The following is a 57671-nucleotide window of genomic DNA, read 5'->3' as shown; positions in this document are numbered from 1 at the left end:
CCCCAGCGCATCCGCGCGAACCACGCTCATTTCTTCTTCGCCGCGGCCGGATTCAGGTTCGTGATGCGGCCACTCTCGGTCCCGGCCGTCTCATCGATGATCGCGTTCACGAGCGTCGGCCGCCCCGAGGCCACCGCCTCGTCGATCGCGGCCTTCAGCTCCTGCGGCGTCTCGGCGCGCACGCCATGTCCGCCGAAGGCCTGCATCAGCAATTCGTACTTCGCATCCTTCACGAACACGGTCGGCGCGACTTCCGTGCCGCGCGGATTCACGTCGGTGCCGCGGTAGATGCCGTTGTTGTTGAACACGACGACGCACACCGGCAGGTTGTAGCGGCAGATCGTTTCCACCTCCATGCCGGAAAAGCCGAACGCGCTGTCGCCGCACACCGCGACAACGGGCTTGCCCTTCGATTCGACGGCAGCGGCCACCGCATAGCCCATGCCGATGCCCATGATGCCCCACGTCCCCACGTCGAGACGCTTGCGCGGCTCATACATGTCGACGATGGAGCGCGCGAAGTCGAGCGTGTTCGCGCCTTCGTTCACGAGGTAGGCGTCCGGCCGCTCCCGCATCTTCTCGCGCACGATGCCGAGCGCGCTCTGGAAGCTCATCGGCGATGAATTCTTCGCGAGCGTCTCCGCCATCTTGGTGAGGTTCCTGTCCTTGCGCTCCGCGATCGCGCCGGTCCACTCGGCGCCCGGCTTCGCAAAGCCCGTGCCGATCGCCGCGTTGAGTGCCGCCATGCAGGAGCCGATGTCGCCGATCACGGGGGCCGCGACCGCGACGTTGCTGTCCGCTTCCGTGGGCGAGATGTCGAGCTGGATGAACTTCGCCTTCGTCGGCTCCTTGGCCGAGGCCGCGCCCCAGGTCTTGCCCTTGCCGTGCGAGAGCAGCCAGTTCAGCCGCGCGCCGACCAGCATCACCACGTCGGCTTCGGCCAGCACGAACGATCGCGCGGCCGAGGCGCACTGCGGATGCGTGTCGGCAAGAAGTCCCTTGGCCATCGACATCGGCAGGTACGGCACGCCCGTGCGCTCGACGAACGTGCGGATCTCCTCGTCGGCGCGCGCATACGCCGCGCCCTTGCCGAGAATCACGAGCGGCTTCTTCGCGCTCTTCAGGAGCTCCACCGCGCGGCTCACCGCCTCGGGCGCGGGAATCTGCCTGGGCGCCGGATCGACGACCTTCACGAGCGACTGCTCCCCGGCTTGGCGCGAAATGCTCTGCGCGAAGAGTTTCGCGGGCAAGTCGAGATAGACGCCGCCGGGCCGGCCGGACACCGCGGCGCGGATCGCGCGCGCGATGCCCACGCCGATGTCTTCGGCGTGCAGCACGCGAAACGCCGCCTTGCAAAGGGGCTTGGCGATCGCGAGCTGGTCCATTTCTTCGTAGTCGCCTTGCTGCAGGTCGACGATCTCGCGTTCGCTCGACCCCGAGACGAGGATCATCGGAAAGCAGTTGGTGGTCGCGTTCGCGAGTGCCGTGAGTCCGTTCAGGAAGCCCGGCGCGGAGACGGTGAAGCAGATGCCCGGCCGGCCGGTGATGAAGCCGGCCGCGGCCGCGGCGTTGCCCGCGTGCTGTTCGTGCCGGAACGAAATCACCTTCATGCCCTCGGCCTGCGCCATGCGCAGGAAGTCGGTGATGGGGATTCCGGGCAGCGCGTAGATCGTGTCGATGCCGTTCAGCTTGAGCGAATCGATCACGAGGTGAAACCCGTCGGTCGTCGTTGCCTGTTCGGTCGTGTCGCTGGTCATGGCAAAGCCCTCGTCTGGATGACGGCTATGATAGGAATCGCCCTTCGCAATCCCTCTTGACTGCGGTCAATTTTCGAAAAATTCGCCGCGCATTCCGATGGCCTCCATAGAAAACCATCCTGAGCGAAACGTGATCCGCGTTCAGCTCGCGCACAACGTCGTGCTGAAGGGCATGACCGCCGCGCAGATGGCCGAGCTCGAGCCGCACCTGGTGGTGGTCGACTGCCAGAAAGGCGAAGGGCTCCTGCAGCAAGGCGTGCACGAGATGGAGCAGTACTTCATCCTCGAAGGCATCCTGAAGCGCGTCGTTGCCAACCAGGAAGCCAAGGAGATGATCCTGCGCTTCGCCCACGAAGGCGAGATGGAAACGAGCTACGCGGCCTGGCGGCTCGGCACGCCCGCGCCCTACAGCATCGTGTGCGTGACCCGGGCGCGCGTCGCGAAGCTCGCGCTGCGCGACTGGGTGGCTTTCATCGAGCGCCATCCGGGGCTCAAACAAACTTTCGAATACGAGGTGATGCATCACATGAGCGAAGTCATGGCGCACACGATCACCCTGCACCTGCTGGATGCGCCCGGGCGCTTCAAGCGGTTCATGCGCAAGCACCCGGACCTCTTCGACCGCATTCCCAAGAAGGAACTCGCGTCCTATCTGAACGTCGCGGCGGAGACGCTTTCGCGGCTCAAGCAGCGCGGCAAGATCTGAAAAGCGCTCAGGTCTTCGAATACGTGAACCTGCGCATCGCCATCACACGCAGCCGGTCGTCGACGCTCGCCACGCCCGCCACGCCGGCTGCGACGCGCGCGGCTTGCACCTTCTGCGCCTCGTTCAGCACGATTCCACTCAGCACCACCTTGCCGCCGCTCGAGTCGATGTTCACGTCGACATCGCGCGTGGCTTCGTTCGCCTTCAGCGCCGCGCGCACGCGCGACGAAAGCGCGAGACCCGCGAGCACCGCGCGCGAACCATCCGTTTCCTGAAATTCCGCCCGCGCGGCGAGCGCGAGGATCAGCGTCGCGCCGCTTTCCACGCCGATCCGCTCGGTATTGAGCACGAGGTCGTAGAGCTGCGGGTCGCCCCAGTTCACGCCGAAGGTCGCGTGCATGCGAGCCGCGTGCGCGTTGTCGCTGCGGCGCACTTCGTTCTCGGCGAAATCGCGATCGTCCGTGCCGAGGTGCTCCATCACCCAGCGCACGCGCGAGTCGAAAGGCCGCGTGACGCGCACGCGCACCACGTGCGAGACGGGCGCGAGGAGCATGGTCGCGCCCCAGCCGCGCAGCACGACGTTGCCGCGTTCGGCGAGCGCATAGACCTCCTCGGCGGTGTAGATCGCGAACTGGCGGCCGTCGGTGGACATTCGCTCCACGAGACCCGCCTTGCCCTCGCGCACGCGCCGGATCACGCTCGTGGCCACCTGCATGCGGCCCGCAACGTTGTCCTCGACCTCGTGGCTCAGCACGGCGAGCCCCGCGACCTTCCCGAGCTCGAGGGCGATGTCCTTCGCGAGCGACCCCATCTCATGCGTGAGCGCGATGACCGGCATCGGTTTTCCTTGAAGTCAGTCCACCGGCTGCTCGGCCGCGAACGCGGCCGGCTTCGGATTGCGGATCCTGCGCACGAGTTTCGACAGCAGCGGCCACACGAGCAGGACCAGTGCGAGCCCGGTGATCGAGCCCACGAGCGCGTTGGAAAACATGATCGAGAGGTCGCCCTGCGACACCAGCATGGCCTGGCGGAACGAATCCTCGGCCTTGTCGCCGAGCACGAGCGCGAGCACGAGCGGCGCGAGCGGATAGTCGAGCTTCTTGAACACGTAGCCGATGGCGCCGAAGATCATCATGAGCCAGATGTCGAGCATCGCGTTGTGAACGGTGTACGCGCCGATCGCGCAGATCACCACGATCACCGGCGCGATGATCGAAAACGGGATGCGCAGGATCGCGGCGAAAAGCGGCACCGTCGTGAGCACGACGATCAGCCCCGCGAGGTTGCCGAGGTACATCGAGGCGATCAAGCCCCACACGAAATCCTTCTGCTCGACGAAAAGAAGCGGCCCGGGCTGCAGGCCCCAGATCAGGAGCCCGCCCAGGAGCACCGCGGCCGTGGGGGAGCCCGGGATGCCGAGTGCCAGCATCGGCAGCAGGGCGCTCGTGCCCGCGGCGTGCGCCGCGGTCTCGGGCGCGATCACGCCTTCGAGCTGGCCGGTGCCGAACTTCGCGCCGTCGCGCGACATCTTCTTCGCCAGCCCGTAGCTCATGAAGGATGCGGGCGTCGCGCCGCCGGGGGTGATGCCCATCCAGATGCCCACGAGCGCGCTGCGCACCGAAGTGACCCAGTATTTCGGCAGCTGCGCCCAGGTTTCGAACACGACCTTCGGATTGATCTTCGCGCTCTTGCCGGAGAAGGCGAGGCCCTCTTCCATCGACAGCAGTATCTCGCCGATGCCGAAGAGGCCGATCACCGCGATCAGGAAGTCGAAGCCGCGCATCAGGTCTTCCAGCCCGAAGGTGAGGCGAAGCTGCCCGGTGACGGTGTCCATGCCCACCGCCGCGAGCGAGAAGCCGATACCCATCGACGCGAGGATCTTGAACGGCGAGCCCTTGCCCATGCCGACGAAGCTGCAGAACGTGAGCAGGTACACGGCGAAGAATTCGGGCGGGCCGAATTCGAGCGCGAACTTCGCCACCAGCGGCGCGAGGAAGGTGATCATCACCACCGCGACGAAGGCGCCCACGAACGACGAGGTGAACGCGGCGGTGAGGGCCTGCCCCGCCTGGCCCTTCTGCGCGAGCGGGTAGCCGTCGAAAGTGGTCGCCACCGACCACGGCTCGCCCGGGATGTTGAAGAGGATGGAGGTGATGGCGCCGCCGAAGAGCGCGCCCCAGTAGATGCAAGACAGCATGATGATCGCCGAGGTCGGCGACATCGAGAAGGTGAGCGGCAAGAGGATCGCGACGCCGTTGGCGCCGCCGAGACCCGGCAGCACGCCGATCAGCACGCCCAGGCCGATGCCCACGAGCATCAGCATCAGGTTCACCGGCGTGAGGACGACCGCGAAGCCGTGAAAGAGGGCGCCGAATTCCGTCATCTTGTTCTTCTGCTTCTAGTAGCCCAGGAAGGAGAGGGGATCGAGCGTGCCCTTGTAGAGCGGCACCTTGAACCAGACTTCGAACATCGCGAAGAAGATCGCGCCGATCGCGACCGCGGCGACGATGCTTTTCACGGGCGAATACTTGCCGAGCACGATCATGAAGCCCGCGATGTAGATCGAAGAGGCGACGTACAGGCCGAGGAACCGCACGGCGAGCACGTACACGAGCCCCGGGATGAACACGACAAGCACCTGCTTCAGCTGCTCGTGGTCCACGAAGATTTCGGTGTTGCGTTTCGCGATGACCGTCTGCCACAGCGTCCCGAGCGACGAGACGCTGAGAATGAGGCCGATATAGAACGGAAAGTACCCGGCGCCCGGCCCGTCGCTGGTCCAGCCCGAGCCGAGCTTCCTGCTGCCGAAGATCACGGTGAGGCCGAACGCGAGGATGAGGAGGGCGACTGCGCCCTCCACGATCCAGGTCGCAACGCCGCGCCGTTCAGGTGAATCGGAACGTTCGATGTCGCTCATGTCGGGCGCGCGTCACTTCGCCATGAAGCCGGCTTGCTTCATGAGTTCCCGGTGATGCTGCTCCGCGCGGCCGAGCCATTCGAAGTACTTGTCGCCGTCCATGTACGACTGGTTGAACGCGCCCTTTTCCATGTAGTCCTTCCATTCCGGCGTGGCACGCACCTTCTTCAGGAGGTCCACGAAGAACTGCTTCTGCTCAGCCGTCACGCCCGGCGGCATGAAGATGCCGCGCAGCATCGTGTACGTGGTGGGCACGCCCGCCTCCGTGCACGTGGGCACGTCCTGCCACGACTGCTTGTCGGTGATCTTGGCGGGGTAGGGCATGCGCTTCTCGTCGAAGACGCACAAGGCCCGCAGCTTTCCGGCGCGCCATTGCGCGACGGCCTCGATCGGGTTGTTGACGGTGGAGTCGATGTGCTTGCCCACGAGCTGCACGGCGACTTCGCCGCCGCCTTTGAACGGCACGTAGATGAATTTCGTGCCGGTCGACTGCTCGATGCCGGCCGTGAGGATCTGGTCTTCCTGCTTGGAGCCCGTGCCGCCCATCTTGAACTTGTTCGGGCCGGCCGCCTTCACCGCGTCGAGATACTGCTTCGCGTTCTGGTAGGGCGTGTCGGCGTTGACCCACAGCACGAAGTTGTCGAGCGCCATCATCGCCACCGGCGTCATGTCGCGCCAGTTGAACGGGACACCGGTTGCGAGCGGCGTGGTGAAGAGGTTCGAGAGCGTCACGACCAGCTTGTGCGGATCGCCCTTCGCGTCCTTCACGTCGAGAAATCCTTCGGCGCCCGCGCCGCCGGATTTGTTCACGACGACCATCGGCTCCTTCATCAGGTTGTGCTTGGCGACGATGCCCTGGATGAGCCGCGCCATCTGGTCGGCGCCGCCGCCCGTGCCCGCGGGCACGACGAATTCGACGGGCTTGGTGGGTTCCCACGCCGCGTGCGCGGCGGGTGCGGCAAGAAGGGCCGCTGCTGCCATGCCCGCTGCCATCGCGCGGGCCGGATGAGCTGTTGTCCATTTCATGCTTTGTCTCCTGCTTGCAGCAGCCGGCGGTGCGCCGGCATGATTGCGGCGTCGTGATTCTCCGGCCGTGCATTCCCGGTTTCTCTTGACCGAGGTCATGAAATCGGGTTTGTCCCTACTCAGGACGAGTGCTGCGATCGTTCGATCTGGCGCCGCCGCATCGGGCGCAGCACGAACCACGCCATCAGCGCGGCCGCCGCGTTCATGATCGATGCGGCGATGAAGACCGATTGCCATCCGCCCGTCATGGCGACCAGCACGCTCGAAAGCGGCACGAGCAGCGACGCCGTGCCCTTCGCGGTGTAGAGCACTCCCGCGTTGGCCGCCGCGTACTTCGAGCCGAACGTGTCCGCGCACGTGGAAGGAAAGAGGCTGTAGATCTCACCCCACGCGAAGAAGACGAGTCCCGTGAGCACGACGAACGCCACCGGGTCCGTGCCGAACTTCCACAGCGCGAGGATGCCCAGGGCTTCGAGGCCGAACGCGATCAGCATCGTGAGTTCGCGGCCGATCTGATCGGAGACCCAGCCGAAGAAAGGGCGCGTCACGCCGTTGAGCACGCGGTCGATCGCGAGCGCGAACGTGAGCGCGGGCAGCGTGAGGCCCGCGAGGCTCACGGGCACGTCGGCGATCCGGAAGTCCTTTGCGATCGGCGCGAGCTGCGCAACGGCCATGAGGCCGCCCGCGCCCACGAGCACGAACATCGCGTACATCACCCAGAAGACGGGCTTCCTCACCATCTCGCCGGGCGTGTAGTCGCGGCGGGTCTGCTGAATCCTCGCCGAAGTCGCGGCCTTGCGCGTTTCGGGCGTGCGCGTGAGCATCCACGAGAGCACGAACACGATCAGGCCCTGCGCGAGTCCGAAGTTGATGAAGGCCGCTTCGTAGCCGTGCGACTTGATGTACGCGGAGATCGGGATCACGGTGAGCGCGGAGCCCGCGCCGAAGCCCGCGGCCGTGAGGCCGGCTGCGAGCCCGCGGCGATCGGGAAACCACTTGAGCGCGTTGCCGACGCAAGTGCCGTACACGGCGCCCGCACCGATGCCGCCCACCGCCGCGCCGATGTAGAGGAGGGCGAGCGAGTCGGCGAAGCCGTTGATGAGCCAGCCGAGCCCGCACAGGATGCCGCCGCCCATCACCACCGCGCGCGGACCGAAACGGTCGACGAGATAACCCTCGACCGGCACGAGCCAGGTTTCGGTGAGCACGAAGATGCTGAATGCGACCTGGATCGCAGCCCTCGTCCAGTGGAACTTGTCCGCGATCGGATTCACGAAAAGCGTCCAGCCGTACTGGAGGTTCGCGATCATCGCCATGCACACGATGCCCATCGCGAGCTGGCCCCAGCGATAGGCGGGGCTCGCGCTCTTCACGAGGTCCGTGCCCGCCGCGGCAGCGTCGAATTGCGTCGCACCCAAAGTCTTCGTCATCCGCTTGTCTCCTGTTTTGTGTTGAAAGGCATCGCGAAAATCGAAAGGCGATTCTCGGTTCGCGTTGGCCGCGCTCTTCTTGACCGCGGTCAACGACTGGGGAAAACCCCCTGCAGCCGCACCTGCGCGCCGGCCCCCGCCATCTTGTGCGCAAGCAGCTTCACGAGCGCGTAGACCGCGTCGATGTGCGGCGTCGGCGTCTGCGAGATGCGCGCGAGTTCGACGACGGAGCCGACGAGCGCATCGACCTCGGGCTCGCGCCCGGCCTCGATGTCCTGCAGCATCGACGTCTTGTGGTGCCCCACCTTCTCCGCGCCCGCGAGGCGTTTTTCGAGCGGCACGCGCAGCGTGATGCCGAGCCGCTCGGCCACGGACTGCGCTTCGCGCATCATGTTGGCCGCGAGCTCGCGCGTGAGCGCGAAGCCGCAGATGTCCGCAAGCGTGGCGTGCGAAAGGCCGCTGATGGGATTGAAGCTGAGGTTGCCCCAGAGCTTGAGCCAGATCTCCGCGCGGATGTCGGCAAGCACGGGCGACTTGAAGCCCGCGCGCTGGAAACATTGCGAGACGCTTTCCACGCGCGCCGTCACACGGCCGTCGAGTTCGCCGACCGGAAAGCGGTCGCCTTCCACGTGGCGGATGACGCCGGGGGAGACCACTTCGGCCGCCGGGTACACGACGCAGCCGATCACGCGATCGGGCGCGATGCTGTGTGCTATCGGCACGGGCGCATCGACGCTCAGCACCTGCCGCCCCTCGAGCGGACCGCCATGCTTGTGGAAGTACCAGAAGGGAATGCCGTTTTGCATCGTCACGACCGGCGTGTCGGCGCCGAGCAGCGCGGGCAGCCTGTGGGCGACGGCTTCGAGCTGATGGGCCTTGACGGCGACGATGACGAGGTCCTGCGCTCCCGCGGCCGCGTAGTCGTCGGTGGCGCGGACGTTGCGGATCTCGCGCGCGGTCCCGTCCTGCTCGATGAGCTTCAGGCCGTGGGCGCGGATGGCCGCGAGCGTCTGCCCGCGCACGACGAGCGTGACGTCTTCGCCCGCGAGGGCGAGCCTCGCGCCCACCAGGCCGCCGATGGCACCGGCGCCGACGATGGCGATCTTCATGGTGAGGAACTCCTCAAGGTTCGATCCGGTTCGCGAGCGTGCCGATGCCTTCGATCTCCACTTCGACGAGGCTGCCCGGCTTCATCGAGCCGACCCCCACCGACGTGCCGCAGAGGATCAGATCGCCGGGGTCGAGCGTCATGTCGAAGGAGATGCGGCTCACGAGTTCTTCGACGCCGAAGCGCATGTCGCTTGCGGGATAGTCCTGTCGCACCACGCCGTCGAGGCGCGTCTTCACGCGCAGCTTCGACGCGTCGAGCCCTGTGGCCACCGCGGGGCCGAAGGGGCAGAAGGTGTCGTAGCCCTTCGCGCGTACCCACTGCGTGAACGACGCGTCCTTGTTCAGGATGTCGGCGGCGGTCACGTCGTTGGCGATCGTGTAGCCGAAGACGTGCCGCATCGCCTCTTCGCGCGGCACGTGCTTCGCCGTGCGGCCGATCACGATCGCGAGTTCGCCTTCGAAGACGACCTTCGTTTCGATGCGCGGACAGCGGATCGTCTCACCCGGTGCGAGGTAGGAGTTCGGCGATTTGATGAGGTAGAGGGGCTCCTCGGGCACGGCAAGCCCGAGCCTTTCGCGCAGCTGGTGGAAGTTGTTCCACAACGCGATCACCTTGCCCGGCTGCACAGGCGCAAGCAGCCGCACCGCCGCGCGCGCCACGACGCGCGACGTGTCGACGGGATGATCGAACATGTCGCCGCGGAAGACGCGGATCAGGCCGCCTTCCAGCCGTCCGAAGCCCGTGCGATCGGCCTCGGCGAACCGCACCCAGTGCTGCGCCGCCATACCGCGCTTCAGGCGAGGCGGCCGTGCGGGGCGCGAGCCGTTGCGTCCGCGACGCAGCGCAGCCGCGTCGATTCCACGGCGTTCGCGAGGAACTCGGCGTCGTAGGCCCGCAGCAGATGCGGGTGGTGCTGTTCGATGTAGGCCCGCACGCCCGCCGCGCCGCGCGGCAGGCACGCGTAGGTGACCGGGTCCCAGTGCCAGCCGAGGCCCAGCTGTTCGAAGGCTGCGTTGTACGCCTGGCGCGTCGTCTCGGCTTCGAGGTCGTCGAGGAGATCGTTGTCCTGGATCGCTGCGAGCATCGTCGTCTCTCCTGTGTTCGGGTCCATCCGTGTGAGCCCACTGTAGGCAGCGATGACAATAAAGAACAGTCAAACCTTTTTGGGATCTGCATTAGCCGGGCGTTATAGTTCCCGCCCATGAGGAACGCCACCCTGCGCCAGCTGAAGGTCTTCGAAGCCGTGGCGCGGCATCGCAGCTTCTCGCGTGCCGCGGACGAACTGCATCTCACGCAGCCGGCCGTTTCCGCGCAGGTGAGGAAGCTCGAGGAACATGCCGGCATGCACCTCTTCGAGCAGCTCGGCAAGAAGATCCACCTCACGCCGGCGGGAGCGCAGATGCTGCAGTCGAGCCGCGAGATCATTCAGAAGTTCAAGGAAGCCGAAGAGGCGATGGCCCAGTACAAGGGCGTGTCGGGCGGGCGGCTGAACGTGTCGGTGATCAGCGCGGGCGACTATTTCTTCCCGCGCCTGCTCGTCGAATTCGCGAGGCGCCACACGGGCGTCACGCTGAACTTCGGCGTGTGCAACCGCGAGGAACTTCTCGCCGAGCTCGATGCGAACCAGACGGACCTCGCCATCATGGTGAGGCCGCCGGTGGATGCCGACATGCTCGCGGAGCCGTTCGCACCGCATCCCTACGTCATCGTCGCCGCGCCCGATCATCCGCTCGTGGGACGCAGGAAGATTCCGGTGTCGCGCCTGGCGAGCGAGCCCTTCATCGTGCGCGAGAAGGGTTCGGACACGTGGAACTCCATGGTGGAAGCCTTCGGCGAGCGCATCGAGCAGCTGAACATGGCGATGCGGATCAAGAGCATGGAGACGGTGAAGCAGGCCGTGATCGCGGGGATGGGGATCAGCTTCCTTTCCGCGCACACGGTGAGCCGCGAGAAGCATTCGGGCGCGCTCGCGGTGCTCGACGTGCAGGGTTTTCCGTTGATGCTGAACTGGTACGTGGTGCACCGGCGCACGAAGCGCCTGCCGCCCGTGGCGCAGGCTTTCAAGGAGTTCCTGTTGAAGGAAGGGGCGCAGCAGATCGATGCGGCGCTTGGAAACGAGGCGGTTGCGCGCAGGCGCCGCGCCTAGCGCCCGTGGGCCGTCCGATCGCGGTCGCGCCCACCTTCGAAAGCCAAGCCTCCCGAGACTTCTTCTTCGTTGTTCGCGGGCCCGCGCAGCCCGCGCAGCCCGCGCAGTTTCGCGAATTCTCCCGCGCTCATCTTGCTGCCGCCCTGCGGCCGCAGCCGCAGGATTTCGATGCGTCCGCCATTGGCGTTCACCTCGATGGAGTCCTCGGTCACGGCGGCGATCTCGCCCGGCTTGCCGGCGACCGCCGCGAAGTTTCGCACCGGGTGCTTGCGCACGTCGTACACCTGCACGCGCACGCCGGCCAGTTCGCACCACGCGCCCGGCGCGGGATTGCACGCGCGGATGAGGTTGTGGACGATGTCCACGTGCTGCGCCCAGTGGATGCGGGCTTCCGCCTCGGTGAACCAGCCTTCGTAGCCGGCCTGCGACTCGTCCTGAATCTTCTCCTCGTGCCGGTGCGCCAGCACGAGGTCCGCGGCTTCGAGCAGCGCGGCGACGCCCATCGGAAAGAGCTTGCCGAAGTAGACGTCGCCCAGCGTGTCGTCGGGGCCGATCACGCAGGACTTCTGCAGGATCACGGGGCCTTCGTCGAGGCCGTCGGTGGGGCGGAAGATCGTGATGCCCGTCATCGTTTCGCCAAGCGCGATAGGCCAGTTGATGGACGACGGCCCGCGATGCTTCGGCAGCAGCGAGGGGTGATACTGGATCGTGCCGAAGCGCGGAATGCCGACGAACGCCTGCGGCGCGAACTGCAGCACGTAGGCCATGATGCCGATGTCCACGTCGAGGTCGCGCAGCGCCTGCTGCGCGAGGCTGGAGCGCAGGCTCGGGAACTGGAACACGGGCACGCCCTGCGCTTGCGCCTCATCGCGCAGCGCGTCCTTCTTCGCACCGGGCTTGTCGGGCTCGCAGAACACGCCCGCGACTTCGTCGCCGCGTGCCCGGAAGGCCTGGAACACGGCGCGGCCGAATTCCTGCTGGCCGGTGATGGCGAGTTTCATCGGACGTCTCGGGCCGTGTGGGTCATTGCGCAATCCGTCATCTCAGGAAGAAGTAGAGCGAGACGCCATAGAGCATCACCGCGAACCCGCGGCGCAGCGGCTTCACGTCCAGGCTGTGCGCGATCCTCGCGCCGAGCGGCGCGAGGACGACGCTCGCGAGGGAGATGAAGAGAAGCCCCGGCAGGTAGAGATAGCCGAACGTGCCCGGCCCCTGGCTTGCCAGTTCGCGTCCCGCCCAGAGATAGCCGATGGTGCCCGCGAGCGCGATCGGAAAGCCGAGCGCCGCGGACGTGGCCACGGCCTCGTGGATGCCCACGTTGCACCAGGTCAAGAACGGCACCGAGACGAAGGCGCCGCCCGCGCCGACGAGTGCCGAGGCGACGCCGATCACGGTGCCCGCGGCGAACGTTCCGAAGGCGCCCGGCAGCGGCCGGTGATGCGCCCCGGGTTTGCGGCCCACAAGCATCTGCGTTGCCGAGAATGCGACGAACACCGCGAAAAGAAGTCCGAGCGAGTTGCCGGGCAATGCCACCGCGCCTTGCGCGCCCGCGAGCGAGCCGACGAGGATGCCGGGCGCGAGGACCTTCCAGATGTCCCAGCGCACCGCGCCGCGGCGGTGGTGCGCACGAACGGAAGAAAGCGAGGTGAAGCAGATCGTCGCGAGCGAAGTCGCGACGGCGGCCTTCACGGTGTATTCGTGCGGATAGCCCTTGTCGGTGAGGATGAAGGTGAGGGCGGGGACCATCACCATCGCGCCGCCGATGCCAAGCAGCCCGGACAGCAGGCCGACGCCCATGCCGAGCACGGCGAGTTCGAAAACGAGCTGGGGTTGCGAAAACATCGTTGGCGTGTTGGACGCAAGGATAGCAAACGGGGATTGCGCGGCAGAAGGGGAGTTGCTCCATCACCTCGGCTCTCTACCCCAGCCCTCACCCCAGCCCTCTCCCGGAGGGAGAGGGAGAAAGACTCGCCTGCTGCCGCATGGGTGGAACGACTCACGCGATCTCGTACACCGTCAGCTCGTCGCTGATCCCCTTCAGCGAACACCGCCGGGGCACGGGGCTCAGCCCCTCGCGCGCAAGCAGTTCGGCCGTGGGCTCGTAGCGGATCACGGGCTCGGTCGCGAAGATCGACTGCGACGTCGCGAGCCCCTGCACACGCGAGGCCACGTTCACCGTCTGGCCGAAGTAGTCGAGCCGCTCGTTCAGCGTGACCGCGAGGCACGGCCCTTCGTGGATGCCGATCTTCAGCAGCAGGTCCTCGCGCCCCCGCTCGTCGTTCAGCCGCCGCATCGATTCGCGCATGCGCAGCACCGCCTCCATCCCGCGGTCCGAGGATGGAAAGGTCGCCATCACCGCATCCCCGATGGTCTTCACGACCGCGCCCGACTGCTCGGCCACCACCTTGCCGAGCACGCCGAAGTGCGCGCGCACGAGATCGTAGGCGGCGAGGTCTCCCACGCGCTCGTAGAGTTCGGTGGAGGCCTTCAGGTCGGTGAAGACGAACGTGAGATTCGTGATCTTCAGGCGCTGGTCGACGGCGAGCGTGTCCGCGCCGAAGAGATCGCGGAAGGTCTGATGCGTGAGCAGGCGCTTGGCCGTGAGGAAGTTCCTGCGCTTGCCCATCATGTCGTGCAGATCGTCGTTGGCGATGAAAAGCACCGGCAGCACGCGCGAATCGGTGCGGTTTTCCAGCGCGAGCCTGAGGGGCCCCGGCTGCAGCGTGTGCTTGCCCGTGGGTGCCTGCACGCGGTTGAAGACGGTGGAGAGTTCGCGCCGCTCGCGCGTGGCTTCGCCCTGCACCTCGATGAACACGGCCGCGTGCGCCACCGGCTCGAAGAGGATCACGAACGCGTCGGGCGGCAGCTGCACCGACATGCTGCCCTTTTCGCCGGGGCCGAGTTCCGTCCAGTCGAGCACCATTCTGTGCATCAGCGTCTCGAATTCCGCGGCGCTCGGCATCCGCAGCGCCGAGGCCCAGTACATCTGGCGGAAGTACTCCCAGATCGGCAGCTGGTGCGGGGTGTGCGCGGCGATCTTGCGAACGCGCGGGCTCACGGTGAAGGACACTTCCACCATCTCGTCGAGGCTCGGCTCGTAGCCTCGGGCGCAGATCGAGCACATGTAGTCGTGCTGATGGACCGATTGCAGCGTGGCGTTGGAATTGAGCACGCCGCCGCAGCCGGGACAGAGGATGTTCCACTGCATTTCGAAGAGGCCCAGGCGCGAAGCGTGCAGGAAGCCGTCGAGGGCCTTTTCCACGGGCACGCCGTGCTCGCGCGCGAAGTCGATCACGTTGATGCGGTTGAGCGCTTCGTCCGGCGCGTCGCGCACGTGCTGTTCGATGGCGGCGGCCGCCGCCGCGTTCGCGGAGTTGCGCAGCACACTGAAACGGCCTTCGAGTTCGGACATGGGAGCCACCTTTGCCGTGGTTCGTCGCAATGCGGACATTGTCCTTACGGCGGGGGAAAAGGGAAGGGATTCGGCGAAGGGATTCGGCGAAGGGATTCGCGAAGGGCGCTGCGCCGCGCGCCCAAGGAAAAGCGGGCTGCCGAACGCCGGCAGCCCGCTGGAATAGGCGTCTGTAGTGCCACCGGACCCGCATCCTGAACCGGGGTTCAGGTGGGCTAGGTCAGCTTGGCGTTGGGTTCATCTGACGCGAGACGATCACGCTCGCCAGCGATGTTCCAGGCCCTCGCTCAAAGAGCATTGGTTCAAGGAAATATAAAGCCCGATACGCACTGCAGACGAAATCCATTCTAGGCGCTCGGCGCGCGCTGCGCGAGGGATCGGCGCGAAATTCCGCGTGGGGACGAGTGGTACTTGACAGCGCCATGACGAAGCTCAACTGGACTTGCCGCGCGCCGGCAAGGCACGCGCTTCGCGCCGGGCAAGTCCGTTCGTCGGCATCTCGGGAACGAATCGGCGCACCGCGTTACCGAGTAGCCGAACCCCGGGGCCGGGACCCATTCGGGCGTCGAGCGCATCGTCTGCGCGCCGCCAACAGAACCAAGGAGTGACACGCTTGCGATTCTTTGCCGCAGCCATGTGCGCGAGATTTTCCTTTCTGCCGTGCCAGCCGGCGAATCCGCGCGAACGATCTCGTGCGTCCACGGCCTCGGAAGTCCTCCCGCGGCGAAGCAGCTCCTCGAGCGTGAATGCGGACGCGACCCCTCACATTGCATCGAGAGCGACCGTTGCACCGCCCGTGGCTACTCGCGCCGCGAGGGAGCTCGCGATGGCGATGCAACAATACCAGACAGGGCATTACCACGATGCGGCCGAGTCCGCCTCCCGGGCGCTGGAGCGGGAGACTCACGACGAGGATCTCCGCATGGTTTACGACCCGAAGATCGCCACGCAGGCGCTGCGCATCCTCGTGCGTGCCAGGCTGCGCGAGCTGTATTCGCAGCCGATGCAGAGCAAGGACGCGCGAGAGGCTTGGCGCGCGTTCCGCATCGCGGCAGACGCCGTGAGGCAGGAGGTGGTGAAAGCGCGCGAGAACGCCTGCCATGCCGCAAGGCTCGCAGGCAAAGACAGTCCCGACACCGACCTTGCGGGCGAGGCCATGGTGCAGACCACCGTTTTCTTCGCCGACGAGAAGGTGTCCGCTCTCAATTGGCCAGCGCCATCTTCGGAGAGGGGCCTCGAAGGGTCGCCACCCGGCGACGGGAAGCGCCAGGAGGTGCGAACGAGGCTGCAGGCGCTGCGCGCCAATCGGGACATGCAGCTGTACGGGCTTTGCGGCGGCAGGCCCGGCAGGCTGGGCAACCAGGCCGCTGCCTGCCTTGTCGAAGCGAAAATCTGGCAGGCGCACATCGGGGAATGGGACAATCCGCGGAGTGGCGGTGCGGTCGCCCAGGAACGCGCCAGAGTCTTCGGGGCCATCGAACTTTCCCTGCGACGCGCAATCGCGCAACGCACGCCCGACCTCGACCGGATCCTGCCGGCAACGTTGACGATCGAAGCGGCGCGCAAGCACCGGCCTTTCCTGGAGTTCGCCGCCGCATTCGGCAAGACGCCCGAGGAACTGCTCGCCTTCATCGAGAGGATCAAGAGCGAGGCCGAAGCGACCCGCGCTCGTTGAGACAGACCGGACAGAGCAGCAGCTTCGCCGCCGCCGTCAGATCAGCCGCCCGTCGTCCCCGAGCGCGGTGTCGAGCCGGCCGATGATGGACGCGAGCCGCGGATCGTCCTGCACGGCCACGGCTTCGCTCGCCGCGAACGCCGTTGCGTGTGCCGACGCAGGCGCGCTTCGCTCGCTCACGTCGAATGCCAGGTTGAGCGCTGCAAGCACCGCGATGCGGTCGCGCGCTTTCACCTTGCCCGCATCGCGAATCCTGCACATGGCGGTGTCCACGCGCTCCACGGCTTCGAGCAGGCGCTGCTCGCCCCCTTCGGGGCAACCGAGCAGGTAGCTCTGCCCCATGATCTGCACTTCGACTTGCTTCAGCGCCATGATCATGCGGCGGACTTGATTTCGGGCAGGCGTTCGAGCAGGGCTTCCACGCGCGCGCGCGCGGCCGCGAGGCGCGACTTCAGCGAATCGCGTTCCTGCGTGAGCAAGTCCACCTGTTCGGCGAGCAGTTCGTTCGTGCGTTGAAGCTCCTCGTAGCGCACCAGCAGGCGTTCCACGCGCTCGACGAGTTGCTCCATCTGTGACGCACTGGCCATTGGGCGATTGTAGGGTTCCGTGGGTTTTTGTTGCAGGTTTCCAACTAGAATCGACCCGTTGGTGCTCGCGGTGTGGTTCGCATGCCGCAGTTCAACGGGAAGCAGGAAGCCGCTCGCATCCACCGCGAACGCGCCAACCTGCGCTGCCCCCGCAACGGTAAGCGGTGGAAGCGGCTCTTCGAGCGCGCTTCCGCTTCCTTTACGAGAAGCCACTGGCGTTCGCCCGAAACAGCGAATGCCGGGAAGGCGAAGGATTCGATGCCGCCAGCCCGGATACCGGCCAACACGGTGGCTCGCGCGCCAGCGCACGAGCCGTTTCGTCCAGTGTGCCGGCGGGGAAGCCGGCGTGGACTCGCATCGCCCGTTCTTCCGTTCAACATGAAACACAGGAAACTGCTTCGTCCGGCCGTTCTCATGCCGGTGCTCACGCCCATGCTCGCGCCAGCTTTCGTTGCGCTCCTCGCCTGCGCATCGTTCGCCGCCCGCGCGCAATCCGAACTCCCCGGCATCGTCGTGAGCGCGAGCCGCACCGAGCAGCGCGTGGCCGACGCGCTGCCCGCCACCACGCTCATCACCCGCGAAGACATCGACGCGGCGCAGACGCCCGACCTCGCGACGCTCCTGCGCCGCGTGGCGGGCGTCGAGATCGCGCAAAGCGGCGGCGCGGGCAGCGTCGCGAGCGCCTTCATCCGCGGCGGCGAGGCCCGCCACACGCTGGTCCTCATCGACGGCGTGCCGATCAACAACCTGAACTTCAGCCTGCCCGCGCTCGAACACATTCCGCTTGCGAACGTCGAGCGCATCGAAGTCGTGCGCGGCAACGTCTCGAGCCTTTACGGCAGCGCCGCGCTCGGCGGCGTGATCCAGATCTTCACGCGGCAACCCGCGGGGGTGCCGCAGGCGACGCTCACCGCGCAGGGCGGCTCGCGCGGTCTCTTCGAAGCGAGCGCGACCGGCTCGGTGAAGCTCGCCTCCGGCACGGGCCTGAGCGCGACGCTCGACACGCTCAGCGACGGCGGCATCGACGCGATCCGGCACAACGAGATCGCGGGGACCGATCCCGACCGCGATGGTTATCGCCGCCGCTCGGCCTCGCTCGCGGTCACGCAGGCCATCGGCGAACACAGGATCGGCCTGAAGTTGCGCGAGACGCGCGGCACGACGGAATACGACAGCGAGTTCGGCCCCGCGACACAGCGCGACGTCTCGCACTTCGTCGAGCAGGGCGCCGTGCTCGACGGGCAGTTGCGCGTGTCTTCTTCGCTGCGCGTCGACGCGGCGCTCACGCGCTCGGCGGACAAGCTCGATGCGGCCGAGACGGCATTCCCTTACTTCGTGAATTCCGAGTCGACGGGAGGCCAGGCCGGTCTTCAATGGCAGCCTGCCCAGGGTCATCGGATCACCGCGGGGATCGAGCACCAGCGTCAGCACGTGACGAGCGACACCGTCTACACGAGCGATTCGCGCGACGTCGACAGCGCCCGCGCGGGCTACACGTTCGAGGGCGGCCCGCATCATCTGCAGCTCAATGCGCGGCACGATCGCTACAGCGATTTCGGCGGCGCCAACACGTGGCTCGCCGCGTACGGCTACGACATCACGAAGGAACTGCGCGCGAGCGTGTCCGCGTCCACCGGCTTCAATGCGCCCACGTTCAACGACCTGTACTATCCCTTCGGCGGCAATCCCGCGCTGCGGCCGGAGCGCGTGCGCTCGTGGGAGGCCGCGCTGCGCTATGCGGCGCATGGGCAGGAATTGCGCACGACCCTCTTCGAGAACCGCTACCACGACCTGATCGCCAACGATGCTTTCTTCAACCGCGTCAACGTGGGGCATGCGCGCAACCGGGGTGTCGAAGTGACCTACACGGGACGAATCCTCGGCTGGGGCGTGAACGCGAGCGCCACTTCGCAGGACCCGCGCGATGTCGACACCGGCACGCGCCTGCTGCGCCGCGCGCGCGTGCTGGGGCACCTCGCGCTCGACCGCGACATGGGGCCCTGGCAGCTCGGCGGCAACCTGCGCTTCAGCGGCAACCGCTTGGATCGCGGGGGCCGCACGGTCGGCGGCTGGGGCGTGCTCGACCTCACGGCGTCGTACACCGTGTCGCCGCAGGTGAGGGTGTTCGGCCGCGTCGAGAACGCTTTCGATCGCGACTACGAAACTGTCTACGGTTATCGCCAGCCCGGGCGCGGCGTTTTCGTGGGCGTGAGCTGGCAGCCGGCGATCCGATGACCCTTCCTGCGATCCCGCGCGGGCCGCGACGCATCGTCTGCCTCACGGAGGAGGCGACGGAATGGCTGTACCTGCTGGGCGAGGAGGCGCGCATCGTCGGCATCTCGGGCTACACGGTGCGGCCGCGCCGCGCTCGGGAGGAGAAGCCGAAGGTGAGCGCTTTCCTGAGCGCGAAGATCGACCGCATCCTCGCGCTCGAGCCCGATTGCGTGTTCGGGTTTTCCGATCTGCAGGCGGACATCGCGAGCGAGCTCGTGCGCAAAGGCGTGCAGGTCACGATCTTCAACCAGCGCAGCGTGGGCGAGATCTTCGCGATGCTGTATCAGGTGGCGGCGATGGTCGGGCGCGCGGAGGACGGCTTGCGGCTGCTGGAAGCGATGCGCTCGCGGCTCGTCGAGATCGAAGCGGCCGGGCGCGCGTTGCCGCGGCGGCCGCGCGTGTACTTCGAGGAATGGGACGAGCCGCAGATCTGCGGCATCCGCTGGGTGTCGGAGCTCGTCGCGATCGCGGGCGGGGACGATTGCTTCGCCGAGCAGGCGCTCGCGCCGCTCGGCAAGGACCGCATCGTCGCGGACCCGCTGGAAGTGCCGCGGCGCGATCCGGAGATCATTTTCGGTTCGTGGTGCGGCAAGAAGTTCCGGCCCGAGAGGGTGGTCGCGCGCGCGGGCTGGCAGGACGTGAGCGCGGTGCGCGAGGGGCAGCTCTTCGAGATCAAGTCGGCCGACATTCTGCAGCCCGGTCCGGCGGCGTTGACGGACGGCGTGGCGCAGCTGCACGCGCGCATCGTCGAATGGAGTCGCGCGCATGGGTAGCGGAGCGGAGCGTGTTCCACGACGCCGTTACTCCCGCGCTCTCGCGGGAGTGTCGGAGGTTGCGGTAGCCGCCTGGATTCCCGCTTTCGCGGGAATGACGAAGAATTTGAGAGCCGTCTGGATTCCCGCTTTCGCGGGAATGACGAAGGCACGACCACGCCGTCATTCCCGCGAAAGCGGGAATCCAGTGCGTCGTGAGCCCTGGATTCCCGCGTTCGCGGCAATGACGAAGGCACAACCACGCCGTCATTCCCGCGAAAGCGGGAATCCAGAACGTCGGGAGCCCTGGATTCCCGCTTTCGCGGGAATGACGAAGATTTTGAGAGCCGCCCGGATTCCCGCCTTCGCGGCAATGACGGTGCTCAAACTGCTTCTGCTGCTCCTGCCCCTCGTGTTCGCGCTGACCGCCAACGCCGCTTACGACGTCACCGACGACCGCGGCCGCGCCGTCACCTTCACGCAGCCGCCGATGCGCGTCGTCGCCCTCCTGCCTTCTCTCACCGAAAGCGTCTGCGAACTCGGCGCGTGCGAACGCCTCGTCGGCGTCGACAGCTTTTCCAACTGGCCCGCGCGCGTCGCGGAGCTGCCGCACCTGGGCGGCGTCGACGACGTGAGCATCGAACGCGTGGTCGCTCTGAAGCCCGATCTCGTCCTGCTCGGCTCGACCTCCCGCTCCGCCGCGCGCCTCGCCGATCTCGGCCTGAACGTGATGGGACTCGACATCCGCACGCTCGCCGACGTGCGCCGGGTCATGACGAAAATCGGCCAGGCGCTCGCCGTGCCCCGCGCGGACGCCGGATGGAAACGGATCGAAGACGGCATCGCCGCCGCCGCGCGCAGCGTTCCACCCGACAAGCGCGGCATCACCGTGTATTTCGAAATCACGAGCGACGGCTACGCCGCGAGCGCGAGCTCGCACATCGGCGAAATCCTCGCGCGCCTCGGCGCGGTCGACGTCGTGCCGGCGCAGCTCGGTACCGTGCCGAAGCTCAACCCCGAATTCGTCGTGCGCGCCGACCCGCAAGTCATCGTGATGTCCCAGGCCTCGGCGCAACGCCTGAAGGACCGGCCGGGTTGGGACCGAATCCGCGCCGTCCGCGACGGCCGCATCTGCGCACTCACCTCCGCGCAGGACGACGTCGTCGCGCGGCCCGGCCCGCGCCTGGCCGAAGCGGCGCGCGTGCTCGCGCAGTGTCTGCGAGGCGCGCAGTGAAGCCTGCGACGCTCCTCGCCGCGCTCGTCGCCACCACGCTCGCGCTGCTCGCGGTCGGCGGCGCGGTCGGCAGCCGCGGCTGGGAGCCGCTGTGGTCCGCGCACGGGGCGGCCGAAGCGATCCTGTGGGACATCCGCCTGCCGCGCAGCCTCGGCGCATGGATCGCCGGCGCGCTGCTCGGACTCGCGGGCGCCCTCGCGCAAGGACTTTTTCGCAATCCGCTGGCCGATCCGTACCTCCTCGGCAGCGCGACCGGCGCCGCGCTCGGCGTGGCCGTGATGCTCGTCCTGACGGGCTCGATGCCCGGCGCCGCGAGCGGCCTGGTGGGCGGCCTCGGCCTCACGGGCGCGGGCTTCGTCGGCGCGATGGCGGCCGTCGCGCTCACGCTCGTGCTCGCCAAGGGCGTGCAGCACACGCTCAGGCTCCTGCTCGCGGGCGTGATCGTCGGCATGGTGTTCGGCGCGTTCGCGGCGCTCGCGATGTTCTGGCAGCCCGAAGTGATGCGGACCATGCAGGCTTTCCTGCTCGGCACCACGGGCTTCATCGGCTGGGCGGCGGTGGCCGTGCTCGCGGTCGTCCTCGTGCCCGTGCTCGCGGGTGCCGTCGTCGCGAGCCGCGCGCTCGATGCACTCGCGCTCGGTGAGCTCACGGCCATGAGCCTCGGGGTGGCGCTCGGGCCCGTGCGGCTCGTGTTCGTGGTCTTCATCGCGCTTGCGACCGCCGCTTCGGTCGCGCACGTGGGCCTCATCGCATTCATCGGCCTCATCGCGCCGCACATCGTGCGCGCGCGGGTGAAGCCCACGCACCGCTGGCTGCTGCCGCTCGCCACGCTCACCGGGGGCGTGCTGCTGCTCGCGGCCGACGTGCTTTCGCGCTGGCTGCTCGCGCCGCGCGAGCTGCCCGTGGGCGTCCTCACGGCGGTGCTCGGCGGCGGATACCTGCTGTGGCTGATGCACAGGAGGCCGGCGTGAACTGCGCACTGCCGCACGAAGGCCCCCGCACACGCGGTGCCGCGCGCGAGCATGCGCCGGCCATCGGCGCCGCGCTCGAAGCGCGCGGCCTCCGCGTGGCGCTCGGCGGCGTCGAAGTCCTGCATGGCATCGATCTCGCGTTCGCGCCAGGATGCTGGACGGCCATCGTCGGGCCGAACGGCGCGGGCAAGTCGACGCTGCTGAAGGCGCTCGCGCATCTCGTGCCGTATCAGGGCAACGTGACGCTGCTCTCCCGCGACGCGCGCGATTGGGCGCACCGCGAGCGCGCGCGCACCATCGCCTGGCTCGGCCAGGCCGAAAGCGGCGCGGAGGACCTGCTCGCCGAGGACGTCGTGATGCTCGGGCGCCTGCCGCACCAGGACTGGCTCGGGTCCGCCGGCGAATCGGACCACGAAGCGGTACGGTGGGCCATGGACGAAACGCAATGCGGCGCGTGGCGGCACCGGCCGCTCGGGTCGCTTTCGGGCGGCGAGCGGCAGCGCGTGCTGCTCGCGCGGGCGCTGGCGGTGCGCTCGCCGCTCCTCCTCATGGACGAGCCGCTCGCGAGCCTCGATCCGCCGCACCAGTCGGACTGGCTCGCCATCGTGCGCCGGCACGTCGCGCGCGGCGGCACCGCGGTGAGCGTGCTGCACGAGATCACGATGGCGCTGCACGCCGACCGGCTCGCGGTGCTGGAAGCGGGGCGCGTCGCGCACCACGGCGGATGCGATGACGCCGCCACGCATCGCGCGGTCGAGCGCGTGTTCGCCAACCGCATTCACGTGCAGGCGGTGGGCGAGCAGTTCGTCGCATTGCCGCACGAGGGCGGGCGGTGAGCCGCGCCCGCTGCGTCATGGTGCTGGGCACCTCCAGCGGCGCGGGCAAGAGCTTTGTCGCCACCGCGCTGTGCCGCTGGTATGCGAGGCAGGGCCTGAAGGTCGCGCCATTCAAGGCGCAGAACATGAGCAACAACGCGCGTGTCGTCGCGGGGCTGCCGGCAAGCGGCGCCGCGAATTCACGCGGCGCGCTCGGAGTGGGCGAGATCGGCAGCGCTCAATACTTCCAGGCGCTCGCCGCGCGCGCGGAGCCCGACGTGCGGATGAATCCGGTGCTCCTGAAGCCGGAGCGGGACACCGCGAGCCAGGTGATCCTCATGGGGCAGGCCGACGCGCGGCTCGCGAGCATCCCGTGGCGCGAGCGCGGCCGCCACGTCTGGCCCGCCGTCTCGCGCTGCCTCGACGAACTGCGCGAGGAAAACGACGTGGTCGTGATCGAGGGCGCGGGCTCGCCCGCCGAGATCAACCTTATGGCGAGCGACTACGTCAACCTGCGCGTGGCGCGCCATGCGGACGCGAACTGCCTCGTCGTGGCGGACATCGACCGCGGCGGCGCGTTCGCGCACCTGTACGGCACCTGGGCCTTGCTCGAGGAGAGCGACCGCTCCCGCCTGCGCGGCTTCGTGCTGAACAAGTTCCGCGGCGACGCCGCGCTGCTCGAGCCCGGGCCGCGCCAGCTCGAGGAGCTGACGGGCGTGCCCACGGTCGGCGTGCTGCCGATGTGGCGCGGGCACGGGTTGCCGGATGAAGACGCGGTGTTCCACGAGCGCGGCCGGGGGCCCGGCGGCGCCGCGCGCACGGATGGGCTCGTGGTGGCGATCGTCGCGTATCCGCGCGCGAGCAATCTGGACGAGTTCCAGCCGCTCGCCCACATCCCGAACGTTCGCGTCGTCTGGGCGCGCACGCCCGCGCAGCTTGACGATGCCGGCTGGGTGGTCCTGCCCGGCTCCAAGCACACGTCGAGCGATCTCGCGTGGCTGCGCGCGCAGGGGCTCGACCGCGCCGTCGCCGCGTTCGCCGCGAGCGGCGCACCCTTGCTGGGCGTGTGCGGCGGCTTGCAGATGCTTGGCGAAGCGCTCATCGACCCGCACGGCATCGACGGCAACGGACCCGGCCTCGGGTTGCTGCCGCTCGTGACGCGCTTCGAGCCCGCCAAGACGCTGCGGCGCGCGAGCGTGACGTTCGGGCCGGTGCGCGGCGCGTGGTCCGCGTTGCGGGGCATCGAAGCGCGAGGCTACGAGATTCGTCATGGCCACACCACGCAGCATCCGGGCATGGCCGCGGGACAACCCGTGCTCCCCGATGGGCTCGGCTGGCAGGATGCGCGCGGCAACGTGCTGGCGGTCTATCTGCACGGGCTCTTCGAGGACGCGCGCGTGGTACGCGCACTTTTCGGGCACGAGGCGCCGTCGCTCGACAGCGTCTTCGAAGGCCTGGCGGACTTCGTGCACCGCGCGGTCGGGGCGTCGGTGTTGTCCGGCTTGCTCGCGCATCCCTAGGGCGGCTATGCTTCGCCTGCCGCCACCGGTTGGGAGACTCCATGTACAAGCGAATCCTGTTGGCCTACGACGGCTCCGATGCGGGGCAGAAGGCCCTGCTCGACTGCGGCGAGGTGGCGCACTGGTCGCAGTCCGAAGTCCACCTGATCGCCGTGATGCCGTCCGCGATGAGTTTCGTGGGACTCGAAGGCGGCGTGTACGACGTCGAGCTGGAAGAGCGCGAGAAGAAGAAGTACCAGGGCGTGCTCGACGACGGCTTGCGCCGCCTTTCGGAAGCCGGATGGACCGCGCGCGGCGAAGTCCTTGTCGGCGAGGCCATCGAAGAGATCACCAAGTACGCGAAGAAGATCGGCGCCGACTTGATCGTGGTCGGCCACAAGCACCTGGAAAGCTGGGCCGCGCGCTGGTGGCGCGGCTCGATCTCGGGCGCGCTGATCGAGCATTCGCCCTGCAGCGTGCTGGTCGTCATCGTCGACTGAAGGCCGGCCCCATGCGCGCATCGATGCCGGGCCGGCGCCCGAAGCCGGACCGTTCCCTGGCGCTTGCCCAATACCGGCAGCGCGCGCCGATCTACGACAGGGAACTCCTCGCCTTCGAGCCCATCCGGTCGGACGCCGTGCGAGGTCTGCGCCTCGCGCCGGGCCAGACGGTCCTCGACGTGGCCTGCGGCACGGGCCTCAGCTTCGAGCTGCTGCAGGCCCGCGTGGGCGCGCAAGGGCGCATCGTGGGCATCGACCAGTGCCCGGAGATGCTCGCGATCGCGCGCGAACGCGTCGCGCGGCACGGCTGGCACAACGTGGAACTGATCGAAGCGCCGGCCGCATCGGCGCGCATCGAGCCGCAGGCCGATGCGGCGCTCTTCCACTTCACGCACGACGTGCTGCGCGAAGATGCGGCGATCGACAACGTGCTCGCGCATCTCGCGCGCGGCGCCCGCGTGGTGGCAACGGGCCTGCAGTGGGCGCCGCCCTGGATGTGGGCGACCAACGGCTTCGTGCTGCTGGCCGCCATGCACTCGGTCACGTCGTTCGACGGCCTCGCGTGTCCGTGGGACCGGCTCGCCGCGCATCTGGACGACGTGCACGTGGATACCGCGCTTCTGGGCGGCATCTACGTGATGAGCGGGCAAGTGCGGGTCAGATCCTAGGCTTGCCGTCGGGGCGGAACAATTCGGCCGGGAAGATGTCCGCAACCTTCAGCCTGGCCATGACTTTCGAGCTCTCGACCTCCACGACTTCGTGCGGCATTCCACCGTTTGCGGGAACGAAGCGGCACGCCCAATCGATTTCAGTGACCTTCGTGCAGTCCGCGGTGAGCGTGAAGGTGAAATGCTCCGAACCCTTCGAGTAGCCTGGGCCCGGGCCGAGTTCGCGCCTGGTGAGGGTGCGACTCGCGAGAATCGTGTTTTCGCCGTCTGGATCCGGAACGAACTGGATCTCGTACCCGAAGTTGCCTTCTTGCTTCATCAGCGGATTCGCAAGGAGAGTGGCGAACAGTCTCGGAGGAAAGATCATCTCGGCGGGTACGGCGTCGCCCGAGCGCTCGAAGTCTTCATCGGCCGAGGCTTCGTCGATGATGGAGCCGTCCTCGGGAACACCCTCGTCGACGGAACCGCGCTTCGACTCGGATGCAACGATGATATGAACCGGTCTGTCGGTGAGCCCTCTGGTTTTCCAGTCCGAGGCGCCTTTGCCGCAGGCGTGCTGGCTCACGCGGCGCGTCGGCGCCGGCTTCTTGTGGGGGGGCGAATCGACTGGGCAAGTGCCGGGCTCGTCGACCCGGCGTACGGTGCAATGCATCATGTTTGTAGACAGGTTGTTAACGTAGAGATGTCCGCCGCCTCGCGGTGTACTGCGTTCGCGAATGCGGCTATCGATCGGTAACCTGCCTTGCTGCCTGGTTCCTGAGACGTGAGTCTCGGTAGCCCGCTGCGCTTCGAACGGGAAAGCCGAATCGCCGTCCAGCTTCACAATCCAGCAACACACGCCTCATCGCCTCGATACACCCGTGCGGCATGCTGGACCCGGGTTAAGCTCGCCCACGCGGCAGCCCGGCAGGAACGCACCTACACGCGAATCCGCGACCTGCCGGCTGCGCCTGCGCCGGGATTCGGGCACGCTCGCGGCACCGCGGTCATGCCTCAGCCGTAGTCACATCAAGAAGGACATCGATGCAGGAAAACGAACCCAGGCGCCTCGGCCGCCGCGCCGCGATCGTCGGCACGGTCCTCGCGCTTCTTGCCGTCGCGGGCCTCGGCTGGCTCGCCTGGAGCCTCACTCACCCGGACAGCGAAACGACGGCCGCGCAGGGACGCGGCGGCTTCGGCGGACCGGGCGGCGGGCGCGGCGGCGGACCGGGCGGGCGGGGCGGCCGTGCCGCGGTCACGGTGGGCGTCGCAACAGCCGAAAGCGCCGACATCCCCGTCATCATCGAGGCGCTCGGCACCGTGGTGCCCGAAGCGACCGTGCGCGTGCGCGCACAGGTGAACGGCGTGCTCACCCGCGTGCTCTTCAAGGAAGGCCAGCCCTTGAAGAAGGGCGAACTCATGGCCGAGATCGACCCGCGCCCGTTCGAAGCGGCGCTGCAGCAGGCCCTCGGCCAGCGCCAGAAGGACGAGGCGCAGCTGCAGGCCGCGCGCGTGACGCTGCAACGCTACCAGACGCTGCTGAAGGAGGATTCGATCGCGCGGCAGGACGTCGACACGCAGGCCGCGCTCGTGAAGCAGCTCGAGGCGCAGACCACCAGCGACCGCGGCAACGAGCAGCAGGCGCGGCTGAATGTCTCCTATACGCGCATCGTGGCGCCCATCGGCGGGCGCGTGGGCCTGCGCAACGTCGACGTCGGCAACGTGGTGAGCACGGGCGACACCAACGGCGTCGCGGTCATCACGCAGATCATGCCGATCGACGTGGAGTTCGCCGTGCCGCAGGACCACGCGGCCTGGCTGCAGCACAACGCCGGCGCCTTCATGGAGGTGAAGGCGTACGACCGCACGCGCACGACGATGCTCGACACCGGCGTCTTCGCCTCGCTCGACAACCAGATCGATCAGCAGACCGGCACCGTGCGCGCGAAGGCGCGCTTCAACAATGCGCGCCTGCAGCTTTTCCCGAGCCAGTTCGTGAACGTGCAGCTGCAGATCCGCACGATCCAGGATGCCGTGGTGGTGCCCGTGTCGGCGCTGCGCCAGGGCGCGAACGGGGAGTACGTGTTCGTGCTGCTCGACAACCGCACGGTGCAGTTGCGCCCGGTCGTGCGCGGGCAGCCTCTCGGGGACCGCATCCAGATCGCGACGGGGCTGAAGGTCGGCGAGAAGGTGATCACCGAAGGCGCGGACCGCCTGCGCGATGGCTCGCCGGTGATCCTGCCGGGCGATCAGCCCGCGGCGGGCGGCGGCGGATTCGGCGGCCGCAGGCGGCACGGTGCCTCCGATGCCGCGCAGCCTGCGGCGTCGCAGGCGTTCACGGGCGCATCGGCCGCGAAGGCGCCGCAGATCGGACCGGGGCCGACGCCGCCTTGGGCGCCCGCGTCCGCGATGATGGGCTCGCAAGGACAGAACACGCCGGTCGCGCGCAGCGGCGCGGCGCAGGATCTGACGCCCGAGGAAAGGGAAGCGCGCAGGAAGCGCTTCGAGTCGATGTCGCCCGAGGAAAGGCAGAAGCTGCGCGAGCGGCTGCAGTCGATGTCGCCCGAGGAGCGCGCGGCGCTGCGGCAGAAGTACCGGCAGCAGCGGCCGTCGGGAGAAGGGCAGTGAGGCGGGAGGTGATGCTTCACGAATTCCCCTCACCCCGACCCTCTCCCCCCGAGGGGGGAGAGGGAGCAGAGGGCGAAGGGTGGGGTAGCCGAAGGCGAAGGCGAAGGGCACCCCACCGCCGCGGCACCGTACGGATCGCTCGCGGATGAGCCCGTCGCGCCCCTTCATCCTGCGGCCCGTCGCCACGTCGCTCCTGATGCTGGCGATCGTGCTCGCCGGCCTCGTCGGCCTGAAATTCCTGCCGCTGGCCGCGCTGCCGCAGGTCGACTACCCGACCATCCAGGTGCAGACGCTCTACCCCGGCGCGAGCCCCGACGTGATGGCGCAGACCGTCACCGCGCCGCTCGAACGCCAGTTCGGCCAGATGGCCGGCCTGCAGCGCATGAGCTCCACGAGCGCCGCGGGCGTGTCCATCGTCACGCTCCAGTTCACGCTCGGCCTCGCGCTCGACGTCGCCGAGCAGCAGGTGCAGGCCGCGATCAACGCCGGTGGCTCGCTCCTGCCCGCGGACCTGCCCGCGCCGCCGACCTACGCGAAGGTGAACCCGGCGGACGCGCCCGTGCTCACGCTCGCGATCACGTCCGACACGCTGCCGCTCACCGACGTGCGCAACATCGTCGATACGCGGCTCGCGCTCAAGATCAGCCAGGTAAGCGGCGTAGGCCTCGTCACGCTCGCGGGCGGGCAGCGCCCGGCCGTGCGCATCCAGGCCGACAACCGCGCGCTCGCCGCGATCGGCCTCACGCTTACCGACATCCGCACGGCCATCACGCAGGCCAACGCGAACGCGGCCAAGGGCAGCATCGACGGGCCCACGCGCGCCTACACGATCAACTCCAACGACCAGCTCGCCCGCGCGGTCGACTACGGCAACCTCGTGATCGCGTTCAAGAACGGCGCGCCCGTGCGCCTGAACCAGGTCGCGCAGGTGGTGGAAAGCGCCGAGAACGTGAAGCTCGGCGCGTGGGCGAACCTGAAGCCCGCGATCGTCCTGAACGTGCAGCGCCAGCCCGGCGCGAACGTGATCCAGACGGTCGACGCGATCAAGCAGCGCATGCCCGAACTCACCGCGAGCCTGCCGGGCTCGATCCAGGTGGACGTGCTCGCCGACCGCACGACCGGCATCCGCGCTTCGGTGGAGCACGTGCAGATCGAGCTCATGCTCGCGGTCGTGCTGGTGGTGCTCGTGATCTTCGCGTTCCTGCACAGCCCGCGCGCGACGCTGATCGCGAGCCTCGCGGTGCCCATTTCGCTCATCGGCACCTGCGGCGTCATGTACCTGCTCGGCTACAGCCTGAACAACCTGTCGCTGATGTCGCTCACGATCGCCACCGGCTTCGTCGTGGACGACGCGATCGTGATGATCGAAAACATCTCGCGCCACATCGAGAACGGCGAAAAGCCGCTCGAAGCCGCGTTCAAGGGCGCAAGCGAGATCGGCTTCACCATCATCTCGCTCACGGTGTCGCTCATCGCCGTGCTGATCCCGCTGCTGTTCATGGGCGATGTGATCGGGCGGCTCTTCCGCGAATTCGCGGTGACGCTCGCGGTCACGATCCTCATTTCGGCGGTCGTCTCGCTCACGCTCGTGCCGATGATGTCGGGCCGCTGGATTCGCGCGCATCCCGAGGGAGAGCAGGGCGTGGGCGGTCGGCTGCAGCGCCAGTTCGACCGCGTGATCTCCCATTACGACCGCGCGCTCGTGTGGGTGCTGGACCGCCAGCCGCTCACACTTCTCATCGCGCTCGGCACGCTCGCGCTCACCGTGCTGCTCTACATCCTCATTCCGAAGGGCCTGTTCCCGACGCAGAACACGGGGCAGCTGCAGGTGCGGGTGGAGGCGTCGCAAAGCGTTTCGTATCCGCGCATGGCGACGCTGCAGCAGGACGTGGCGCGGCGCATGCTCGAAGACCCGTCGGTGGCGAGCATCGCCTCCTTCGTCGGCGTGGACGCGGCCAACAACACGATGCTGCACACGGGCCGCATGCTCGTGAACCTGAAAAGCGCGACGGGCGACGTGCAGGACATCATGGATCATCTGCGTGAGCGCGGCGAAGCGGTGAGTGGCGTGCGCCTCTACCTGCAGCCGGTGCAGGACCTCACGATCGAATCCGAAAGCGGGCCCACCCAGTTCCGCTTCTCGCTGGAGTCGTCGGAGACGAAGACGGTGAACGACTGGGCCGCGCGGCTCGTGCAGGCGCTGCAGAGCGAGCCGCGCGTGCGCAACGTCACGACGGATGCGGACGCGAGCGGCGCGGCGGTGTACGTCGACATCGACCGCGACACGGCCGCGCGGCTCAACATCTCGGCCGCGTCCATCGACGACGCGCTGTACAGCGCCTTCGGCCAGCGCATCGTGTCGACCATCTTCACCGAGACGAACCAGTATCGCGTGGTGCTCGAATCGCGCCCGGACCTGCAGGCCACGGCGGAGAATCTGGGCTCGGTGCAGCTGCGCACGGGCTCTGGGGACCCGACGCCGCTGTCGGCCGTGGCGCGCATCACCGAACGCCGAGCGCCGCTGCAGGTGACGCACGTCGCGCAGTATCCGGCCACGACCATCGGCTTCGACACCGCGCCGGGCGTGTCGCTCGGGCGCGCGGTCGATGCGATCCGCGAAGCCGCGAAGGACGAGAAGCTGCCGGCCTCCGTGTCGATGACCTTCCTCGGCGCGGCGGGCGCCTACGAAGCGTCGCTTTCCAACCAGCTCTGGCTGATCCTCGCGGCGGTGGTGTGCGTCTACATCGTGCTGGGCGTGCTGTACGAAAGCTACGTGCACCCGCTCACGATTCTCTCGACGCTGCCCTCGGCGGGCGTGGGCGCGCTCTTCGCGCTGATGATCACGGGCAACGGCCTGGGTGTGATCGGGATCATCGGCATCATCCTTCTGATCGGCATCGTGAAGAAGAACGCGATCATGATGATCGACTTCGCGCTCGATGCGGAGCGCACCGAAGGCAAGTCGCCGCGCGAGGCGATCCACCAGGCGGCGCTGCTCAGGTTCCGGCCGATTCTCATGACGACGCTCGCCGCGCTCGGCGCCGCGCTGCCGCTCATGTTCGGCTGGGGCGAGGGGGCGGAACTGCGCCGGCCGCTCGGGCTTGCGATCTTCGGGGGGCTGATCGTGAGCCAGCTGCTCACGCTTTTCACGACGCCGGTGATCTATCTGGGCTTCGACCGGCTGGCTCGCAGACGGCGTCATGGTGGCTCGCGTCATCCCCGCGAAGGCGGGGATCCAGGAGAGCCCGGTACGGGCGGCAGTCCGGCATGAATCTCTCCGGGCCCTTCGTTCGCCGCCCCGTGGGCACCGTGCTGCTCACGGTGTGGATCGCGCTCGCGGGGATCGCGGCGTTCTTCAACCTGCCCATCGCGTCGCTGCCCGCGGTCGACTACCCCGTCATCTCGGTGAGCGCGAGCATCCCCGGCGCGAGTCCGCAGACCATGGCCTCCAGCGTGGCCACGCCGCTGGAGCGAAGGCTCGGCGTCATCTCCGGCGTGAACGAGGTGACCTCCTCCAGCGGCAACGGCAGCTCGCGCGTCGTGCTGCAGTTCGACCTGAACCGCAACATCGACGCCGCCGCGCGCGAGGTGCAGGCCGCGATCAACGCGACCCGCGCCGACCTGCCCTCCACGCTGCGCAGCAACCCGACGTACCGCAAGGCCAACCCATCCGCCGCGCCGGTGATCATCCTCGCGCTCACCTCGAACACACTCACGCGCGGCCAGATCTACGACGCCGTCTCCAACACCCTGCAGCAGAAGATCGCGCAGGTGCAGGGCGTGGGGGACGTGGAAATCGGCGGCGGCTCGCAACCGGCCGTGCGCGTCGAGCTGATCCCGTTCGCGCTCAGCCGCTATGGCATCGCGCTGGAGGACGTGCGCGCCGCCCTGCAGGCGAGCACCGCCAACCGGCCGAAGGGCGACGTCGACGTGCAGGGCAGGCGCCTGCAGATCTACACCGAGTCGGGCGGCGGAAAAACAGCCAAGGACTACGCGCCGCTCGTGATCGCGTGGCGCAACGGCGCGGCGGTGCGGCTGCAGGACGTCGCGGAGGTGACCGACGGCGTGGAGAACATCAACACGCTCGGCCTCTTCAACGGCCGGCCGGCGGTGATCGTGCTCGTCACGCTGCAGCCCGGTGCCAACGTGATCGAGACGGTGGACGGCGTGCGGGCCCTCCTGCCCGAGCTGCAGGCGCAACTGCCGCACGACATCCAGCTGCAAGTCGCCTCCGACCGCACGAGCTCGATCCGCGCGGCGCTGCACGAGGTGGAGATCACGCTGTCGATTTCCATCATCCTCGTGATCCTGGTCGTGAGCGCGTTCCTGCGCAGCGCGCGGGCGACGTTCATCCCGGCGATCGCCACCATCGTCTCGCTGCTCGGCACGTTCGGGGTGATGTACTTCCTCGGGTTTTCGCTCAACAACCTGTCGCTGATGGCGCTCACCGTCGCAACCGGCTTCGTCGTCGACGACGCCATCGTCGTGCTCGAGAACACGGCGCGCCACATCGAACAAGGCATGGACCGCTTCAAGGCCGCGCTGCTCGGCGCGCGCGAGGTCGGCTTCACGGTGCTTTCCATTTCGCTGTCGCTCGTGGCGGTGTTCATCCCGCTGCTTTTCATGGGCGGCCAGGTGGGGCGGCTCTTCCGCGAGTTCGCGGTGACGCTGTCGGCGGCCGTGATGATCTCGCTCGTCATTTCGCTCACGACGACGCCGATGATGTGCGCGTGGCTGCTGCATCCGCAAGCGCACGAGCACGAGCCGAACCGCTTCTCCCGCTGGGCCGAGCGCGCCTTCGCCTTCGTGCAGCGCACCTACGAGCACAGCCTGGACTGGGCGCTCGCGGCGCGCTGGCTCGTGCTCGCGATTCTCGTGGGCGTGATCGCGCTGAACGGCTATCTCTTCGTTCACGTTCCGAAAGGTTTCTTCCCGCAGCAGGACACGGGGCAGCTGCAAGGCGGCCTGCGCGCGGACCAGAGCATTTCGTTCGCGCTGATGCAGGAGAAGCTGCGCCAGCTCGTGGACATCATCCGCGACGATCCGGCGGTGGATACCGTGGTCGGCTTCACCGGCGGCTCGCGCGCGGGCGGGGGCTTTCTCTTCGTGAACCTGAAGCCCTGGGGCGAGCGCAAGGACAAGGGCTCGCAGGTGATCGCGCGATTGAGGCCCAAGCTCGCTCAGGTGACGGGCATCAGCCTGTTCCTGAACCCGGTGCAGGACCTGCGCGTGGGCGGGCGCGCGTCGAACAGCACCTACCAGTACACGTTGAAGAGCGACAACATCGACGACCTGCACAAGTGGGCGCTGCGCCTGTCGGAGGCGATGAAGAACCAGCCCGCGCTCACCGACGTCGACACCGACCAGCAGGAAAACGGCGTGGAGACCTTCGTGGAAGTGGACCGCGATTCCGCCAAGCGCATGGGCATCAGCTCGCGCGACGTGGACAACGCGCTCTACGACGCCTTCGGCCAGCGGCAGGTGTCCACCCTCTACGAGGACCTGAACCAGTACAAGGTGATCCTGGAGGTGGCGCAGCGCTACACGCGCGACCCGCAGGCGCTCGCCAACGTCTACGTGCCCGCGAAGAATGCGGCGGGCGTGACGACGGGCGCGGCCGCATCGACGCCGTCGACCGGCACGTCCACCATGGCGAATGCGGCGCCCGCGGTGTCCATCAATCCGGGGCTGCGCGACGCATCCAGCGGCAGCGCGGTGAGTGCCGCCGCCGCACCGATGGTGCCGCTTTCCTCGATCGCGAAGTTCTACGACCGGCCGACGGCCGCATCCGTGAACCACCAGGACGCGGAGCTTGCCACCACGGTGTCGTTCAACCTCGAAGACGGCTACAACCTGAAGCAGGGCCAGGAGGCGGTGAAGGACGCCGAGGCCGCGATCGGGATGCCGATCAACGTGCGCGGCAGCTTCCAGGGCACCGCGCGCGCCGCGCAGGAGTCGCAGCAGCAGCAGCCGCTTCTCATCCTCGCGGCGCTCGTCGTCATCTACATCGTGCTGGGCGTGCTGTACGAAAGCCTCGTGCATCCGCTCACCGTGCTCTCGACACTGCCGTCGGCGGGCGTGGGCGCGGTGCTCGCACTCATGATCTTTCACATGGAGTTCTCGATCATGGCGCTGATCGGCCTTTTCCTTCTGATCGGCATCGTGAAGAAGAACGCGATCCTGATCATCGACTTCGCGCTGGACGCCGAGCGCTCGCGCGGCCTGTCGCCCTATGCGGCCGTGCGCGAGGCGAGCCTGCTGCGCTTCCGGCCGATCCTCATGACGACGATGGCGGCGGCACTGGGCGCGTTGCCGCTCGCGATCGGCTTCGGCGAGGGTTCGGAGCTGCGCCAGCCGCTCGGCATCGCGATCATCGGCGGGCTCGTCGCGAGCCAGGTGCTCACGCTCATCACCACGCCGGTGATCTATCTCTTCATGGACAAGCTGCGGCGGCGGAGTCCTCTGGAGGCGCAGCTCGCACGGCATGGGGTGGGGGAGGCGGCATGATGAATATGGGCGAAATCATTCATTCAACGCAGAGGCGCAGAGGACGCAGAGGGCCGCAGAGGTTCTTTGATGATATTTCTCTGCGAGTCCTCTGCGTCCTCTGTGCCTCTGCGGTGATTTCGGGGTGCGCCGATCTCGCGCCGAAATACGACGTTCCTGCCGTCGACACGCCGGTTGCATTCAAGGAAGGGCAGGGCAGCTGGATTCGCGCGGCGCCGGCGGATGCGCTGTCGCGCGGGCCCTGGTGGGCGCTCTTCGAGGACCCCGTCCTCGATGGCCTCGTTTCTCAGGTGGCCGTCACCAACCAGAACGTCGCGGCCGCGGCCGCGGCGTACGCGCAGGCGCGCGCGCTCACGCGCGAGCAGCGCGCGCCGCTCTTTCCCGCGGTCGATCTCGGCTCCAGCGCGAACCGCAGCGGGGCGGGCGGCGGCGGCGGTGCGCACGGCAGCTACCAGGTGAACATCGGCGCGAGCTGGGAACCCGACGTGTGGGGCCGCATCGCGAACACGGTGGCGAGCGCGCGCGGCAACGAGCAGGCGAGCGCCGCCGATCTCGCGGCCGCCACGCTGTCCGCGCAAGGCGAGCTGGCGGTGGACTACTTCGGCCTGCGCGAAGCCGATCTGCTGCATGCCTCGCAGGCCGAAACCGTGAAGGGCTACGAGCGCTCGCTCACGATCACGCGCAACCGCTACAACGTGGGCGTGGCGGCGCGCACCGACGTGCTGCAGGCCGAGTCGCAGCTGGCCACCGCGCAGGCGGACCTGATCGCGCTCGAACGCACGCGCGCGCAGTTCGAGCACGGCATCGCGGTGCTGATCGGCAAGGCGCCGGCGGACTTCACGCTGGCAGCCGATGCGAACTGGCGCCCGCGCGTGCCGGGGATTCCGCTGGAGCTGCCCTCGACGCTGCTGCAGCGTCGTCCCGACATCGCGGCCGCCGAGCGGCGCGTGTATGCGGCCAATGCCCGCATCGGCGTGGAGCGCGCGGGGTACTACCCCGACATCCGCCTCAGTGCCTCCGCGGGGCTCGCGGCGGCGCACATCGGCGATCTCTTCAAATCGAGCAGCCTCGTGTGGTCGCTCGGCGCGACGCTCGCGCAGACGATCTTTGACGCGGGCGCGACGAGCGCGCGGGTCGACGAGGCGAGGGCGGGCATGGAAGAGGCGGCGGCGCGCTACCGCCAGACGGTGCTCTCCGCGTTCGAGGACGTGGAGAACCAGCTCGTCGCGCTGCGCGTGCTGCAGCAGCAGGTGAGCCTCAGGCAGCAGGCGTTCGATGCGGCGGTGCTCGTGGAGCAGCAGGTGCTCAATCGCTACCGCTCGGGGCTCGTGAGCTACACGGAGGTCGTCACCGCGCAGGCGACGTCGGCTTCCGCGCGCCGGGCCCTGGTGCAGGTGCAGAACGATCGCGAGGTGGCGGCGGTGTCGCTGATCCAGGCGCTGGGCGGTGGGTGGAAGGGGATGCAGTAGCGGCTGCCGCAAGCGCCCCGACTTCCCCGGCGGCGTTCCTCTTCACGACGAGCACCGCCTCGGGCGTCTCCACCACGACGATGTCGTCGACGCCGAGCACGGCGACTCTGCGCGAAGTCGCGTGGACCAGCGTGTTGCGCGAATCGCGCGAAACCACATCACCCGAATGCGCGTTGCCCTCGGCATCCTTCGGCGAGGCATCCCACACCGCATCCCACGTGCCGACGTCGCTCCAGCCCGCGGCGCGCAGCTCCACCATGCCGGCGCGAACGAGTCCGTCCGAGCAATGCTCCATCACGGCGCGGTCGATGGAATCGGCCGGCACCGCTTCGAATGCTTCACGGCCGGGCCGGATGAACCGGCCCTCGGTCCGGCGGCCGGCCCACGCCCTTCGAATGCCCGAAGCGATGTCGGGCCGCCATCGCTCGATCAGCGCCAGCCACGCCGACGCACGGACGACGAAGATGCCCGCGTTCCAGAACCAGCCCTCGCGCACCAGACGCGCGGCATGCCGCGCATCGGGCTTTTCGACGAAGGAGACCGCGCGGCGCGCGCCGGTGCCGGCTTCCGCCTGGATGTACCCGAATCCGGTTTCCGCGCGATGCGCGGGAACGCCGAGCGCGACGATCGCGCCACCCGCAGCCACGCCCGCGCCCGCGGCATCGGCGGCGGTTCGAATCGCACGCCGAAACGCTTCGGCATCCGCGATGTGGTGATCCGAAGGGCAGGCCACGAGGATGGGGTCGCCGCCTTCCTGCGTGCCCGCGAGCGTGGCGAGCGTCAGGGCCGCGGCAGTGCCTCGCGGGGCCGGTTCGAGCACGATCGCGCCCGCGGCCATGCCCGCTTCATGCAACTGGTCTTGCGCGAGAAAGCCCCACGCTTCGCCGGTGACGACGAGAGGTGCTTCGAGCCGCAAGCCATCGGCCGGCGTTGGCGCGAGCCGCCGGGCCGTGGCCTGCAGCAGCGTGGCATCGCCCGCGAGCCGGAGGAAGGGCTTCGGCCGCGCGCCGTTCGACAGGGGCCACAGGCGCGCGCCCGTGCCGCCGGCGAGGATGACGGGCAGAACGGATTCGGGCATTGAGGCCATCGCACGCGGATCGTACGATAGGCATCGCCCAGCCGTCCCGCATGATTCCGAAGATCATCCATCAGACCTACGCGAGCCGCCGGATGCCCGCCGTGCTCGCGGCCAACGTCGAACACATCCGCGCCACGAATCCGGGATGGGAACACCGCTTCTACGACGACGAAGCTGCCGCGGCGTTCATCGCCCGCCACTGCGGCCAGAAGGTGCTGGCGGCCTGGCGAAGCATCGATCCCGCGTACGGCGCGGCGCGGGCGGATCTCTTCCGCTATCTCCTCATGTACAAGGTGGGCGGCGTGTACCTGGACATGAAGAGCAGCACCGCGCTTCCGCTCGATTCGGTGCTGCGCGCGGACGACGCCCTGGTGCTCGCGCACTGGCCGAACCGAAAAGGCGAGCGGTTCGCGGGCTGGGGGCATCACCCGGGCGTCATGCTCGCGCGCGGCGAACTGCAGCAGTGGCACGTGATCTGCGCGCCGGGCCACCCGTTCCTGAAAGCGGTCGTGCAGGAGGTGCTTCGCAACATCGCGAGCTACGACCCGGCGCGGCACGGCGTGGGGCGGCTCGGTGTGCTGCGAGTCACGGGGCCGATCGCCTATACGCGGGCGATCGTTCATTGCCGCGAACCCGCGCCGCATCGCGTGATCGATACGCACGAGGAACTGGGGCTCGTGTACAGCGTGGTGGACCACCACGGGCGCGGTGCCCATGCGACCTTGTTCGAGCGCCACTACGCGTCGCAGAAGCACCCGATCGTTTTGCGCGCCTGAAGCGGCCATGGCCCGCGACGGCCGAGCAGGAAGCGAAGTTCTCCTACGCATGAGCTCGGCGCCTTGGGTCACACTCCGGCGCCGGCCCTTGTCGTAGACGGCCCCAGCATCCGATGGCATCTTCCTCCAGCGCAGTCACCGATCCCGCGGGCTTTCGCCGCGTCCTCTCACGCAACGTCGGCCTGCCGCTTGCGCTCGGCGTTCTGAGCGCGGGCATCTTCATCGGGCTCATCGTCTATCTGATCGATGCGATGCGCGCCGTGGAGCACAGCGACGTCGTCATCTCGCGTGCCTACGCGCTGCAGAAGCTGGACCTGGACATGGAGACGGGCTTGCGCGGCTACATGCTCGCAGGCGACACCGCCTTCCTCGAGCCCTACGAGCGAGGACTCGCGGCGATCAAGCCGCAACGCGGCCGCCTGCGCGAACTCGTCGCCGACAACCCGGACCAGCTCGAACGCCTCGACCGCGTGCGCGCCCAGCAGGAACGCTGGAACGCTTACGCGGCAGAGCAGATCGCGCTGAAGCGCCACGACCCGGACTACCGGATCGGCGCGCGCGCCATGGAAGGCAAGCGCCTGAAGGACGCGGTGCGCGAGGAGTTCGACCAGTTCATCGACGCCGAAAGCACGCTCAGGAGACAGCGCTCCGAGACCGTCGCGTCCAACACGAAATGGGCGGTCGCGGGATTCGTCGTCCTCATGCTTGCCGTGGGGAGCGTGCTCGCGTGGCGCGGCCGGGTCGACCTGATGGGACTTTCGTCCACGTTCGAAGCGGCCTTGCAGGAGCAGCAGCGCCAGTCCGCGGTGCTGCAGGCGCACGCGTGGCTGCGCGAAGGCCAGTCGCGGCTGTCGCAACGCCTCGGCAGCGAGCAGGAACTCGCCGGCGTGGGCCACGCCGCGCTCGAAGCACTTTCCGCGTACCTGGACAGCAAGGTCGGCGCGCTCTACACGGTGGAAGAAAGCGGCGGCTTCGTGCGCGCCGCCACGTGGGGCTGGCCCACGGATGCGCCCGCGCTCGGCGAGCGGATCGGCGCGGACCGCACGCTGCTTTCCGAATGCGCGGCGCAACGCCGCCCCATCGCACTGGAGCAGGTGCCCGCGGGCTATCTGCGCGTGAGTTCCGCGCTGGGTGAAATGACGCCGGCCTCGGTCCTGCTCGCGCCGGTGCAGCACGAGGGGCGCCTCGTGGGTGTGCTGGAGCTCGGGTGGATGCGCCCGCTCGAGTCGCGCGACCGCGAACTGCTCGAAGCCGCGACGGGCATCCTCGGCGCATCGGTGGAAGCCGCGCGATACCGCGCGCGGCTGCAGACGATGCTGGAGGAAACCCAGCAGCTCAACGAGGAACTGCAGACGCAGCAGGAGGAGCTGCGCACCGCCAACGAGGAACTGGAGGAGCAGTCGCGCGCCCTGAAGGAATCGCAGGCTCACCTCGAGACGCAGCAGGCGGAGCTGGAGCAGACGAACGTGCAGCTCGCCGAGCAGACCGATCGCCTCGAGGCGCAGCGCGACGAACTGAAGCGCGCGCAAGGCGCGCTGCAGGAGCGCGCGCAGGAGCTGCAGCGTGCGAGCCGCTACAAGTCGGAATTTCTGGCCAACATGTCGCACGAGCTGCGCACGCCGCTCAACAGCTCGCTCATCCTCTCGCGCCTGCTCGCCGACAACGCCGGGGGCAACCTGAGCGAGGAGCAGGTGAAGTTCGCGGAGTCCATCTACGACGCGGGCAACGACCTTCTGAATCTCATCAACGACATCCTCGACATCGCCAAGGTCGAGGCGGGCAAGCTCGAAGTGCGGCCCGAAGTGACGCCCATCGCGGCGGTGGCGGAGGGGTTGAAGGCCATGTTCTCGCCGCTGGCCGAGAAGAAGGGCCTGCAGCTCGAAGTGCTCGTGGCATCCGACGTGCCGGGCACGCTCTATACCGACCGCCAGCGGCTGGAGCAGGTGCTGCGCAACCTCCTGTCCAACGCGGTCAAGTTCACCGATCGCGGCACCGTCGCCCTGCACGTGACGCGTAGCGGCACCGAGGGCATCGCGTTCGAAGTGCGCGACAGCGGCATCGGCATCGAACCGTCGCAGCAGGAGGCGATCTTCGAGGCCTTCCGCCAGGCCGACGGTACCGTGAGCCGTCGCTTCGGCGGCACGGGGCTCGGGCTCGCGATCTCGCGCGATCTCGCGCGCCTCTTGGGCGGCGGCATCGCGCTGCACAGCGCGCCGGGCGTCGGCAGCACGTTCACGATCACACTGCCGGTCGAATACCGCCCGGGCGTGGCGCAGCCGCCGATGGCGCTCGCGCCGCCCGCGCAGCCGCGGCAGGAGCCCGCCGCGAGGGCGACCACTGTTGCATCCGTTGAAGGCACGCCCGCAACGGCCGGCAACACCGCCGCCGCGCCCCGGCCGCGGCGCGCGCCGCCCTTTGCGGACGACCGCGACCAGCCCGCGGGCACGCGCCGCACCGTGCTCGTCGTGGAGGACGACGAGCGTTTTGCCCGCATCCTCTTCGACCTCTCGCACGAACTCGGCTACCGCTGTCTGATCGCGCCCGAAGCGCACGAGGGCATCGCGCTGGCCGCCGAACACCTGCCCGATGCCGTGCTGCTCGACATGCGCCTGCCCGACGATTCGGGCCTTGCGGTGCTGCAACGCCTGAAGGAGGACCCGCGCACGCGCCACGTGCCGGTGCACGTGATCTCGGTGGCGGACCAGGCGGAGACGGCGCTGCATCTGGGCGCGGTCGGCTACGCGCGAAAGCCCGCCACGCGCGAGGAACTTCAGAAGGTGTTCGCGGGCCTCGAGTCGAGGCTCAGCCGCAAGGTGAAGCGCGTGCTGCTCGTGGAGGACGATCCGCGGCAGCAGGAAAGCGTGGTGCGTCTCATCGGCGACGACGACGTGGAAATCGTGCCGGTCTCCGAGGGCGAGAAGGCGCTCGAGGCGCTCGCGGAATCGGTGTTCGACGTGATGATCATCGACCTGAAGCTGCCCGACATGACCGGCCAGGAGCTGCTGCGCCGCATGGCCTCGGGCGACAGACGCTCGTTCCCGCCCGTCATCGTCTACACCGGGCGCAACCTCACGCGCGACGAGGAAGCCGATCTCAGGCGTTACTCGCACTCGATCATCATCAAGGGCGCGCGTTCGCCCGAGCGGCTGCTGGACGAGGTGACGCTCTTCCTGCACCGCGTGGAAAACCAGCTCTCGCCCGAGCACCAGCGCATGCTGCGCACGGCGAGAAGCCGCGACAAGGCGTTCGAGGGGCGGCGCATCCTCGTGGTGGACGACGACATGCGCAACGTCTTCGCGCTCACGAGCGCGCTGGAGCAAAAGGGCGCGGACGTCGAAGTGGCGCGCAACGGCGTGGAAGCGCTCGCGAAGCTGCGCGACGGCGCGGGCGACGTGGACCTCGTGCTGATGGACGTGATGATGCCCGAGATGGACGGCTACACCGCCACGCGCGAGATCAGGAAGGAGCCGCGCTGGCAGAAGCTGCCGATCATCGCGATCACCGCCAAGGCGATGAAGGAAGACCAGCAGCGGTGTCTGGACGCCGGCGCCAACGACTATCTCGCCAAGCCGATCGAGCTCGAGCGCCTTTTCTCGCTCATGCGGGTGTGGATGCCCAAGATGGAGCGGCTCGGATGAGCTCGCTCGCGGACATCGAGCTGCGATTGCTCGCCGAAGCCGTCTTTCTGCGCTACGGCCACGACTTTCGCGACTATTCGCCCGCGTCGCTCAAGCGGCGCGTGCTGCAGGCGCAGCAGAAGATGGGCGCGGCTTCGATCTCCGCCTTGCAGGAGCGCGTGCTGCACGACGCGGGCGACTTCGCGCTCCTGCTGCAATACCTCACGGTGCCCGTGAGCGAGATGTTTCGCGACCCGGGCTACTTCCTCGCTTTGCGGCGTCAAGTGATGCCGGTGCTGCGGACCTATCCGTCGCTCAAGGTCTGGGTGGCCGGCTGCAGCACGGGAGAAGAAGCGTATTCGCTCGCGATCCTGCTGCAGGAAGAGGGGCTGCTTGCGCGCACCGTGCTCTACGCGACCGACATCAACCACGCATCGCTGGAGCGCGCGCGCCAGGGCATCTTCCCGCTCGCCCAGATGCAGGACTTCACGCGCAACTACCAGCGCGCCGGCGGAACGCGCAGCTTCAGCGACTACTACACCGCGGCTTACGGCGGCGTGCTCATCGACCGCGCGCTGCGCGAGAGCATCACCTTCGCCGATCACAGCCTCGCGACCGACGCGGTGTTCTCGGAGACGCATCTCGTCTCCTGCCGCAACGTGCTGATCTACTTCAACCGCCGGCTGCAGGACCGCGCGCTCGGGCTCTTTCACGAGTCGCTCACGCATCGCGGCTTCCTCGGGCTCGGCAGCAAGGAAACTCTGGCGTTCTCGGCGTACGCGGATCGCTTCGAGCCGGTGAGCAAGGCCGACCGCATCTACCGGAGGGCGGCATGAAGACGTCGGTGCCCGAGGACTTCGATGCGTCGGCGGACGTGGTGGCGATCGGCGCTTCCGCCGGCGGCGTCGATGCGCTCTTCACGGTGCTTACGGGGCTGCGCAAGCCGCTGCGCGGCTCGGTGATCATGGTGCTGCATCTGCCGCAGGACTTTCCGAGCCGCCTCGCCGAAGTGTTCTCGGCGCGCCTCGCGCTGCAGGTCGAAGAAGCGCAGCCCGGCGCGCCGGTTGCGCCCGGCAAGCTCTACTTCGCGGCCCCCGGCTATCACCTGCTGGTGGAAAACGACCGCACGTTCGCGCTCAGCTGCGATCCGCCCGTGCTCTTCTCGCGGCCGTCGATCGACGTGCTGATGGAATCGTGCGCGGATGTGTACGGCCGCGCGCTCGCGGGTGTCGTGCTCACCGGTGCCAACGAGGACGGCGCGCGCGGCCTGGCCGCCGTCGCGGCGCGAGGCGGCATCACGGCGGTGCAGGACCCGGCCGAGGCCGTCTATCCGACGATGCCGCGGGCCGCGGTTGCCGCTGCTCGCCCCGATTACGTCTTGCCGCTCGCAGGCCTCGCGCGCCTCGTGCAAACTGTGTTGCGCTGATGGTGGCCGAAGTGTCCAACGTGTCCGAAGTGTCCAACGTATCCGAATTGTCCGAAGTCAACGTCCTGCTGGTCGACGACCTGCGCGAAAACCTGGTCGCGCTCGAAGCGCTCATCCGCCGCGCGGGCCGGCGCATCTTCTGCGCGCGCTCGGGCGAGGAGGCGCTTTCGCTCATGCTCGAACATGCTTTCGCGCTCGCGATCGTCGACGTGCAGATGCCCGGCATGAACGGCTTCGAACTCGCCGAGCTGATGCGCGGCGCCGAGCGCACGAGCGCCATCCCGATCGTCTTCGTGAGTGCCGCTGGGCGCGAGCTGAACTACGCGTTTCGCGGCTACGAGAGCGGCGCGGTCGACTTTCTCTACAAGCCGCTCGACCCGGTCGCGGTGCGCAGCAAGGTCAACGTCTTCGTCGAGCTTTTTCGCCAGCGGCGCGAATTGCAGCAGGCGCAGGCGCAATTGCAGCGCGCGGTGTCGATGCGCGACGACTTCATGTCGATGGTGTCTCACGAGCTGCGCAACCCGCTCAATTCGGTCTACCTGCAGACGCAGTTGCGCCGGCGCATGCTGGCCGCGGCGGCGCCGCCTTCGCGCGAGGCCATGCTGGGCATGGTGGAGCGCGACGAGCGCCAGATCCGCAACATGGTGCGCCTGTTGGACGACATGCTGGATGTGTCGCGTCTGCGCACCGGGCAACTCGCCATGAATTCGGGTCCTTTGGACCTCGCAGCGCTTGCGCGGCGCGTGGTCGACGCGATCGCGCCGCAGGCGGCGGGGGAGGGCGTGGCGATCAAGCTCCAGGCGCCCGATGCGCTGCCGCTTCAGGGCGACGAATTCCGCATCGAGCAGGTGATCACGAATCTGCTCACCAATGCCTTGCGGTACGGCGAGGGCAAGCCGGTGGCGGTCACCGTCGGCTCTGTCGAAGGCATGGCCTTCTGTTCGGTGCGCGATCAGGGCATGGGGATCGCGCTCGCCGACCAGGAGCGCATCTTCGAGCAGTTCGAGCGGGCGCCCGGCTCCGACCAGGTGCCGGGGCTGGGGCTCGGGCTCTACATCGCGCGGCAGATCGCCGCGGCGCACGAAGGCCGGCTCGAAGTGGCGAGCGAGCCGGGGAAGGGGGCGGAGTTCAGGCTGTGGCTGCCGATGCCGCAGGACGCCAACGCCTGAACTTGTGTGCCGCTTCAGGCAACTTCGCGCACGGCGAGTCCAACGAGGTGCGGATTCGCCTTTGAAAGCTCGGTCAGGTTGCCGATGATTTCGTTCGTTGCGAATTCGTTGCGCATGGCCTCGAGGGCAAGCCGAAGCTTTGTGGCATCTTTCTTGACCTGAGAGGGGGTGAAGCGCGATCGTTCGATGCTCCGCAGCTCGGCGATCCCGGCCTCGAATGCCTTGATCTGATCCGCTGTGACGCTTGCCACTTCGGCGAGTCCCCGCTCCAGATACACCAGCCGCTTGGCTTTGGTGGCACCCGGCAGGATGCTGCCCACGATCGGCATGAAAAATCGAGGTGGCACCTGCCCGGGGAAGGCCTCGAGTCGGCTGCCCTTCTTGGCCAGCATCCGTTCGTCCACCGCACCTTGCTGGCGCTTTGCCTGCTCTTCGGAAATGGGCGGGTGCCTCTTGTCGAGCGTTGCCCACAGAGGTGAGTTCGCGAGTTCCGCATGGACCTGCCGCAGCCCGACGGCCGCGTCCGCGAAATTCTCGCCAATGACCGTCCGGCCGGCCTTGTACCTGGCTTCGGAACCGTCGTGCCGCTCGTCCTGCCGATCCCGCGAAATCAGATATTGCTGGAACACCTCCGAGATGCCTGTCCAGCGGTGCGTCGCTTGGCCTTCGCGATCGCGCACGAAGCCGGCCTTCGCGGTCAGGCGCCGCAGGCGATTCAATTCCGTGTGCTGGCCCATCAGGCGTTTCATCAATGCCAGCGTTTCCGTTGTGCCCTGCTTCTTCAGCCAGTCGCACAGCCGCGCGAAGTGTTCCGGCTTCACTTGGTTCACGTTTCCGAAATCGACAGTACGCACCAGTGACGCAAGACGGGCGTTCATGTCCGTTCCGTTTTCGGTCAGGTTCACGGGAAGGTTGAGCAGGCGGCAATGTTCCGTGTACTGGTCGAGTGCCTGCACCGCGTCGAGAAACGCGGCACTGAAGGCCGCCGGGTCGTACGCGAGCGCCCGCGGTGAGCCGGGGAACGCAGTTCTGGCAGCCGCCAGGTTGTTCTTCCCTTGGCTTTCGGCGGCGGAGAGCGCACCCATCCGCTGGACGAGTTCCTTGCGGAACTTCTCGGCCTTCTCGAAGTGCTTGCCGGCGAAATCCATGGCGGATTTCTTCACGGCTTCATGAGTGGGGCCGCCAGAGACCTTGTTCAGGCACACCGCAACCGCGCACACCTCTTCGTCGGGCAGATAGCCGATGATCTGGCCGGCGCGATGCTCGAAACCGGGGGTTCGCATCAACTGCACGAGTTCCGCGACGACACGTTCACGTTGTGCCTCCCGCGACCGGCTGCGCGCGGGGCCCGCATCTCGCAACGCGCGGCCCGCCGCCTTCATCGCGTCTTCGAAATACGCAGGGACGTCTTCCTCCCGGGCCCCTTCGGGGAGCTCGAGCGCATTCAACAGAATCGAGCGAATTTCTGAGCCTCCCGGAAGGGGCTGCTGCATCGACGCGGTGAGCGATTCGAGCCATGCGTTCGAGTGCTCCAGCTTCAGTTGCGCGATCGCCTTCCGATCTTCCGGCCTGAGCGAATCGATCAGATTCGCGGCTTCGGACGCGGTGAGCTTGCCTTGCTGAACCTGGCCGGCGAGCGCCACGACCACTTCTTCCAGAGCCCGAGGATCCGGAGCGACCAAGCCACGGGAGACGTGGGCCCGGCCGACCGCCTGGGCGAAGTGCGCCTGAGCCTGAGTTCGCTTGCCTTCGCGAGCCAGGTGCGCGGCGTTCAGAAGCGATTGTCCCAAGCCCTCGAGCAAGGTGAGGGTCTGCTCCCTCGTCTGCTCCTTCATCCGTGCCCGGACCAGATTGCGAATCCAGCCGATGTCGCGGTGCGACTTGGCAAGCGCATTGTCGAGAGCTCGGAGCTCGGACGGGGTCATCCGTTCGATGGCCTCGGCGCACACGGGCCTCGCCGACGCCAGTCCGCCCAGCATCGTCACCAGTTGCTCGACCTTGTGTGCTTGCATGTCGAGTTCCTTGTCGGCCGCATCTCCGACGCTTGCCGCATTGCGCAGCACCGTCAAGGCCTCCTCCGAATCCGGCATGAGAAAGGCGATGAGCACCTCGGCGTCCTCGCCCTTTTGGGACCGGAATTTCTCGATCAGGGCACTGCGCACTTCGAATTCGTCGGCATACGGTTTGCCGAGCCAGATACGGCCATGTTGCAGAGCCCTTGCGCGAAACGCTTCCGCGCTGTCCGGCACGCCCTCGCGGTACAGTTTCACGGCCTCGTCCAGGAGTTTCCTGGACTTGTCGAACGATTCCCCGCGCAGGTCCTTCATCCGCTGCTCGACCCCGCCCCGCACGATGGCCAGGGCACGCAAATTCGGCAGCGCTCGGCTCAGTGCGTCGAGCTCATTGAAGCTCGTGAATCTCTTCAAGGCCAGGGAGACCAGGCGAACGCCCGACTCTCCCATCGATTCGGCAACTTGGGTCAGGCTGAGGACGAGCGGGGCGTGACGCTCATCGTACGAGGTTGTCTGCGCCAGTGCGCGCAACAAGCGATCCGCCTCCTCGACAAGTTCGTCGTCACGCGCGCGTTCGGATGCCACGCCGGTTCCAGGCATCCTGAACGCTTGCGGCGCGGCGTTCGCAACGTTGGACGCCAGGCGAGGAGGAGCGGGGTGCCCAGTTCCCGTGATGTTCCAGGGCTTCGAAGCCTGACTCGACACCGTGCCGGGCTGCGGTCGCTGGGGCACCGTCGCACGCAACGGAGCCGGGGAGACCGGAACGCTGCGATTCGGCAGCGGCGGCCTTTCGCCATTGGGTTGCCGTCCGTCGGCTGCGCCGCGGGCAATCTTGAAGTTCACCGGCGGCACGACGGGATGCGCGGTGGCAGGGGAGAGAGTTGGGGTGCCCATGGCAGATATACCTTTCTGGGGGATGGGTAACCTGATCAGTGCGCCGGTTCCATCCCATACCGTCTACTTTGTCACGCGGGCGCCTCGGATCTGATCAATTCGCCGTGTCGGAGCTCTCGAAGCGCAGGAATTCGTATAGATCGACGCCGGCCGGTCCGCCCACCAGCACGCCATAACGAAGCTGGGCATAGCCTTTCCCAGACGCCAGGGGAACCGGCGTCTCCCGACCCACGGGCAGCAGCGAATCCGAGCCTTCCGTCTCGTGCGTGAACTGCACCAGCAGCCGATCCTCCCCGAATGTCGATACGCAGATCGCTTCGCGTGTCGTGCCACCGAGCAGTCGCCCTCGCGTCGTGCCGTCCGGCGAGACGGGCGTATGGGTCGAGTCGGCGATGTCCACGAGCACGCCCATTCCCTGCTGCAGAACCTGAAACAGGGCTTCGCGCAAACCGGCGTTCTCTTCGGTCAGCGCCTGCAGCCCGCGGGCGACCTCCGCGGCTCCCGCCTCGAGCGAGCCGTTGCCCATGCCGATGCGCACGTCGACAGTCCCGAGATCGGTCAGCAAAGCCTCGAAGGCTTCCGCGCCCGCGCCCGCGGGCTCTTTGTCATCCAGCATGCCTCGTACCCTGAAGTCCACGTCGGCCTGCAAGCGATCCGGGTTGAACCCGGCGAGCACGTGGACGTCGCCCGTGGGTCCGAACCGGATGCCGAAGGCCATGCCCACTGTGGACCGGGCATCGTCCCGATAGGTCTCGCCGTCCGAATCGTCGGGCGCTGCCACCGCGGCCGGCGCATCCTCCTGCACCGGCGCGCCCTGCCGCGCGAGCAACGCGCGGCTCGCCTCGTCTGCGATGGTTCGAAACGCCATGGACGACAGCGCGAGCTCGCGGGCCAACGGGCCGACCGCCACCAGCTTCTCGGCGCTCTCGGTCATGCATCGGATCAACGCACGGACCTGGGCGCCCGCCATGGTGTCCGCCAATTCGCCCACGATGGCTTCGTCGATGGACATGAGATGGGCCATCATCGTCGGGACCATTCCACGCAGCACCGACTCGGGCTCCCGGCATTCCGCCATGGCCCACTTGAGATGCAGCAGCGCGGGATAGGGATGGTATGCGCGCAGCCTCTCGATCGCTTCGTTCAGGCGAGCCTCGAAGGGCTCTTCGGTGTTCCTCGCTGCCGTCCAGGCCAGCCGGTAGTCGTGCCGGGACACGAGCCGCAGCCGACCCAGGTCCGCATACGTGAGGAATCCAGCGACGCCGTGAACCTGGAGCGCCCAGGGCAGGCGTTGCGGCAGCGCTTGCCGAACTTCGACCACGCGATCGGCGACTGTGGCGCCGCAAGCCGAAGGCAATTGCTGCGGGGACAACGATTGATCGGACCCGCTCGCTGAACCGACCTGCATGGCGTCCTCGCTCCCCTAGTCTTCGAGGCGCTATTGAAACATCGCCGAGGCGGGCGGCGGCCTGTACGGGAGTATAGGGTCGAGTTCCGACGACGACTTCTACCGGGGCGCCAGCGTCTTCGGCTCGTAGTCGCAATACGCGATCACCGCGCACTGCCAGCACTTCGGCGTCCTTGCCACGCAGACGTAGCGCCCGTGCAGGATCAGCCAATGGTGCGCGTCCTGCCGGAATTCCTTCGGCACGCGGGCTTCGAGCTTCGCTTCCACTTCCAGCGGATTCTTCCCCGGCGCGAGCCCCGTGCGGTTGCACACGCGGAAGATGTGCGTGTCCACGGCCATCGTCTCCTCGCCGAAGGCGACGTTCAGGACCACGTTCGCGGTCTTGCGTCCGACGCCAGGGAGCGACTCGAGCGCTTCGCGGTCGCGCGGGACATCGCCGCCGAACTTCTCCACCAGGATGCGGCAGGTCTCCAACAGGTGCTTCGCCTTCATGCGGTAGAGGCCGATGGTCTTGATGTATCCCTCCAGTCCCTCGCGACCGAGATCGAGGATCGCCTGCGGCGTGTTCGCCACGCGAAACAGATGGCGCGTCGCCTTGTTGACGCCCGCGTCCGTCGCCTGCGCCGACAGGAGCACGGCCACGAGCAGCTCGAACACGGTGCTGTATTCGAGCTCGCTTCGCGGCAGCGGGTTGGCCGCGCGAAGCGTCGCGAAGAAGGGCTCGATGTCCTTTTCTTTCATCCCGCGAGTCTATGCGGCATCCGCTTCGCGGTTTCCCGCAGGACGTCCGCCAGGCCGCGCATCTGCGGCCGCTGCGCGAGCTGCCGCACGCAGAAGAACGTCACCGGCGGCAGGGTCCACTGCAGCCGGTGATGCAGCGGCGCGATCCGCCCGTCCTTGAAGAGTTCGTCCACCACGTCGCGCGGCAGGATCGCGATCGCGTTCGGTTCGGAGCCGAGCACCGTCTCCATGCTGCGCACCGAGATCGTCTCCATGATCGGCAGCGGGGGCTGCACGCCCGCGGTGACGAAGATCGTGTTGTACATGCGCCGCATCGGCGTGTTGGGCGGCGGCAGGATCCAGTCCAGCTGCGCAAGTCTGCCCCAGTCGAGCGCGCCGCGCGACAGGCGCTTCTGGTTGCGCGCGGCCACGACGAGGCACGGCTCCTGCTCGTAGATCGGCTCCTGCACGATGTCCTGCGCGTCGCCTTCGTAGGAGCGGCCGATCGCGCAATCCAGCTCGTGTTCCACCATGCGGCCCACGAGCTGGTCGGTCGTGCCTTCCGACACGAATACCGAGAGACGCGGCATCTGCCCGAGCAGGTGCTTCAGCGCCGCGGAAAGAAGCTGCTGCGGCACCTGCGTCGTCATGCCCAGGCGCACGCGGCCGCCGTGGCCCGCGTCGATCGCGGCGAGCACCTTCGAGGTGGACTCGAGGTCGGCGAGCCAGCGCTGCGCATGCAGCAGCACCGCCGCGCCCGCGGGCGTCGGCTTCAGCCCGCGGCTCGAGCGCTCGAACAAGGCGGCGCCGAAGATGTCCTCGATCTCGTGCAGCGCCTTCGTGATCGCGGGCTGCGACAGCCGCATCTCGGCCGCCACCCGATTGAGCGTGCGATGGCGGTCGATCGTCTGCAAAAGCGCGAGCTGGCGCATCTTCAGCCGCGAGACGATGGCGTGATGGATGGCGGCGGGGTCGCGTGCTGGCATAACCCAGGGGTTATAGCGCAATCAGAAAATCGCGCATCCGGGTGAATTCGCGCGCCTACACTGCATTGCATGACAGCCCTTGCGACGGTTTCCTCCCACCTGCTGGACCTGCTCGCCGAAGCCCGCAGCGCCGAGGCCGCGCTGCGCCAGATCGACCAGATCCGCCGCGTGATCGCGGGTCCCGGCATCTTCAGCATCCAGCTGAACGTGACGACCGCGCGCGACCCGGGCAACGAAGTGCGCCTGCAGCGCTTTTACTCTTCCGCCGCCGCGCGCTGGCCCGTGAACGGCGCCAAGCGCAAGTTGCTCACGCCGTGGACGCAGACGATCTTCGTTCGCGGCGAGCCGTTCGTGGGCGAGGGCGCCGAAGCGCTCGCCGAGGCATTCGACGACTACGAGCAGATGCAGCCGCTCGGGATCGATGCGGCGGTCAACGTTCCGCTCATGTCGGACAACCTCTGCTACGCCACGTTCAACGTGTTCGGCACGCGCGGCAAGTGGCAGCCGCACGAGGTGCTCGGCGTGAGGCTGCTCGCACTGGCTGCGATGCGCTGGGTGCGGCCCGTGCCCGAGCTCATGTACCGCTTCGACGGCTTCGATTCCAACTGAACTACTCGCATGGCCGATACGCACACCTTCCGCAACGTCCCCGTCGTCATCGTTGGCGCGGGTCCCGTCGGCCTGTCGATGGGCATCCTGCTGCAGCGCTTCGGCGTCGAATTCGTCCTCATCGAACGCAATCCCGGCACCACCGACCACGCGAAGGCACGCGGCACGTGGGTGCGCACGATGGAAATCTTCCGCCAGTGGGGCATCGAGCGGCCCATGATGGATCGCGGGCTGCCTCCGGGCTCGGACCTCTTCGCGTTCGTGGAATCGCTCACGGGCCACGAGTGGGGCCGCACGAAACCCGAGCCGAACGAGGGCCATTCGCCCACCTGGAAAAGCATCATGGCGCAGGACGCGGTGGAGGAGGAACTGCTGAAGCTCCTGCGCAGTTCGCCCACGGGCCGCGTCCTCTTCCGGCAGGAATTCATGCAGTACGAGGAATCGGGTGAGGGCATCGCGGTCGCGAGCCGCGACGTCGCGACGGGCGAGATCACGACCTTTCACGCACGATACCTGCTCGGCTGCGACGGCGCGGGCAGCAGCGTGCGGCGGCAGACCGGCGTCGCGATGCACGGCCCCGCGACGCTCGCGGTCATGGCCAACGAGTTCTGGCAGGCCGATCTCTCGCATGTCCGCGGCGCGTCCGACACGGCCGGGTGGCGCGTGGCGACGAAGGATCCGAACCTGCCGATCAGCACGGTGCTGAACACCAACGGCCGCGACAAGTGGCTGAGCCTCTTGCCGGTGGGCCGCGAAAGCGACGAACGCGTGGGCGAACGCACCGACGCGGAAGTCGTGCAGCTCGCCCGCACGGTGACGGGCATCCCGAATCTGGACGTGAAGGTGATCAACCGCTCGACGTGGCGCCTGAGCCGCCAGGTGGCGGCCAATTTCCGCAAGGGCCGGGTGCTGCTCGTGGGCGACGCGGCGCACCGCTTTCCCCCCAACGGCGGCTACGGCATGAATTCGGGCATCCAGGACGCGCACAACCTCGCGTGGAAGCTCGCCTTCGTGCTCTCGGGGCGCGCGAGCGACCGGCTTCTGGACAGCTACGACCTGGAACGCCGGCCCGTCGCGGAGTCGAACGCCGACTTCAGTTACCGCAACGCGCTGCGCTTCAACCAGTGCGACGCGGCGCTGCGTTCCGGCAACGTCGAGCGCATCAACTTCTGGATTCGCGACAGCGACAATCACGTGCACAGCATCGGCCAGAGCCTGGGCTTCAGCTACGACGAAGGCTGCGTGATCTTCGACGGCGTGGCGAAGCCGGCCCTCAACCCGCGCCGTTACGAGCCGAGCGACCGGCCGGGCGCGCGCTTTCCGCACATCTGGCTGGACCTCGCGCGCAGGCACACCACGCTCGACTGGTTCGACCGCGACTTCGTGCTCGTGGCCGGCCCGAAGGCCGATGCGTGGATGGAGGCGGCGCGCGCGGTCTCCGGCAAGACGGGCCTCGCGATCGCCGCGCGCCAGCTCGACGAGACGCACGAGCGCAACGGCCTGCTCGTGGGCCAACGCGGCGTCGTGCTCGTGCGGCCCGACGGCCACGTGGCGTTTCGCATGCCGTGGACGCCCGAGGACCCGGCCGCGGAGCTGGCTTCCGCATTGAAGACGCTCATCGGGTGACGCCATGCCCGTGAACGCCCTGCACCACTACACCATCCGCTGCGCGGCAAGCGAGTTGCCCGCGCTCGTGGACTTCTACACGCGCGTGATGGGGCTCGAAGCGGGCGCGCGGCCGGAGATTCCCGCGCCGGGCGCCTGGCTCTACGCGGGCGGACAGCCCATCGTGCATCTCTACGCGTATCTCGATGCGGCCGAGGCCGCGCGCGAGCCCGTCACGGGGCCGCTGGACCACATCGCGTTTCGCGCCCGCGACGTGCAGGCGACGAAGGCGCACCTGCGCGCGCAAGGCGTCGACTACACCGAAGCGCCCATACCGGGCTGGCCGATCCATCAGGTGTTCGTGCACGACCCGAAAGGGCTCAGGATCGAGATGACTTTCTTCCTCGACGAGGAGGGCGCGAGCGATGCCTGAAGTCGTGGTCGCGGACAACATTCGCGTCGCGTACGAGCGCACCGGTTCGGGCCCGCCGCTCGTGCTGATGCATGGCGCCGAGGCGAACCGGCAGATGTTCTCCGCGCTCGTTGCGCTCCTGGCCGGCCACTTCGAGGTGATCGCATACGACCAGCGCGATTGCGGCGATACGCGAGGCCCCGAGGTCGAGGCGAGCCTTGCCGATCTCGCGCACGATGCGCGCGCCCTGATCCGCGGGCTCGGCCACGAACGCGCCCACGTCTTCGGCTCGTCGTTCGGCGGGCGCGTCGCGCAGGCGCTCGCGCTGCTGCATCCCGAATGCGTGGACCGGCTCGTGCTCGCGAGCACGTGGCCCTTGCCCGATTCGTACGAGGCAACGTATCCCGAAGGCGCGCAGCGCATCGGCGAACTGCGCTCGAAGCTGCCGGAAAGCGCCGAGGACCTCGCGGGATGGTTCTTCCCCGAAGCGTTCCTGCGGGAACGCCCCGAGCTGCGGCGGATCTTCGCGAACGCGCAGCCGCGATCGGCGCGTTCCGAGCGGCGGGCGCGGACGGTGGCGAGCACCCTCGACTGTCCGGCCGGGGCCATCCAGGCGCCGACGCTCGTCATCGCGGGCGAGCTCGATCGCGTGGTGCCTGCCGCGCTCGCGCTGCGGCTCGCGGCGCTCGTCCCCGGCTCGAAGACGCTGCTGCTGCCGGACGTGGGCCACGTGACGGTGATGCAGGCCACGCGGCGGATCGCGGACGCGCTGGCGGAATTTCTCTGCGCGAAGGAGACCCCGAATGCAAGCCGAAGCTGACACCGCCGTTCGCCCGCCGCGGGCGAGCGCCCATATCCGCATCGCGGGACTCTCGAAGTCCTTCGGCGACGTGCGGGCCTTGAGCGACATCGACTGCTCCATCGACGAGGGCAGCTTCACCTCCATCGTGGGGCCGAGCGGCTGCGGCAAGAGCACGCTGCTGCGCATCCTGGCGGGGCTCCTCGACTACGCCGAGGGCGAGGTCCTTCTTGGCGGCCAGCCGGTGCGCGGCACGCGCCGCGACATCGGCTTCGTGTTCCAGAGCTCGATCCTGCTGCCCTGGCGCACGATCCTGGACAACGTCATGCTGCCCGCGGAGGTGCTCGGCCTGGACCTGCGCGCGGCGCGCGAGCGGGCGATGCAGCTCCTGCACATGGTGCGGCTGGACGGCTTCGAGGACAAGCTGCCGCGCCAGCTTTCCGGCGGCATGCAGCAGCGCGCCTCGATCGCCCGCGCCTTGCTGCACGACCCGAAGATCCTGCTCATGGACGAGCCCTTCGGTGCGCTCGATGCGCTCACGCGCGAGCGCATGAACCTGGAGCTGCAGCGCATCTGGGCCGAAAGCGGCAAGACCGTCGTCCTCATCACGCATTCCATCCCCGAAGCGATCTTTCTCGGCGACACGGTGTTCGTGATGACGCCGCGCCCCGGCACGATCGAACGCCGCATTCGCGTGGACCTGCCGCGCCCGCGCAGCATGCACGCGATGGCCGAGCCGGAATTCGCCCGGATCGCGGACGAGATTCGCGACATGTTCTCCCACACAGGATCGTTCGACTGATGGCCGCCGCACTTCCCGCTTCCGCTTCGATGCCGTCCCCCGCGCCCGCGAAGCGCCCGCCGCGCCCCAAGTTGCGGGTCGGCGCCCGCATGGGGTCGCTCCTGCTGCTCGTGGCGCTTCTCGCCGCATGGGAAGCCGGCGTGCACATCTTCCACGTGCCCCGGTTCCTCATCCCGCGCGTGAGCGACATCGCGGTGGCGCTCTGGCGCGGACTTGCGACATCGCCGTTCGCGAAGGACGGCCTCTGGTACCACAGCGGCATCACGCTCATGGAGATCCTGCTGGGCTTCCTCGCGGGCAGCGCGGTCGGGCTCGCGATCGGGGTGCTCGTGTCGCAGATGCCGAAGCTCGAAACGATCCTGGAGCCCTACATCGCCGCGCTGCAGAGCCTGCCCAAGGTGGCCGTGGCGCCGATCATCGTGGTGTGGCTCGGCTTCGGCGTGAGCTCGAAGGTGGCGATCATCTGCCTGCTCACGTTCTTTCCGGTGCTGGTCACGAGCATCGCGGGCTTCAAGGCCGTGGAGACGGACCGCATCGACCTGCTGCGGTCTCTCTCGGCCACGCCGTGGCAGATCTTCCGCAAGGCCAAGTTCCCGAGCGCGCTGCCCTACATCTTCGCGGGGCTCAACATGGCCGCGGCGTTCTCCGTGGTCGGGGCGATCGTCGGCGAATTCGTCGGCGCGCAGTCGGGCCTGGGCGTGCTCATCCTGCAGATGGAAGCGCAGATGGACACGGGCGGCAGCTTCTCCGTGTTCATCGTGCTGTCCGTCATCGGCATCGTGCTGACCGCGATTCTGAGGCGCATCCAGCAGCGCGTGCTGCACTGGATGCCGCAGGACCCCGCGCGAGAGCGGACCATCAACGTGTGATTCGGACCAAGGAGAAAGCGGATGTTGACAAGACGTGATTTCGGATCGGGCCTAAGCGCGTTCGCCGCGCTCGGCGCCCTGGGACTGTCGGGCGGGCCCGCTTTCGCGCAGGGCGTGAAGGTGCTGAAGGTGGCCAACACGGCCGGCGTGATGGATGCGCAGCAATGCTTCATCACCTGCGGACAGCATCCGAAAACCAACTTCTACAAGTCGGAAGGCGTGGACATCGAATACGTCAACATGACGAGCATCACGCAGGCGCTGCAAAGCCTCATGACGCAGCAGGTCCACTTCGGGCCGATGGCGCCCGGCATCCTGCTGCCCGCGCTCGCCAAGGAGCCGTCGCTCGATCTGGTCACGGTCTACGAATGGCTGCCGCGCAATGCGAACGTCGTGGTGGTGAAGCCCGGCAGTCCGATCAGGTCGGCGGCGGACCTGCGCGGCAAGCGAATCGGGGTGCGCAACCAGGGCGACCCGGGCATCGTCGTCACGAAGACGATGCTGGCCGAGCTCGGCCTGAAGGACGAGGGCAACGAATACATCGCCATCGGCGACGGCGCGCCGGCCGGCGCGGCCATCGACGCGGACCGGGTGGACGCGATGGTGACCTTCGACACGGCCGCGGCGCGCGTCGAGCTCGTGGGCACGAAGCTGCGCTACGTGCCGCTCACGCCGAAGTTCGGCCGCGTCGGCTCGAGCTGGATCGCCGTGCCGCGCAAGTCGCTGAAAGAGGACCGCAAGGCCTTCGTCGGCCTGTTCCGCGCGATGGCGAAATCCACGCTCTTCGCGCACAGCAACCTCGACGCGGCCATCGACGCGCACTGGGCCGTGTATCCCGAAAGCAAGCCCAAAGGCAAGACCGAGGACGAGGCGCGGCGCGAGATGAACTTCATCCTGAAGGACCGCAAGGAAAACTGGATGCGGCGCGCCGACGACCCGGACCAGCGGTTCGGGGCGTCCAGTCTCGCGGAATGGAAGGCCCACATCGAAGTGGCGAGCGAGACGGCGAAGATGCCCGATCTCGCGAAGCAGGTGGATGCCGCCAGGGTGTTCAGCAACGAGCTGATCGACGAAGTGAACGCGTTCGACCGCAATGCGGTCGTGCAGATGGCGAGGGCGTTCAAGGCCTGACATCGGGGTAGGATGGATGCCATGAAGTTCGACTTCCACAATCCCTACCCCACCACGCGCATCCCCGTCTTCGCGCGCAACGTCGTTTCCACCTCGCATCCGCTCGCCGCGCAGGCGGGCCTGCGAATGCTCTGGAAGGGCGGCAACGCGGTGGACGCCGCGATCGCCGCGGCCGCGTGCATGATGATCTGCGAGCCGGTGAGCAACGGCCTCGGCAGCGATGCCTTCGCCATCGTGTGGGACGGCGCGAAGCTGCACGGCCTCAATGCGTCGGGCGTCTCGCCCGCGGCGTGGACGCCGCAATACTTCGCGAAGAAGTACGGCGAAGGCGCGAAGCCGCCCAAGCGGGGGATCGACTCCGTGACGGTCCCGGGCGCGATCGCGGGTTGGCAGGCCTTGTCCCGCCGCTTCGGCAAGCTTGCGTTCGCCGATCTGCTGGAGCCCGCGATCGACATTGCCGAGCGCGGCTATCTCGTGCCCGTGGTGATTGGGCAGAAGTGGGCCGCCGCGGCGTCGGAGCTGCAGTCGCTGCCCGGTTTCGCGCAGGCGTTCCTGCCGAACGGGCGTGCGCCGGAAGTCGGCGAGCTGTTCCGCTTTCCCGCGGCTGCGCGCGCGCTGCGCTCCATCGCGCAAACGCAGGGCGAGTCGTTCTATCGCGGTGAGATCGCTCAGGCGCTCGACCATTTTTCGCGCGAGGTGCAAGGTGCGCTCACGGCGAAGGACCTCGCCGAGTACGAGCCGCAGTGGGTCGAGCCGATCTCGAAGTCCTATCGCGGCTACACGCTGCACGAAATCCCGCCGAACGGGCAGGGCATCGCCGCGCTGATCGCGCTCGGCATCCTCGGCCACTTCGACATCGCAAGCCTGCCGCTGGACGGCGCCGATGCGCACCACCTGCAGATCGAGGCGATGAAGCTCGCCTTCGCCGACGTCTATCGCCACGTGTCGGATGCGCGGTCGATGGAAGTGACGACCGCCCAGATGCTCGACGACGCCTATCTCGCCTCGCGCGCGAAGCTGATCGACCCGAAGCGCGCGCAGGACTTCCAGGCGGGCAATCCGGTGAAGGGCGGCACGATCTACCTCACCGCCGCCGACGAGAACGGGATGATGGTGAGCTTCATCCAGAGCAATTTCCAGGGCTTCGGCTCGGGATGCGTGGAGCCGCGGTTCGGCATCAGCCTGCAAAACCGCGGCCATGGCTTCAGCCTGGAGCCGGGGCCCAACCAGGTGGCGCCGCGCAAGCGTCCGTTCCACACGATCATCCCCGCTTTCCTCACGAAGGACGGCGAGCC

47 protein-coding genes, 1 pseudogene and 1 riboswitch (1 of these 49 only partly in view) are annotated in these 57671 nt (G+C 68.0%); of the genes and pseudogenes, 28 read left to right on the top strand and 20 right to left on the bottom strand.

What is annotated here, in order from left to right; genetic code table 11:
• Positions 1-26: 26 nt before the first annotated feature.
• Positions 27-1757 (bottom strand): oxalyl-CoA decarboxylase, encoded by a 1731-nt coding sequence (gene oxc, locus VHA82_RS13120; RefSeq protein WP_325544300.1) that lies wholly within the window; start codon positions 1755-1757, stop codon positions 27-29.
• Positions 1758-1854: 97 nt separating this feature from the next.
• Here oxc and VHA82_RS13115 point away from each other — a divergent pair, with 97 nt between their 5' ends.
• Complete coding sequence (locus tag VHA82_RS13115) at positions 1855-2463, top strand: Crp/Fnr family transcriptional regulator (RefSeq protein WP_325544297.1); 609 nt, start codon at positions 1855-1857, stop codon at positions 2461-2463.
• 7 nt (positions 2464-2470) lie between these two features.
• Here the strand turns inward: VHA82_RS13115 and VHA82_RS13110 are convergent, their stop codons facing one another.
• From VHA82_RS13110 to VHA82_RS13075, 8 genes are all read right to left on the bottom strand, one after another.
• On the bottom strand, positions 2471-3301 hold the full coding sequence (locus VHA82_RS13110) for a cytidylate kinase family protein (RefSeq protein WP_325544295.1): 831 nt from the start codon (positions 3299-3301) through the stop codon (positions 2471-2473).
• Between the two features lie 15 nt (positions 3302-3316).
• Positions 3317-4846: a tripartite tricarboxylate transporter permease gene (locus tag VHA82_RS13105; RefSeq protein WP_325544293.1), complete on the bottom strand. Its 1530-nt coding sequence runs from the start codon at positions 4844-4846 to the stop codon at positions 3317-3319.
• A gap of 15 nt (positions 4847-4861) precedes the next feature.
• Entirely contained in the window at positions 4862-5380 is a 519-nt protein-coding gene (locus VHA82_RS13100; protein WP_325544291.1) for a tripartite tricarboxylate transporter TctB family protein, read from the bottom strand.
• Positions 5381-5392: 12 nt separating this feature from the next.
• Positions 5393-6406 carry a Bug family tripartite tricarboxylate transporter substrate binding protein gene (locus VHA82_RS13095; RefSeq protein WP_414708649.1) on the bottom strand — a complete coding sequence of 338 codons (1014 nt, stop codon included), beginning with the start codon at positions 6404-6406 and terminating at the stop codon, positions 5393-5395.
• A 119-nt stretch (positions 6407-6525) separates the two neighbouring features.
• Positions 6526-7737, bottom strand: coding sequence for an oxalate/formate MFS antiporter (gene oxlT / locus VHA82_RS13090; RefSeq protein ID WP_414708650.1), 1212 nt, complete (start codon positions 7735-7737; stop codon positions 6526-6528).
• Between the two features lie 188 nt (positions 7738-7925).
• A complete protein-coding gene (locus VHA82_RS13085) occupies positions 7926-8945 on the bottom strand; it encodes a 2-dehydropantoate 2-reductase (protein WP_325544287.1) in 1020 nt (339 codons plus the stop codon).
• A 13-nt stretch (positions 8946-8958) separates the two neighbouring features.
• Positions 8959-9732 carry a fumarylacetoacetate hydrolase family protein gene (locus VHA82_RS13080; protein WP_325544285.1) on the bottom strand — a complete coding sequence of 258 codons (774 nt, stop codon included), beginning with the start codon at positions 9730-9732 and terminating at the stop codon, positions 8959-8961.
• 8 nt (positions 9733-9740) lie between these two features.
• The gene (locus tag VHA82_RS13075) at positions 9741-10031 is read right to left on the bottom strand and encodes a hypothetical protein (RefSeq protein ID WP_325544283.1); all 291 of its coding nucleotides are present in this window, start codon (positions 10029-10031) and stop codon (positions 9741-9743) included.
• 117 nt (positions 10032-10148) lie between these two features.
• On the opposite strand from VHA82_RS13075, the gene VHA82_RS13070 reads away from it, so the two are divergent.
• On the top strand, positions 10149-11093 hold the full coding sequence (locus VHA82_RS13070) for a LysR family transcriptional regulator (protein ID WP_325544281.1): 945 nt from the start codon (positions 10149-10151) through the stop codon (positions 11091-11093).
• On the opposite strand, the gene VHA82_RS13065 is transcribed toward VHA82_RS13070, so the two are convergent.
• From VHA82_RS13065 to VHA82_RS13055, 3 genes are all read right to left on the bottom strand, one after another.
• A complete protein-coding gene (locus tag VHA82_RS13065; RefSeq protein ID WP_325544279.1) occupies positions 11090-12094 on the bottom strand; it encodes a methionyl-tRNA formyltransferase in 1005 nt (334 codons plus the stop codon). The genes VHA82_RS13070 and VHA82_RS13065 overlap by 4 nt on opposite strands.
• Before the next feature lie 37 nt (positions 12095-12131).
• Positions 12132-12935, bottom strand: coding sequence for a sulfite exporter TauE/SafE family protein (locus tag VHA82_RS13060; RefSeq protein ID WP_325544277.1), 804 nt, complete (start codon positions 12933-12935; stop codon positions 12132-12134).
• A gap of 154 nt (positions 12936-13089) precedes the next feature.
• A complete protein-coding gene (locus tag VHA82_RS13055; protein ID WP_325544275.1) occupies positions 13090-14505 on the bottom strand; it encodes an adenylate/guanylate cyclase domain-containing protein in 1416 nt (471 codons plus the stop codon).
• 826 nt (positions 14506-15331) lie between these two features.
• Between VHA82_RS13055 and VHA82_RS13050 the strand changes: the two genes are divergently transcribed.
• Positions 15332-16180 (top strand): hypothetical protein, encoded by an 849-nt coding sequence (locus VHA82_RS13050; RefSeq protein ID WP_325544273.1) that lies wholly within the window; start codon positions 15332-15334, stop codon positions 16178-16180.
• Between the two features lie 36 nt (positions 16181-16216).
• Here the strand turns inward: VHA82_RS13050 and VHA82_RS13045 are convergent, their stop codons facing one another.
• Positions 16217-16546 (bottom strand): cell division protein ZapA, encoded by a 330-nt coding sequence (locus VHA82_RS13045; RefSeq protein ID WP_325544312.1) that lies wholly within the window; start codon positions 16544-16546, stop codon positions 16217-16219.
• Positions 16547-16554: 8 nt separating this feature from the next.
• Positions 16555-16767: a DUF904 domain-containing protein gene (locus tag VHA82_RS13040; protein WP_325544271.1), complete on the bottom strand. Its 213-nt coding sequence runs from the start codon at positions 16765-16767 to the stop codon at positions 16555-16557.
• A gap of 42 nt (positions 16768-16809) precedes the next feature.
• Positions 16810-17066: riboswitch (cobalamin riboswitch) on the top strand.
• A gap of 79 nt (positions 17067-17145) precedes the next feature.
• On the opposite strand from VHA82_RS13040, the gene VHA82_RS13035 reads away from it, so the two are divergent.
• From VHA82_RS13035 to VHA82_RS13000, 8 genes are all read left to right on the top strand, one after another.
• Entirely contained in the window at positions 17146-19002 is a 1857-nt protein-coding gene (locus VHA82_RS13035; protein WP_325544269.1) for a TonB-dependent receptor domain-containing protein, read from the top strand.
• Positions 18999-19814 carry an ABC transporter substrate-binding protein gene (locus tag VHA82_RS13030; RefSeq protein ID WP_325544267.1) on the top strand — a complete coding sequence of 272 codons (816 nt, stop codon included), beginning with the start codon at positions 18999-19001 and terminating at the stop codon, positions 19812-19814. The genes VHA82_RS13035 and VHA82_RS13030 overlap by 4 nt, the downstream gene beginning before the upstream one ends.
• Before the next feature lie 352 nt (positions 19815-20166).
• On the top strand, positions 20167-21027 hold the full coding sequence (locus tag VHA82_RS13025; protein ID WP_325544265.1) for a helical backbone metal receptor: 861 nt from the start codon (positions 20167-20169) through the stop codon (positions 21025-21027).
• Positions 21024-21998, top strand: a complete 975-nt coding sequence (locus VHA82_RS13020; RefSeq protein WP_325544263.1) for an iron ABC transporter permease — start codon at positions 21024-21026, stop codon at positions 21996-21998. Before VHA82_RS13025 ends, VHA82_RS13020 begins: the two co-directional genes overlap by 4 nt.
• 62 nt (positions 21999-22060) lie before the next feature.
• Positions 22061-22834 carry an ABC transporter ATP-binding protein gene (locus tag VHA82_RS13015; RefSeq protein WP_325544310.1) on the top strand — a complete coding sequence of 258 codons (774 nt, stop codon included), beginning with the start codon at positions 22061-22063 and terminating at the stop codon, positions 22832-22834.
• 17 nt (positions 22835-22851) lie between these two features.
• Positions 22852-24333, top strand: a complete 1482-nt coding sequence (locus tag VHA82_RS13010) for a cobyric acid synthase (protein WP_325544308.1) — start codon at positions 22852-22854, stop codon at positions 24331-24333.
• A gap of 41 nt (positions 24334-24374) precedes the next feature.
• Positions 24375-24812: a universal stress protein gene (locus VHA82_RS13005; protein ID WP_325544261.1), complete on the top strand. Its 438-nt coding sequence runs from the start codon at positions 24375-24377 to the stop codon at positions 24810-24812.
• A gap of 11 nt (positions 24813-24823) precedes the next feature.
• The gene (locus tag VHA82_RS13000) at positions 24824-25480 is read left to right on the top strand and encodes a class I SAM-dependent methyltransferase (RefSeq protein ID WP_325544259.1); all 657 of its coding nucleotides are present in this window, start codon (positions 24824-24826) and stop codon (positions 25478-25480) included.
• Here VHA82_RS13000 and VHA82_RS12995 read toward each other — a convergent pair.
• Positions 25470-26045 carry a hypothetical protein gene (locus tag VHA82_RS12995; RefSeq protein ID WP_325544257.1) on the bottom strand — a complete coding sequence of 192 codons (576 nt, stop codon included), beginning with the start codon at positions 26043-26045 and terminating at the stop codon, positions 25470-25472. The two genes, VHA82_RS13000 and VHA82_RS12995, sit on opposite strands and share 11 nt — an antisense overlap.
• 458 nt (positions 26046-26503) lie before the next feature.
• Here VHA82_RS12995 and VHA82_RS12990 point away from each other — a divergent pair, with 458 nt between their 5' ends.
• From VHA82_RS12990 to VHA82_RS12975, 4 genes are all read left to right on the top strand, one after another.
• A complete protein-coding gene (locus tag VHA82_RS12990) occupies positions 26504-28087 on the top strand; it encodes an efflux RND transporter periplasmic adaptor subunit (protein WP_325544255.1) in 1584 nt (527 codons plus the stop codon).
• Positions 28088-28232: 145 nt separating this feature from the next.
• Complete coding sequence (locus VHA82_RS12985) at positions 28233-31358, top strand: efflux RND transporter permease subunit (protein ID WP_325544253.1); 3126 nt, start codon at positions 28233-28235, stop codon at positions 31356-31358.
• Positions 31355-34594 (top strand): efflux RND transporter permease subunit, encoded by a 3240-nt coding sequence (locus VHA82_RS12980; protein ID WP_325544251.1) that lies wholly within the window; start codon positions 31355-31357, stop codon positions 34592-34594. The genes VHA82_RS12985 and VHA82_RS12980 overlap by 4 nt, the downstream gene beginning before the upstream one ends.
• Before the next feature lie 113 nt (positions 34595-34707).
• Positions 34708-36063, top strand: coding sequence for an efflux transporter outer membrane subunit (locus tag VHA82_RS12975; RefSeq protein WP_325544248.1), 1356 nt, complete (start codon positions 34708-34710; stop codon positions 36061-36063).
• 31 nt (positions 36064-36094) lie between these two features.
• Here the strand turns inward: VHA82_RS12975 and VHA82_RS12970 are convergent.
• Positions 36095-37141 (bottom strand): annotated as a pseudogene (locus VHA82_RS12970) (mannose-1-phosphate guanylyltransferase); the annotation flags it as partial.
• Between the two features lie 50 nt (positions 37142-37191).
• Here VHA82_RS12970 and VHA82_RS12965 point away from each other — a divergent pair.
• The 5 genes from VHA82_RS12965 to VHA82_RS12945 all read left to right on the top strand — a co-directional run bounded on the left by VHA82_RS12965 (position 37192) and on the right by VHA82_RS12945 (position 44129).
• The gene (locus VHA82_RS12965; RefSeq protein ID WP_325544246.1) at positions 37192-37917 is read left to right on the top strand and encodes a glycosyltransferase family 32 protein; all 726 of its coding nucleotides are present in this window, start codon (positions 37192-37194) and stop codon (positions 37915-37917) included.
• 113 nt (positions 37918-38030) lie between these two features.
• Positions 38031-41555: a response regulator gene (locus VHA82_RS12960; protein WP_325544244.1), complete on the top strand. Its 3525-nt coding sequence runs from the start codon at positions 38031-38033 to the stop codon at positions 41553-41555.
• Complete coding sequence (locus tag VHA82_RS12955; protein ID WP_325544242.1) at positions 41552-42370, top strand: protein-glutamate O-methyltransferase CheR; 819 nt, start codon at positions 41552-41554, stop codon at positions 42368-42370. Before VHA82_RS12960 ends, VHA82_RS12955 begins: the two co-directional genes overlap by 4 nt.
• Positions 42367-42960, top strand: a complete 594-nt coding sequence (locus VHA82_RS12950) for a chemotaxis protein CheB (RefSeq protein ID WP_325544240.1) — start codon at positions 42367-42369, stop codon at positions 42958-42960. The genes VHA82_RS12955 and VHA82_RS12950 overlap by 4 nt, the downstream gene beginning before the upstream one ends.
• Complete coding sequence (locus VHA82_RS12945) at positions 42960-44129, top strand: hybrid sensor histidine kinase/response regulator (RefSeq protein ID WP_325544238.1); 1170 nt, start codon at positions 42960-42962, stop codon at positions 44127-44129. Before VHA82_RS12950 ends, VHA82_RS12945 begins: the two co-directional genes overlap by 1 nt.
• 14 nt (positions 44130-44143) lie before the next feature.
• On the opposite strand, the gene VHA82_RS12940 is transcribed toward VHA82_RS12945, so the two are convergent.
• From VHA82_RS12940 to VHA82_RS12925, 4 genes are all read right to left on the bottom strand, one after another.
• Positions 44144-47035: a hypothetical protein gene (locus VHA82_RS12940; RefSeq protein ID WP_325544236.1), complete on the bottom strand. Its 2892-nt coding sequence runs from the start codon at positions 47033-47035 to the stop codon at positions 44144-44146.
• A 94-nt stretch (positions 47036-47129) separates the two neighbouring features.
• Entirely contained in the window at positions 47130-48443 is a 1314-nt protein-coding gene (locus tag VHA82_RS12935; protein ID WP_325544234.1) for a hypothetical protein, read from the bottom strand.
• Positions 48444-48542: 99 nt separating this feature from the next.
• Positions 48543-49184: an endonuclease III gene (gene nth / locus VHA82_RS12930; RefSeq protein ID WP_325544232.1), complete on the bottom strand. Its 642-nt coding sequence runs from the start codon at positions 49182-49184 to the stop codon at positions 48543-48545.
• On the bottom strand, positions 49181-50149 hold the full coding sequence (locus VHA82_RS12925; RefSeq protein WP_325544230.1) for a LysR family transcriptional regulator: 969 nt from the start codon (positions 50147-50149) through the stop codon (positions 49181-49183). Before VHA82_RS12925 ends, nth begins: the two co-directional genes overlap by 4 nt.
• A gap of 69 nt (positions 50150-50218) precedes the next feature.
• On the opposite strand from VHA82_RS12925, the gene VHA82_RS12920 reads away from it, so the two are divergent.
• The 8 genes in view from VHA82_RS12920 to VHA82_RS12885 are tightly spaced (at most 21 nt apart) and all read left to right on the top strand, a layout consistent with a single transcriptional unit that may run on beyond the window.
• Positions 50219-50758: a GAF domain-containing protein gene (locus VHA82_RS12920; RefSeq protein WP_325544228.1), complete on the top strand. Its 540-nt coding sequence runs from the start codon at positions 50219-50221 to the stop codon at positions 50756-50758.
• A 9-nt stretch (positions 50759-50767) separates the two neighbouring features.
• Positions 50768-52384, top strand: a complete 1617-nt coding sequence (locus VHA82_RS12915; RefSeq protein ID WP_325544226.1) for an FAD-dependent monooxygenase — start codon at positions 50768-50770, stop codon at positions 52382-52384.
• Positions 52385-52388: 4 nt separating this feature from the next.
• Positions 52389-52796 (top strand): VOC family protein, encoded by a 408-nt coding sequence (locus tag VHA82_RS12910; protein ID WP_325544224.1) that lies wholly within the window; start codon positions 52389-52391, stop codon positions 52794-52796.
• Positions 52789-53595, top strand: a complete 807-nt coding sequence (locus VHA82_RS12905; protein WP_325544222.1) for an alpha/beta hydrolase — start codon at positions 52789-52791, stop codon at positions 53593-53595. The genes VHA82_RS12910 and VHA82_RS12905 overlap by 8 nt, the downstream gene beginning before the upstream one ends.
• On the top strand, positions 53579-54376 hold the full coding sequence (locus VHA82_RS12900; protein ID WP_325544220.1) for an ABC transporter ATP-binding protein: 798 nt from the start codon (positions 53579-53581) through the stop codon (positions 54374-54376). The genes VHA82_RS12905 and VHA82_RS12900 overlap by 17 nt, the downstream gene beginning before the upstream one ends.
• Positions 54376-55245, top strand: a complete 870-nt coding sequence (locus VHA82_RS12895) for an ABC transporter permease (protein WP_325544218.1) — start codon at positions 54376-54378, stop codon at positions 55243-55245. The genes VHA82_RS12900 and VHA82_RS12895 overlap by 1 nt, the downstream gene beginning before the upstream one ends.
• Before the next feature lie 21 nt (positions 55246-55266).
• Positions 55267-56376: an ABC transporter substrate-binding protein gene (locus VHA82_RS12890; protein WP_325544216.1), complete on the top strand. Its 1110-nt coding sequence runs from the start codon at positions 55267-55269 to the stop codon at positions 56374-56376.
• 21 nt (positions 56377-56397) lie between these two features.
• Positions 56398-57671 carry the 5' portion of a gamma-glutamyltransferase family protein gene (locus VHA82_RS12885; RefSeq protein WP_325544214.1) on the top strand. 334 nt of this gene lie beyond the right edge of the window, so the window shows 1274 of its 1608 coding nt (coding positions 1-1274); it begins with the start codon at positions 56398-56400; the stop codon falls past the right edge of the window.

The organism is Ramlibacter sp. (assembly GCF_035548915.1).
In the GTDB taxonomy this organism is placed as follows: Bacteria; Pseudomonadota; Gammaproteobacteria; order Burkholderiales; family Burkholderiaceae_C; genus Ramlibacter.
The sequence above is the reverse complement of the archived record's forward strand: the minus strand, read 5'-3'. Positions and strand labels throughout refer to the sequence as shown.

Bases quoted from the DNA above. Each gene is read 5' to 3' on its own strand.
- VHA82_RS12910 (WP_325544224.1), top strand. From the start codon at position 52,389: ATGCCCGTGAACGCCCTGCACCACTACACCATCCGCTGCGCGGCAAGC.
- VHA82_RS13070 (WP_325544281.1), top strand. From the start codon at position 10,149: ATGAGGAACGCCACCCTGCGCCAGCTGAAGGTCTTCGAAGCCGTGGCG.
- VHA82_RS12920 (WP_325544228.1), top strand. From the start codon at position 50,219: ATGACAGCCCTTGCGACGGTTTCCTCCCACCTGCTGGACCTGCTCGCC.
- VHA82_RS12965 (WP_325544246.1), top strand. From the start codon at position 37,192: ATGATTCCGAAGATCATCCATCAGACCTACGCGAGCCGCCGGATGCCC.
- VHA82_RS12950 (WP_325544240.1), top strand. From the start codon at position 42,367: ATGAAGACGTCGGTGCCCGAGGACTTCGATGCGTCGGCGGACGTGGTG.
- VHA82_RS13055 (WP_325544275.1), bottom strand. From the start codon at position 14,505: ATGTCCGAACTCGAAGGCCGTTTCAGTGTGCTGCGCAACTCCGCGAAC.
- VHA82_RS13065 (WP_325544279.1), bottom strand. From the start codon at position 12,094: ATGAAACTCGCCATCACCGGCCAGCAGGAATTCGGCCGCGCCGTGTTC.
- VHA82_RS12905 (WP_325544222.1), top strand. From the start codon at position 52,789: ATGCCTGAAGTCGTGGTCGCGGACAACATTCGCGTCGCGTACGAGCGC.
- VHA82_RS13110 (WP_325544295.1), bottom strand. From the start codon at position 3,301: ATGCCGGTCATCGCGCTCACGCATGAGATGGGGTCGCTCGCGAAGGAC.
- VHA82_RS12900 (WP_325544220.1), top strand. From the start codon at position 53,579: ATGCAAGCCGAAGCTGACACCGCCGTTCGCCCGCCGCGGGCGAGCGCC.
- VHA82_RS13080 (WP_325544285.1), bottom strand. From the start codon at position 9,732: ATGGCGGCGCAGCACTGGGTGCGGTTCGCCGAGGCCGATCGCACGGGC.
- VHA82_RS13010 (WP_325544308.1), top strand. From the start codon at position 22,852: ATGGTGCTGGGCACCTCCAGCGGCGCGGGCAAGAGCTTTGTCGCCACC.
- VHA82_RS13000 (WP_325544259.1), top strand. From the start codon at position 24,824: ATGCGCGCATCGATGCCGGGCCGGCGCCCGAAGCCGGACCGTTCCCTG.
- VHA82_RS13030 (WP_325544267.1), top strand. From the start codon at position 18,999: ATGACCCTTCCTGCGATCCCGCGCGGGCCGCGACGCATCGTCTGCCTC.
- VHA82_RS12985 (WP_325544253.1), top strand. From the start codon at position 28,233: ATGAGCCCGTCGCGCCCCTTCATCCTGCGGCCCGTCGCCACGTCGCTC.
- VHA82_RS13075 (WP_325544283.1), bottom strand. From the start codon at position 10,031: ATGCTCGCAGCGATCCAGGACAACGATCTCCTCGACGACCTCGAAGCC.
- VHA82_RS12960 (WP_325544244.1), top strand. From the start codon at position 38,031: ATGGCATCTTCCTCCAGCGCAGTCACCGATCCCGCGGGCTTTCGCCGC.
- VHA82_RS12895 (WP_325544218.1), top strand. From the start codon at position 54,376: ATGGCCGCCGCACTTCCCGCTTCCGCTTCGATGCCGTCCCCCGCGCCC.
- VHA82_RS13095 (WP_414708649.1), bottom strand. From the start codon at position 6,406: ATGAAATGGACAACAGCTCATCCGGCCCGCGCGATGGCAGCGGGCATG.
- VHA82_RS13100 (WP_325544291.1), bottom strand. From the start codon at position 5,380: ATGAGCGACATCGAACGTTCCGATTCACCTGAACGGCGCGGCGTTGCG.
- oxc (WP_325544300.1), bottom strand. From the start codon at position 1,757: ATGACCAGCGACACGACCGAACAGGCAACGACGACCGACGGGTTTCAC.
- VHA82_RS13040 (WP_325544271.1), bottom strand. From the start codon at position 16,767: ATGGCCAGTGCGTCACAGATGGAGCAACTCGTCGAGCGCGTGGAACGC.
- VHA82_RS12935 (WP_325544234.1), bottom strand. From the start codon at position 48,443: ATGCAGGTCGGTTCAGCGAGCGGGTCCGATCAATCGTTGTCCCCGCAG.
- VHA82_RS13005 (WP_325544261.1), top strand. From the start codon at position 24,375: ATGTACAAGCGAATCCTGTTGGCCTACGACGGCTCCGATGCGGGGCAG.
- VHA82_RS12990 (WP_325544255.1), top strand. From the start codon at position 26,504: ATGCAGGAAAACGAACCCAGGCGCCTCGGCCGCCGCGCCGCGATCGTC.
- oxlT (WP_414708650.1), bottom strand. From the start codon at position 7,737: ATGGGCATCGTGTGCATGGCGATGATCGCGAACCTCCAGTACGGCTGG.
- VHA82_RS12915 (WP_325544226.1), top strand. From the start codon at position 50,768: ATGGCCGATACGCACACCTTCCGCAACGTCCCCGTCGTCATCGTTGGC.
- VHA82_RS13115 (WP_325544297.1), top strand. From the start codon at position 1,855: ATGGCCTCCATAGAAAACCATCCTGAGCGAAACGTGATCCGCGTTCAG.
- VHA82_RS13085 (WP_325544287.1), bottom strand. From the start codon at position 8,945: ATGAAGATCGCCATCGTCGGCGCCGGTGCCATCGGCGGCCTGGTGGGC.
- nth (WP_325544232.1), bottom strand. From the start codon at position 49,184: ATGAAAGAAAAGGACATCGAGCCCTTCTTCGCGACGCTTCGCGCGGCC.
- VHA82_RS12890 (WP_325544216.1), top strand. From the start codon at position 55,267: ATGTTGACAAGACGTGATTTCGGATCGGGCCTAAGCGCGTTCGCCGCG.
- VHA82_RS13105 (WP_325544293.1), bottom strand. From the start codon at position 4,846: ATGACGGAATTCGGCGCCCTCTTTCACGGCTTCGCGGTCGTCCTCACG.
- VHA82_RS13025 (WP_325544265.1), top strand. From the start codon at position 20,167: ATGACGGTGCTCAAACTGCTTCTGCTGCTCCTGCCCCTCGTGTTCGCG.
- VHA82_RS13060 (WP_325544277.1), bottom strand. From the start codon at position 12,935: ATGTTTTCGCAACCCCAGCTCGTTTTCGAACTCGCCGTGCTCGGCATG.
- VHA82_RS12925 (WP_325544230.1), bottom strand. From the start codon at position 50,149: ATGCCAGCACGCGACCCCGCCGCCATCCATCACGCCATCGTCTCGCGG.
- VHA82_RS13035 (WP_325544269.1), top strand. From the start codon at position 17,146: ATGAAACACAGGAAACTGCTTCGTCCGGCCGTTCTCATGCCGGTGCTC.
- VHA82_RS12980 (WP_325544251.1), top strand. From the start codon at position 31,355: ATGAATCTCTCCGGGCCCTTCGTTCGCCGCCCCGTGGGCACCGTGCTG.
- VHA82_RS12945 (WP_325544238.1), top strand. From the start codon at position 42,960: ATGGTGGCCGAAGTGTCCAACGTGTCCGAAGTGTCCAACGTATCCGAA.
- VHA82_RS12940 (WP_325544236.1), bottom strand. From the start codon at position 47,035: ATGGGCACCCCAACTCTCTCCCCTGCCACCGCGCATCCCGTCGTGCCG.
- VHA82_RS13050 (WP_325544273.1), top strand. From the start codon at position 15,332: ATGGCGATGCAACAATACCAGACAGGGCATTACCACGATGCGGCCGAG.
- VHA82_RS12955 (WP_325544242.1), top strand. From the start codon at position 41,552: ATGAGCTCGCTCGCGGACATCGAGCTGCGATTGCTCGCCGAAGCCGTC.